The following is a 45,479-nucleotide window of genomic DNA, read 5'->3' as shown; positions in this document are numbered from 1 at the left end:
AAGTAACGGCAGGAAATGGAAGTTGTACTTCTGCATCTTCAAATTCATTTAGTAATGCTGTGAAGTTGGTGACTCCAGATGTACCGACAATAACCGCAACAGCAGCGACTTGTTCGGCTAACGGAATTTCTACAATATCAAATTACGTTTCAGGAACGGTTTACACTTTTGATCCTGCTGGTCCAAGTGTTGATAATACAGGACTAATTAGCGGAATGATCGTTGGAACTTCTTATAAAGTAACGGCAGGAAATGGAAGTTGTACTTCTGCATCTTCAAATTCATTTAGTAATGCTGTGAAGTTGGTGACTCCAGATGTACCGACAATAACTGCAACAGCACCGACTTGTTCAGCTAACGGAATTTCTACAATATCAAATTACGTTTCAGGAACGGTTTACACTTTTGATCCTGCTGGTCCAAGTGTTGATAATGCTGGATTAATCAGCGGAATGATAGTTGGAACTTCTTATAAAGTAACGGCAGGAAATGGAAGTTGTACATCTGCATCTTTAAATTCATTTAGTAATGCTGCGAAATTGATAACTCCAGATGTACCGACAATAACTTCAATAAACCAATTAACATGTAGTGTTAATACGGGAAGTTTTACAATATCAAATTACAATAATTCATATTCTTATACTATAACGCCTGCGGGAGCTACTCTCGATGCATTAACTGGAATTGTCACTGCACCAGTTGGAACTTATGATGTAACAGCAACTTTAAGTAATTGTACATCTGGAATTTCAACTGTAGTTATTGTTTCTAAAATCTGTGCAAATGATGATAATTTCGGAACAAAAACTTCGGGAGCAACAGCTTTAAATTTAGGCGATGTAACTTCAAACGATAAATTAAACGGATTGGCTGTTACCACTACAAATACTAATGTTACACCAAAAATAGAAGGTCCATTAAGTGTTGATGCCGACGGAAACTTGACACTTGCAGCTAATACAGCTTCAGGAACATATTCTATAATTTACCAAATTTGTGAAGAAGGTTCAGCTTCTGCAAACTGTGATACGACAACAGCTTCTGTTATTGTAGCAAATGGCTTAGTGGCAAATGATGATAACTTCGGAACAAAAACTTCAGGAGCAACAGCTTTAAATTTAGGTGATGTAACTTCAAACGATAAATTAAACGGATTAGCCGTTACCACTACAAACACTAATGTTACACCAAAAATAGAAGGTCCATTAAGTGTTGATGCCGACGGAAACTTGACACTGGCACCAAACACAGCTTCAGGAACATATTCTATTGTTTATCAAATTTGTGAAGAAGGTTCAGCTTCTGCAAACTGCGATACAGCAACAGCTTCAGTAATTGTAGCAAATGGCTTAGTGGCAAACGATGATAATTTCGGAACAAAAACTTCGGGAGCAACAGCAATAAACTTAGGAGATGTAACTTCAAACGATAAACTAAACGGATTAGCGGTTACCACTACAAGCACTAATGTTACACCAAAAATAGAAGGTCCATTAAGTGTTGATGTAGATGCAAACTTGACTTTGGCACCAAATACAGCTTCAGGAACATATTCTATTGTTTATCAAATTTGTGAAGAAGGTTCAGTTTCTGCAAACTGCGATACGGCAACAGCTTCAGTAATTGTAGCAAATGGTTTAGTGGCAAACGATGATAATTTCGGAACAAAAACTTCAGGAGCAACAGCTTTAAATTTAGGCGATGTAACTTCAAATGATAAACTAAACGGATTGGCCGTTACAACTGCCAACACTAATGTTACGCCAAAAATAGAAGGTCCGTTAAGTGTTGATGCCGACGGAAACTTGACTCTGGCAGCTAATACAGCTTCAGGAACATATTCTATTATTTATCAAATTTGCGAAGAAGGTTCAGCTTCTGCAAACTGCGATACTGCAACGGCAACAGTAATTGTAGCAAATGGCTTAGTGGCAAATGATGATAATTTCGGAACAAAAACTTCAGGAGCAACAGCTTTAAATTTAGGTGATGTAACTTCAAACGATAAATTAAACGGATTGGCCGTTACCACTACAAATACTAATGTTACACCAAAAATAGAAGGTCCATTAAGTGTTGATGCCGACGGAAACTTGACACTTGCAGCTAATACAGCTTCAGGAACATATTCTATTATTTATCAAATTTGCGAAGAAGGTTCAGCTTCTGCAAACTGTGATACGGCAACAGCTTCTGTTATTGTAGCAAATGGCTTAGTGGCAAACGATGATAACTTCGGAACAAAAACTTCAGGAGCAACAGCTTTAAATCTAGGTGATGTAACTTCAAACGATAAATTAAACGGATTAGCCGTTACAACTACAAACACGAATGTTACACCAAAAATAGAAGGTCCATTAAGTGTTGATGCCGACGGAAACTTGACACTTGCAGCTAATACAGCTTCAGGAACATATTCTATTATTTATCAGATTTGTGAAGAAGGATCAGCTTCTGCAAACTGCGATACGGCAACGGCAACAGTTGTAGTTAAAAATGTTATAAAAGCGGTAATCGAAACCACTCTTCCTATTAATGGAAGCATTGGAGGAACAACAGCTTCATTAACAGCAAACGATACTTTAAATGGAGATTTTATTACCATTGAAAATAATCCGGGAGAAGTTACTTTAAATATTGTAGGTACTTTGCCAACAGGATTAACGTTAAATGCAAACGGAACAATTACAGTAAGTCCTGGAACTCCAAAAGGAGACTATAATGTTGAATATACAATTTGTGAGACAGGAAGTAATCCGGCAAATTGCGATTCAGTAATTTCTGTTGTAACGGTTACAGCGGGTAATCTTGTTGCCAATCCGGATACTGTTACTTCTGTAGTTGGAATAAACATTCCTCAGACTATTGTCAATGTATTTACAAATGATACTAAAAATGGACTTCCGTTAGATCCGGCAGATGTAAAACTGACCAATTCAACACCAGATCCAAAAGGATATTTAACATTGAATCCAGACGGAACAGTTACACTTGCACCAAATGCACCAGCAGGAGATTATGAGTTAACTTATACAATTTGCGAAGTATTAAATCTTTCAAATTGTAAATCAAATACTGTAACAGTTACAGTTACAGCGCCAATAATGACAGTAACGGCAAATAGTTATTGCTCAAACAATGTTCCGTATGTAAGATACAATGTAAAAGCAGAGAATTTTACTCCAAATAACTTATTGACTATAAAATGGATCGATAGTGCGAACAATGTAGTAGCGACTCAGACTAATTTGCCATTAAGCGGAGATCTTTTATGGCCAGGTGCTGTAATTGATAGTAACGGAAACGGAGTAGACTGGCCAGGATGGTTGCTAAAAAATAACCAGTGGATTGAAGGGGCAGATGGATTTGAAAATGCAAGAGCAAACGTTACTATGGAATTCTCATTGAATCCGACAGTAAATGTAATTGTCAATTATCCTCCGGCAACCCCGCAATGTAATGCCAGACCAACATTTGTAATTCAGGCAAATAATGATACAGATGGTCCGGTCGACTTAAATAAAGGAACCAATTTATCTATAAATATCTTTAATAATGATGTTTTAAACGGAACAATAATTACTCCGTCAAATGTTGTTTTAACGACGACTGTACCAAATTCTAATCTGGTTTTAAATGCGGATGGAACAGTAGCTGTAAAATCTGGAACTCCATCTGGAACTTATGAGTTAACGTATCAAATTTGCGAAGCTGCAAATCAGTCAAACTGTAGTCAGGCGGTAGTAAAAGTAACAGTATTAAACTCTGTTGATCCAAAACTGCCACTTATTGCAAAAGACGATTTAGATATTTCGGTAGATGGAATTAATGGAGAAATTGAGTTTATTAATGTTTTAGATAATGATCTTTTAGATGGATTACCAATTAAACTAATAGATGTTACCATTACAAATAATTCACCAAGTCCTTACTTTGAATTTAATCCAGACGGAACTGTAAGTGTAAAGCCAAATACACCAGGCGGAAATTATGCACTAACATATCAAATCTGTCAAAAAGCAAGTTCAGGCAATTGCACTACAGCAACTTTAAATGTTTTTGTAGAAGTTCCGGCTATTGCAATTGTTAAAACCGCAACGTTTAACGACGAAAATAAAAACGGAATTGCAAATGCAGGCGAAACAATTACATACAACTTTGTGGTAACAAACACAGGAAACGTGCCGTTGGTTGATGTAAAAGTTATCGATCCTTTACCGGGAGTTGTGGTTTCAGGGCAGCCAATAGATTTAGCTGTCAATGAGTCAAACAGTACAAACTTTACGGCAAGTTATACCATAAAACAAAGCGATATAAACGCTGGAAAAGTTAGTAATCAGGCAAGTGTTAGCGGAAACAGTGTAAGAGGTGTTAAAGTTGATGACGTTTCTGATGATGCAGGTGTAGATGGAGATAAGCCAACCGTATTAGATTTAAATGGTTGCCAGATCAAAGTATTCAATGCATTTTCTCCAAACGGAGATTCAAAAAATGCAAGATTCTATATTCAGGGTCTGGAATGTTATCCTGATAATACAGTCGAAATCTACAACCGTTGGGGAGTTCTTGTATTTGACATTGATGGTTATAACAACGAAGACAGAGTTTTTGTTGGAATCTCTGCAGGTCGTGCAACTGTAACACAAGCAGACGGACTTCCGGTTGGAACCTATTTCTATGTTCTGAAATATAGAGACAGCGAATCAAACCAACACGAAAAGTCAGGATACCTATATATTAATAAATAAAAATGACAAACGGTTTAGTTAAGGCTAAGCCGTTTTAAAACTTTTTAAATGAAAAAATTAGTTATTGTTTTTATGTTTTTTTCCGTTGTGTGTTCCGCGCAGCAGGATGCACAGTTTACGCAATATATGTACAATACCATTTCTGTCAATCCCGCTTACGCAGGTTCGCGAGGAGCAATGAGCGTTTTTGGCTTGTATCGTACACAATGGATAGGACTTGACGGAGCACCCGAAACAAGTACTTTTTCTATAAACACACCTTTAAACAACAGCAAACTTGGGTTAGGAGTTTCTTTGGTAAACGATAAAATCGGACCAACAAACGAGAACAATTTATCAGCAGATTTGTCTTATAGTATTCCAACTTCGGATAGTTTTCAACTTTCCTTCGGAATAAAAGGATCATTAAATATCTTCAATCTTGATGCAAGTAAATTAAGCTTCGAAGATCAGGGTGATCCTCAATTTCAGGATCTTGATAATAAGATTTCACCTAACATTGGGGCAGGAGTTTACTGGCATTCAGACAGAGCTTATGTAGGACTTTCGGTTCCTAATTTTATCGAAACCAATCGTTATGATAATAACGACGTAGCTATTTTTAAAGATAAAATCAATTACTATTTGATGGCAGGTTACGTATTTAATCTGGATCATTTGCAATACATAAAATTCAAACCTGCATTATTAACCAAAATGGTTCAGGGAGCACCTTTACAAGTAGATGTTTCAGGTAACTTCATGTTCAATGATAAATTTGTAGTAGGTGTTGCCTATCGATGGAGCGCTTCTGTGAGTGCAATGGCAGGTTTTCAGGTCACAGATGGTTTGTACCTTGGCTATGGCTATGATAATGAAACAACCAATTTAAGAAAGTACAACTCAGGATCACATGAGATCTTCCTTCGTTTTGAGTTCTTAAAAAATTACAATAAAATGACATCCCCAAGATTCTTCTAATATTGCTTATATGCCTACAAAAAACTTAACTTATAGTATTTTATTCCTGTGTTTTTTCTTTCAGTCAAACGCTCAGACAATCAACACAGATTATGCTGATAAAAAGTACGATGATTACGCTTACGCGGATGCCATAGTTGCTTATGAAAACATTATTAGCAAAGGAGCTAAAGATGAAAAAATAATGCAAAAACTGGGTAACTCGTATTATTTTATAGGAGAATTGCCAAGCGCATTAAAATACTACGATGATTTATTCAGTATAAACGAAAATCAGCAATCCGAATATTTGTACCGATATTCACAATGCTTAAAATCGTCGGGTAATTACAAAAAAGCCGATGAGATTCTGGAGAAATTCATTCAAAAAGCTGAAACAGAAAAAAGAGCAGCTTTGTTTAGAAACGAGAAGAATTATTTAGAAGAAATAAAATCAAATTCAGGTCGATTTGAAGTTGCCGATGCCGGAGTTAATTCGCAATATTCAGATTACGGAAGCGCAATTTATGAGAATAAAATAATTTTTACTTCTGCAAGAGATACAGGCGGAGTAGGTAAAAGTAATTTTAAATGGACAAATAAAGCATTTTCAAAATTATATCTTGCCGAATTAATGCCAGACGGAAGCGTGGGTGAACCAAAGCTTTTTAGAAAAAAAGAAAGTGCGAAATTCAACGAATCTACGCCGATTTTTACAAAAGACGGACGCACAATGTATTTTACCAGAAACAATTTTATAGACGGTAAAAGAGGAAAAAGCGATAATAAAGTTACACTTCTTAAACTATACAAAGCTGATTTAATCGAAGGACAATGGGAGAATGTAAAAGAACTTCCGTTTAACAGCGATCAGTACAGTACGGCGCATCCTGCATTAAGCATCGACGAAAAGACGTTATATTTTGCATCAGATATGCCGGGAACTTTGGGGCAATCAGATTTATATAAAGTAAGCATTCAAGGTGACGGAACTTTTGGAACGCCCGAAAATTTAGGAACTGCTATTAATACCGAAGGTCGCGAAACATTTCCGTTTATTTCCGGAGACAATGAATTGTATTTTGCATCAGATGGTCGTCCGGGATTAGGAGGATTGGATGTATTTGTAACCAAAATAAATGAAGACGGAACGCTTGATGATGTTCAGAATGTGGGTGAACCTATAAATAGCAAACAAGACGATTTTGCCTTTATCATTAACAGTAAAAACAGAAATGGTTTCTTTTCTTCAAACAGAGAAAACGGACATGGCGTAGATGATATTTATCGATTTACAGAAACCAAAAGACTTGTTTGCGAGCAGGAATTGACAGGAACAGTAAATGACGCCGAATCAAACGAAATACTGCCAAATGCAGCGATTACATTGTTTGATGAAAACTGGACTGTTGTAGCAACAATCAATTCAGACGAAAAAGGAAATTATACTTTCGCTAAAGTAAAATGTGGTAAAAAATACGCCTTACGAATTTCTAAAAGCGATTATAATATCAAAGATGCTTCGGTTACTATAAAGAAAGCGCAGGGAACAACTAAATTATCAATTACATTGCAAAAGATTTTTATACCAATCGCAGCAAAAGCAATTGCAGTAAACAAAGTAACAGTAAAACCTGTAAAAATCGGGCCAATAAAGGTAGGTACAGATTTGGCAAAACTACTTCATCTGCCTATGAACTTTTTCGATTTAGGAAAAGCTACGATTAAGAAAACATCAGAACCACAATTGCAAAAACTGGTAGACGTTTTAAACCAATATCCGGCAATAAAATTAGATATTCGTTCGCATACAGACAGTCGATCTTCATCAGAAAGCAATCAGATTTTATCAGACAAAAGAGCAAAGTCTACCAAAGACTGGCTTGTAAGTAAAGGAATTGATGAAACCCGATTAAATGCAAAAGGTTACGGAGAAACAAAACTAGTAAATCGATGTGCAGATGGTGTAAAATGCACAGAAAAAGAACATCAGCAAAACAGACGAAGCGAGTTTATCATTACGAGCTTGTAATTTTATAAAAGAACAAAAGACCTTTCTAAATTTTAGTAAAGGTCTTTTTTATTTATAGATATGTTGAACACAAAAATAAATCTCAAAGTTTAAGCAGAATGTTTTTGAGTTGCCTCCAGTTTTAACTGGAGGTATTTATATGTCATATCATTAAGGGCTTTAGCCAAAACACAAAGTTTGGCTAAAGCCCTTAATGTTGATTTTATTTTTTACCTCCAGTTAAAACTGGAGGCAATTCATTAAATTATTAGAATCTTTAAAACCGATATTTAACAGCCATTAAATATTCGCATTTACAGCATAAAAACATAGCCCATGGTTTCAACCATTGGGACGCAATATATGCACGCAATGCACAAACACAATACATGTACGCAATACATATACATAACATATATGCAATCTTCATCACCCCACGGTTGAAATCGCGGGCTATGGTCTAAGCCTAATTTTACATCAATAAAAGAATTATTTAATTTTTAATATTGAAAAGAAAGTCGGAATAAACAAAAGCAAATCTCAATGTTTTAAGAGTGTGTTTTTGAATTGCCTCCAGTTTTAACTGGAGGTATTTATATGTCATATCATTAAGGGCTTTAGCCAAAACACAAAGTTTGGCTAAAGCCCTTAATGTTGATTTTTTTTAACCTCCAGTTAAAACTGGAGGCAATTCATTAAATTATAGAGTCCCTGAAAGCGATATTTAACAGCCATTAGATATTTGCATTTACAGCACAAAAATATAGCCCATGGTTTCAACCATTGAGACGCAATACATGCACATAATAAATGCACGCATTACATTCACACAATATATGCGTAATCCATAACTGCAACATATATACAATCACTATCCCCACGGCTGAAACCGTGGGCTATGTTTGAATTCTAAATAAAATTTTTATTAGAGAGGTTTTAAAGGTGTTTTCATCAAAAGTTAAAAAATCAAATTTTTGATAAAAAAGGGTACTAAATAGATTTGTTCTTTGATGGATAATTTCTAAAATTCAGGAAACAATGTATTTTGTTTAAAATGAATGTGTTATGTTTTTAAAAAATGTTTTTTACAACAAATTGTGTTAGTTTTTTTATAACTTTATAAATCTAAAATTTTTCAGATATGACTGTAAATCAAATACTAAACGCAAAAGGAAAAAATGTTTACTCTGTACTTTCGACTACAACCGTTTATGAAGCATTGAAAGTAATGGGTGAAAAAAACATTGGTGCCATCCTGATCATCGATGGAACCGACTTAAAAGGGATATTATCTGAAAGAGATTATGCTCGAAAAATCGTTTTAAAAGACAAATCATCAAAAGAAACTTTTGTACATGAAATTATGGAAAGCAACGTTTTTTCGATAACCCTTTCAAACAATATCGAGGATTGTATGGAGCTGATGAGTACTAAAAGAATACGACATTTACCGGTTTTAGAAGACGGAATTGTGGTAGGAATAATCTCGATTAGCGACGTTGTAAAAGCAATTATAGAAGTTCAAAAAGACACTATAAATCATTTAAACTCTTATATTTCTCAATAATAAAGAACTTGAAAAAACATTCTTAAAATAGTCCCAATTATTGCGGACTATTTTTTTTTGACTATCTCAAATTGTTATTTTAACAAAAGAAAGCAGTAAAAACACGCCATTTTAAAGTAAGACTTATATCTTTGTAAGCTAGAATAAAAGCTAAAAACAATGAACAAAGAGAGTAAAAAAAGAGAGGCGTTAGTGTACCACGCAGAGCCGACTCCAGGAAAAATTCAGGTAGTTCCAACAAAAAAATATGCAACCCAAAGAGACTTGTCGCTGGCGTATTCGCCGGGTGTTGCAGAACCGTGTTTAGAAATCGCAGCAAACGTTGAAGACGTTTATAAGTATACAGCAAAAGGAAATTTAGTTGCCGTAATCTCAAACGGTACTGCTGTTTTAGGATTAGGAGATATTGGTCCTGAGGCCTCAAAACCAGTAATGGAGGGAAAAGGCTTATTATTTAAAATATTCTCTGATATTGATGTTTTTGATATTGAGGTAGGTACAAAAGATATTGAAGAATTTATTCAGACGGTTAAAAATATTGCTCCAACTTTTGGAGGAATTAACCTTGAAGATATTAAAGCACCGGAATCTTTTGAAATCGAAAGAAGACTGGTAGAAGAATTAGATATTCCGGTAATGCATGATGATCAGCACGGAACAGCAATTATTTCTTCTGCAGCTTTAATCAATGCGCTGGAATTAGCAGGAAAAAATGCAGGAGATGTAAAAGTGGTAGTTTCGGGAGCAGGATCTGCTGCTATCGCTTGTACAGATCTTTATGTTTCTTTAGGTGTAAAAGTAGAGAACATTAAAATGTATAATAGTAAAGGACTTTTAACAAAAGACAATCCTTCACTATCGCCATTACAATTAAAATATGCTGTTGATGGTGCTAAAATTGAATTGGCAGATGCTGTAAAAGGGGCAGATGTTTTCATCGGACTATCTTCTGGAGATATTTTATCGCCGGCAATGTTATTGACAATGGCAGACAATCCGATTGTTTTTGCAATGGCAAATCCAAATCCGGAAATCGATTATAATTTAGCTGTTCAAACGCGTAAAGACGTTATTATGGCTACAGGACGTTCAGATTTTCCTAATCAGGTTAATAACGTTTTAGGTTTTCCATATATTTTTAGAGGAGCACTAGACGTAAGAGCGACAAAAATTAACGAAGAAATGAAAATGGCTGCTGTAAAAGCATTAGCTATTTTGGCAAAAGAACCAGTTCCGGAGCAAGTAAACGTAGCTTACGGTGCAACAAAATTAGGTTTCGGTCAGGAATATATTATCCCAAAACCATTTGATCCTAGATTAATTACCGTTGTAGCGCCAGCAGTTGCAAAAGCAGCAATGGAATCTGGAGTAGCAAAACAACCTATCACAGACTGGGCAGCTTATGAAGATGTGCTTCGCGAGCGTATGGGTAATGATAATAAAATGGTACGTTTAATTACAAACCGTGCTAAATTAGACCCAAAACGTATCGTTTTTGCTGAAGCAGATCATTTAAATGTTTTAAAAGCAGCACAAATTGTTTATGAAGATGGTATTGGTACGCCAATTTTATTAGGAAACAGAGAAATCATTTTAGAATTAAAAGCTGAATTAGGTTTTGATGCTGATCTTGAAATCATCGATCCTAAAACTAACGAAGAAGAAGCAAGACGTAACAGATTTGCAAATTCATACTGGGAAACAAGAGAACGCAGAGGAGTTTCATTACTTGACGCTCAGAAATTTATGCGCGAAAGAAACTATTTTGCAGCAATGATGGTAAACGAAGGCGATGCAGATGCACTTGTTACCGGACACTCAAGAAGTTATCCAAGTGTGGTAAAACCAATGATGCAGTTAATAGAAAAAGCACCTGCGGCTTCATTAATCGCAACTACAAACATGATGCTTACTTCACGTGGCCCAATGTTTTTATCAGATACAGCAATAAACATTAACCCATCTGCTCAAGATTTGGTAAATATTGCAATCATGACGGCAAAAACGGCTAAAATGTTTGGTATTGAGCCAGTTATTGCAATGGTTTCTTATTCTAATTTTGGATCATCTACACATCAGAATGCTTCAAAAGTAAGAGAGGCAGTTGCTTATTTACATAAAAATCACCCTGAAATGATTGTTGACGGTGAGATTCAGGCAGATTTTGCATTAAATGGAGAGTTACTTAAAGAGAAATTCCCATTCTCTAAATTAGCAGGTAAAAAAGTAAATACGTTGGTATTCCCTAACTTAGAGGCAGCAAATATTACTTATAAGCTAATGAAAGAATTGAATAAATCTAGTTCTATTGGTCCAATCATGATGGGATTAGATAAACCTGTACACATTTTTCAATTAGGCGCAAGCGTAGAAGAAATGGTAAACATGGCAGCAATCGCTGTTATTGATGCACAGGAAAAAGAAATTAAAAAAAATAAATTAGCTAAATAGTTAGAAATTTTAAGAATCGGATAATCAATCTTATTTTTATTATATTTGATATTATAAATTAAACTATGATAGCACATTTGCAGGGGAAATTAGTCGAAAAGAACCCCACAGAAGTTGTAATTGATTGTGGAGGAGTAGGATATCACGTAAATATATCGTTACATACTTTTTCGTTATTGCCCAATGCAGATTTTATAAAATTGTATACGCATCTTCAAATTAAAGAAGATGCGCATACTTTATATGGTTTTGTAGAAAAATCAGAACGCGAAATATTCAGAATGTTATTGTCGGTTTCCGGTATTGGAGCCAACATTGCCAGAACCATGTTGTCCTCAATAGAACCTAAACAAATCATCAATGCTATTGCAGCCGGAGATGTTAGTGTAATACAGTCTATAAAAGGAATTGGAAACAAAACGGCACAGCGGGTTATACTCGATTTAAAAGAAAAAATGTTAAAGTTGTACGATTTAGACGAAGTTTCTATCGTTCAAAACAATACAAATAGAGATGAAGCGTTATCTGCTTTGGAAGTTTTAGGATTTGTTCGAAAAGCTTCAGAAAAAGTAGTCGAAAAGATCGTTAAAGAAGATCCGGAAGCTACAGCAGAAACAATCATTAAAAAAGCATTAAAAAGCTTGTAACACAACTAACATAAACCAATTGTATGCGTAAAATTTGTATTTTTTTACTGGTTTTATTTTGCGGTAATGTTTTGCAATCGCAAGTAAATCCGGCGACTCAAGATACAACAAAAACTCAGTTTTCTGTAGGGAAAATGGAGTTGCAAGATCCGCCAAGCATACTTTCGGCATATAAATATGATCCCATTACAGATCGTTATATTTACACCAATACAGTCGATGGTTTTTCGATTAATTATCCTATAATTCTAACGCCAAAAGAATACGAAGATTTAGTTCTTAAAGAATCCAGAAGAGATTATTTTAAGAAAAAAATGGACGCTATAGATGGTAAAAAGGTAGGGAGCGAGGAAGCAAAAAAGAATTTGCTTCCACGATATTACATTAATTCAGGTTTCTTCGAAAGCATATTCGGAAGTAATACAATAGACGTAAAGCCCACAGGATCTGTAGAAATGGACTTGGGACTTCGATATACCAAACAAGATAACCCTTCTTTTTCACCAAGAAACAGATCAAGCCTTACATTCGATTTTGATCAGAGAATCAGTATGAGCTTAATGGGGAAAGTAGGAACCAGATTAGAGGTAAATGCGAATTACGATACACAATCTACATTTGCTTTTCAAAACTTATTTAAACTTGCTTATACACCCTCAGAAGATGATATCATTCAAAAAGTTGAGGTAGGTAACGTAAGTATGCCATTAAACAGTACCTTAATTAGAGGAGCTCAAAGTTTATTTGGTGTAAAGACTCAATTGCAATTTGGACGAACAACTGTAACAGGTGTTTTCTCTGAGCAAAAGTCACAAACCAAGAGTGTTGTAGCCGAAGGAGGTGGTACAGTTCAAAATTTTGATTTGTATGCTTTAGACTACGATAATGACCGACACTTTTTCTTGTCACAATATTTTAGAAATAAATATGATGCCTCTTTAAAAAACTATCCGGTTATAGATAGCCGTGTGCAGGTAACCAGAATAGAGGTATGGGTTACCAATAAACAAAACAGAGTAAGTACAACCAGTAACAACTTACGTAACATTATTGCACTTCAGGATTTAGGTGAAGGGCAAATTACGGGTATTCCGGATAATCAGGTCGTTGTTATTAGTTCATCAACAGGTTTCTTTAATAATCCTATTGATTCTCCAACAGAAAATGATAACAATAAATATGACCCTGCTGCAATTGGACAACCCGGTTCATATTTAAACTCTAACATTAGAGAAATTGTAACGGCAAAATCAGGATTCAATAATACAAATGTAAGCGAAGGAACAGATTACTCTATATTAGAAAATGCAAGAAAATTAACAGCGAATGAATTTACTTTCAATCCGCAGTTAGGATACATTTCGTTGCAACAGCGTTTAGCAAATGATGAGATTCTTGCAGTTGCGTTTGAATATACCGTTGGAGGAAAAGTGTATCAGGTTGGGGAATTTGGAAGTGACGGACTTGATGCTACAGTTGTAACAGGAAATAACAGTTCAAATCAGGCGATTATTTCGCAAAGTTTGGTATTAAAAATGCTGAAAAGTAATTTGACAAACGTTCAAAATCCGGTTTGGAACCTGATGATGAAAAACGTTTATCAAATTCCTCAGGCCTATCAAATTAAGCAGGACGATTTTAGAATGAACATTCTTTATACAGATCCTTCTCCGATAAATTATATTACGCCGGTGAGCGGAACTACTTTTCCAACAAACCCGACACCAGAAAATAAAGTAGAGCAGACTCCTTTATTGAATGTATTTAATCTCGACAGATTAAATTATAATAATGACCCGCAAACAGGAGGAGATGGTTTCTTCGATTATATTCCGGGTATTACTGTTGACGTTCAAAACGGACGAATTATTTTTAGTACCAAGGAGCCTTTTGGAGAATTACTGTTTAAGAAATTGCAGAATTCCGGTTCTGGTGAAGATTATAATAATCCAAGTACCTATAATGCAAACCAGCAGAAATATGTATTTAGAAATATGTATCGAAACACACAATCCGGCGCTTTGCAGGATAGTGACAAAAACAAATTCTTACTGCGCGGAAAATATAAATCATCAGGAAGCAGTGGTATTCCAATCGGGGCGTTTAACGTTCCGCAAGGATCTGTTGTGGTAATGGCAGCAGGAAGACGATTGGTAGAAGGAATCGATTATAGTGTCGATTATCAATTAGGTCGTGTTCAAATTTTGGATCCTTCACTTCAGGCTTCAAATACGCCAATCGAAGTTTCCTTAGAGAATAATTCCATTTTCGGACAACAAACCAGAAGATTTATTGGGTTTAATGTTGAGCACAAAATTTCAGAGAAATTTGTAGTTGGAGGAACTTATTTAAAAATGAGTGAAAAGCCTTTTACGCAAAAATCAAGTTACGGACAAGAATCTGTAAACAATACCATTTTTGGGTTTAATGGTAATTACGCAACCGAAGTTCCTTTCTTTACAAGGCTGGTAAACAAATTACCAAATATTGATACAGATGTTCCTTCTAATCTTTCTATTCGTGGTGAAGTTGCATTTTTAAAACCAGATGCTCCAAAAGCCAGTGATTTTGAAGGGGAAGCTACAATTTACATCGATGATTTTGAAGGTTCGCAATCAACAATCGATATGCGATCTGCTTATGCCTGGAGTTTAGCCTCTACGCCATTTGTGAATTCGATAAACGATAATACTTTCAATGCCAATTTAAATACATTAGAATATGGATACAAACGTGCAAAACTGGCTTGGTATACAATCGATCCTATTTTTTACTCGTCTAAACCATCCGGGATTTCAAATGATGATTTGTCATTAAATACAACAAGAAGAATTTATAGTAAAGAGCTATATCCAAATACAGATATTGCTCAGGGGCAAATTCAGGTTATTAATACACTCGATTTAACCTATTTTCCATCAGACAGGGGAGCTTACAATAACAATCCAAATTTTGCTGCAGGACCGGCCTCTTCTAATTTTGGAGGAATCATGCGTTCTCTAAATTCAACCAATTTTGAACAGGGAAATGTTGAGTATATTCAGTTTTGGGTATTGGATCCTTATGTAGGAAATGCAGATGCGCCTGCAAATAATACAGGAAAAATCTATTTTAACTTAGGTGAAATTTCTGAGGATGTTTTAAAAGACGGAAGAAAACAATATGAAAACGGACTTGGACCAGATCAGGTGATGGTAAATCCTCAACCGATTTGGGGAGATGTTCCGGCTTCACAATCGTTAATTTATGCTTTTGATACCAATCCTGATAATCGTAGAAATCAGGACGTAGGTCTGGATGGTTTGCCAGATGCTAAAGAAGGTTCAATTTATAATAATTATGCAGGAGAAGCAGATCCCGCAGCAGATAACTATACGTATTATTTAAATACAGATGGAGATGTAATTAAACGTTATAAAAAATATAATGGTACAGAAGGGAACTCGGCAGTAAGTGTTGATGATCCAAACAGAGGAGCTACAACTTTGCCGGATGTTGAAGATATTAATCGCGATAATACCATGAGTACCATCAATGCGTATTATGAATATAGTATTGATGTAAAACCGGGAATGCAGGTAGGACAAAATTACATTACTGATATTCGTGAAGTAACTAATATAGAGTTGCCAAACGGAAGTACAACAAATGCAAGATGGATTCAGTTTAAAATTCCGGTTTCTCAGCCACAAAATACAATTGGAAATATTACAGATTTTAGATCTATTCGTTTCATGCGTATGTTTATGACTGGTTTTAATGACCAGATGACGGTACGTTTTGGAGCATTAGATTTAGTAAGAGGAGAGTGGAGAAAATATACAGGAACTCTTGATGCAAATGATACAAATCCGAATGATGATGGTGTTGAATTTGATGTTGCCGCAGTGAATGTTCAGGAAAACAGTACAAAATGTCCTGTAAACTATGTCATTCCTCCGGGAGTTCAAAGGGAGCAATTGTATAATAATAATACTGTTATTAATCAAAACGAGCAAGCCTTAGCAATTAGAATTGGAGGTGCAGGTTTGCAATATCAGGATTCAAGAGGAGCATTTAAAAATGTTAGCGTAGATATGCGTCAGTACAAAAAACTGAAAATGTTTTTGCATGCAGAATCTTTACCAAATGAAAGTGCATTATTAGACGAAGAAATGGTTGGTTTTATCCGTTTTGGTAATGACTTTACACAGAACTTTTATCAGGTTGAAATTCCATTAAAAGTAACACAAATTGGAGGAAGTTGTGCAATAAGTCCTGATTTGGTCTGGATGGATGATAATAATATTGATTTAGCACTTGAGTTACTGACCAGAATGAAAATCAAAGCCATGAGCATAGATATTAATTCTGATAAAAGGGATATTAATGGTATTTATTATCCTGATGATGATTTAAGTGAAAGCGGAGGAGATGGTGACAGTAGATTAAAATTGGGTATTAAAGGAAATCCAAATTTTGGTTTGGTGAGGAATTTAATGGTCGGAGTTAAAAGTAGGGCAGATCACAAAGACATTAAAGGAGAAGTTTGGTTTAATGAGCTTCGAATGTCTGATTTGGAAAATAAAGGCGGTATGGCGGCATTATTAAATGTTGATACCAATATGGCAGATTTTGCTACTATTTCTGCTACAGGAAAGAAAAGTACAATTGGATTTGGATCTTTAGAGCAAGGTGCAAATGAGAGAGACCGTGAAGATATTCAGCAGTATAATATTGTTACCAATTTAAATTTAGGAAAATTATTGCCACATAAATGGGGAATCAATTTGCCTTTCAATTACGCAATTGGTGAAGAAGTTATTACTCCGGAATACGACCCTTTTAATCAGGATATCAAATTAGATCAGTTGATAAATGAAACGACTGATCCTAACGAAAAAGATAATATCAGAACGCGTGCAGTTGATTACACAAAGCGTAAGAGTATTAACTTTATAGGGGTTAGAAAAGACAGAGCTCCGGAGCAGAAACCACATGTTTATGATGTTGAGAATTTTACTTTCTCACAATCGTACAATCAGGTAGAGCGACATGATTATGAAGTTGAAAGTTATGAAGACGAGCAATCTAATACGGCTGTTAATTATGCTTATACTTTCCAGCCGAAAGAAGTGGTTCCATTCAAGAAGAATCAGTTCATGAAGAAAAGCGAGTATTGGAAATTACTAAGCGATTTCAACTTTAATTATTTGCCTTCAAATATTTCTTTCAATACAAATATTTTAAGACAAAGTAATCGTCAGCAATATCGATTGGTTGAGGTAGAAGGAATTGGTTTAGATCCATTGTACAGACGTAATTTTGCCTTTAATTATCAATACGGTTTTGGATATAATTTGACAAAATCAGTAAAAATAAATTATACTGCAGCATCAAATAATATTGTAAAAAATTATCTGAATGCAGATAATACGCCTAAGGAAGATTTTAATATCTGGGATAGTTATTGGGATATCGGAACCCCAAATCAGCATGTGCAGCAGTTAGTTTTAAACTGGGATATTCCAATTAATAAACTGCCAATTTTTAGTTTTATTAAAGCGAGTTATTCTTATACTGCAGATTACAGCTGGCAACGTTCTTCGACTGCTTTGTCTCAGTTTGTTGATGAAAGCGGAACGGAGTATAATCTTGGAAATACTATTCAGAATGCAAATTCAAATACGTTTACAACAACGTTAAATATGAATATGCTTTATAAATATTTAGGTTTAACACCGGGAGGAAAGAAAACAGCAAAACCGAAGCCGGCAGCGCCGCCTAAACCAGGTGAAAAAGTGGTGAACACTGCTAAACCTGTTGTAAGTAATAGTCCGTTTTATGATGGAATGATTGGTGTTTTGACAAGTATTAAAAATATTCAGGTTAATTATACTAAAAATAGCGGAACCGTATTACCTGGATACACGCCAAGCGTTGGTTTCTTAGGGACAGCAAAACCAAGTTTAGGATTTATTTTTGGAAGCCAGGATGATGTGCGTTATGAAGCTGCAAAAAATGGCTGGTTGACAAATTATGAAAATTTCAATCAGAACTTTACACAGGTCCAAAACGAACTTTTGAAGATCACGGCAAATATTGATTTACTTCCTGATTTGAAAATTGATCTGGCAATGGATCGCGCATATTCTAAAAATTCATCAGAACAATATAGTGTTATCGATGGAGAGTATCAGCCGTTATCGCCTTACAATTATGGAATGTTTTCGATCTCGACTGTTTTAATAAAGACTGCTTTTTCAACTAGTGATGAGACACAATCCGCCGCATTCGATGATTTTAGAAATAATCGATTAACGATTGCAAATCGTCTGGCCGAAGATCATTATGGGGCAGGAGTTCCTATACCAAGATATGGAGATGCAAATAACCCTATTCCGGCAGAAGGCGATGCTAATTATGCAATTTATTCGTCAAATGTTGGGTATCCGATTGGTTTTACCAAAAGCAATCAGGCTGTTTTACTGCCTTCGTTTTTGGCGGCCTACACAGGAAGTAATGCATCAAGTAGTTCAACGGATATTTTTAGAAGTTTCCCTATTCCAAACTGGAGTATCAAGTATAATGGTTTAATGCGCTACAAGTATTTTAAAGACAGATTTAAACGTTTTTCTTTGCAACATAATTATAGAGCATCTTATACGATCAACCAGTTTAGATCTAATTTTGATTACAATGAAAATCCTGCAGGGCAAGATTTAAACACCAATTTCTTTAACAAGACAATCATGTCAAATGTCAATTTAGTAGAGCAATTTAGCCCTCTTATTCGTGTAGATTTTGAGTTAAAAGGTTCATTGCGTTTGTTAAGTGAGATTAAAAAAGACAGAGCATTATCGATGAGTTTTGATAATAATTTGTTGACAGAAGTAAAAGGTGTTGAGTATTTAATAGGGATGGGTTATCGTTTTAAAGATGTTATATTCTCGTCTAAACTGGCAGATAGTCCAACTGGAATTATAAAAAGTGACATCAACATTAAAGCGGACTTTTCGTATAGAAATAACCAGACTTTGGTACGTTATTTAGATTATGATAACAATCAATTAGCGGCAGGTCAAAATATATGGACATTGAAACTTACGGCCGATTATGCCTTTAGTAAAAACCTTACGGCTATATTTTATTACGATCATTCGTTCTCAAAAGCGGTAATATCGACATCATTCCCGTTAACTAATATTAGATCAGGATTTACACTTCGTTACAATTTTGGAAATTAAATTTGAGTTTGTAAACCAAATTTTATTAGAAGATTATTACATTTGTGACTAAATTATTAAATTATCAATTTTCAAACACACAATTATGAGCATACCAGCAAATTTAAAGTACACAAAAGATCATGAGTGGATTAGCATCGAAGGAGATGTAGCTACAGTAGGAATTACGCATTTCGCTCAAAAAGAATTAGGAGATATCGTATATGTTGAGGTGGAAACTTTAGATCAGACACTTGATAAAGATGAAGTTTTTGGAACTGTTGAAGCAGTAAAAACAGTTTCGGATTTGTTTTTGCCATTAACTGGAGAAATCATTGCTTTTAATGATAGTTTAGAAAGCGCTCCAGAAACAGTAAATTCTGATCCTTACGGAGATGGATGGATGATCAAAATCAAAATCGCTGATGCATCAGAGATTGATTCTTTATTATCTGACGAAGCTTACAAACAACTTATCGGTGCCTAAACAACTTCTTTTACTTTGGGCAATTATCTGCTCAGGTATAATTGCTTATTTTTGTCTTACAGATTCAAGTAATATACCAGTAGTAAATTTTCCAAGTATAGATAAGATTGTACATTTTTGTTTTCATTTTGGATTTACACTTTCATGGATTTTGTTTTTCAAAAAAGAACTTAAAGGAAAAACGACAGATGATTATAAAGCCTATTTAATAGCATTTATTTTTTCTGTTTTTTTTGGCATCACAATAGAGATTTTGCAAAGTATTTTTACAGTTACACGAGCTTCGGATGTGTCAGATGTTTTAGCAAATACAATTGGTGCTACAGTCGGCGTTTTTACGGCAATAGCTTTTAAAAAACAAATCGATAAAATATAAGAATAAGATTACCCACTTCGGTGGGTTTTTTATTGCCTTAAAATCAAGCTCTAAAAGATTGTTTTTTTTCTCAATTTTAAATGTATTTTTGTCGCAACTCTGTGAATTTTAAAACTCATGAACGTAAAGCAATATCTTGATTCCACTTATCTGAAGACGGCTTCCCAGGCGGGAATTTCGGATGCAGAGAATTTGGTTGTTGTAAAAAATGCAATTGAAGAGGCGATAACAGAAGGCTTCAAATTGATAATGATAAGACCTGAATTTGTTTCTTTGGCTAAAGAAATGATAGTAGATGCCAATTCAAGTCTGCTCATCGGTACTGTTATTGATTTTCCGGAAGGTAAATCAGAATTGGAAGAAAAAATTAAAGAAGCAAATGAAGCTATTTTAAATGGTGCAGATGATTTGGATTTTGTCTGTAATTATGAAGCTTTTAAAAATGGAAATCTTGAGCTGGTAAAAAAAGAGATCTTAATAGGTACACAAATAGGTTTGGCACACAATAAAACTGTAAAATGGATTATTGAAATAGCAGCTCTCACCGAAAAAGAAATTATACAGCTTTCGGTGTTGATTAAAAATGTAGTCATATCTAATTTTAAAGAAGAGGATTACGCATCAGTTTTTGTAAAATCATCAACAGGATTTTTTAAAACTGAAAATGATTTGCCAAATGGAGCAACTGTTCCTGCAATAATTATAATGTTAGAAAACGCATCTCCTTTATCGGTTAAAGCGGCTGGTGGAGTTCGCTCGTATGAAGAAGCAATAGAAATGATTCGTTTAGGAGTTAAACGCATCGGAACTTCGGCTGCAAAGGCTATTGCAAATGGAGAAAATACCCAAAATCAATATTAAATGAAAATCAAAACCTACGTAAAAAACAAAAATATTTTATCTTTTGTTTTAATGTTAGCCTCTATAACAACCTTTGCGCAGCAAAATAATAACTCTTCTGTTCAGTCCGGATTTACAAGTGAAAAATTTCCTGTTTTTCCAAATTGCGAAAATTTAGAATTTAAAAAATTAGAAAATTGTTTTTATAAAGAAGTTCAGGATTTTGTTTTTCAAAATTTTGAAGTTCCTTCAAATTTAAAACAATCCAATTATAAAGGTGAAGTAAAGGTACTTTTTGAAGTAGATGGTGAAGGCGTGTTTAAAGTAATTTATGTGAATGCGGCAAACGATGAGTTGTCTGTTGAAGCTAAACGTGTTTTTGAGAAGTTTCCAAAAATAAAACCATCAACCTATAATGGTAAGCCAACGTATTCAAAATATACCATTTCGATTGCTATTCCTTTAAAAAGTTCTCAGCAAATTGAAGCAGAAGCTTTGGCGGCGGCAGAAATTTTAAAGCCAGACGAGAAGCCAATGACAGAACTGGATAGTATAGTGTCTAAAAAATACAGAAATCCTGAGTTCGAAAGTCATTTAAATATTCCATTCTCACACAGTTATTACGCACAGTTTGACGGGGCGATGAATCAGGTTGGAAGTAATAATCACACAGCTTCGAAACCTTATACATATGCCGAAGTTTCAAAATATTACAATTTAAAAGCAGTTAATGAATCTCTTCAGAAAAAAGCTTCAACCTGGTTAGGAAGAAAATGGTGGAACGAAAATCTGGTTCAGATTCAGGGCGAAGACTATTGGTTTGTATTAAATCCTATTCTTGATTTGCAAGTTGGTAAAGCATCAGATTTAGATGCTTCTTATACTTATGTAAATACACGTGCTTTAAATTTTAGAGGAGGACTGGGGAAACAGGTTAATTTTACCACGACGGTTTTTGAAAGTCAGGGAAGATTTGCCGGTTATTACAATGATTACGCAGAATCCATAAAGCCATCTGGAGGAAATCCGGCAATTGTTCCCGGAATTGGAATTGCCAAAAGATTTAAAACAGATGCATATGATTTTCCAATGGCAGAAGCTAATATTACTTATGTGCCAAGTAAATTCTTTGATTTGCAATTAGGGTATGGAAGAAATTTTATTGGAGACGGATATCGTTCTTTACTTGAAAGTGATGGAGCTAGTCCATATCCGTATTTTAAAATTAATACCACTTTCTGGAAAATTAAATATACCAATACGTATATGTGGCTAAAAGATGTACGTCCTGAAGTAACAGCGGAGAAGACCTATGCTACTAAATTTATGGCGAATCATTATTTGAGCTGGAATGTTTCTAATAGATTGAATTTAGGTTTCTTTGAGTCGGTAGTCTGGACAGATTCTAACAATAGAGGGTTTGATGCTAATTTTATAAATCCTATTATTTTTTATCGTGCAGTTGAGTTTGGATCTTCTTCAAGAAGCGGAAACGCATTACTTGGTTTTACAGGAAAATACAAATGGAATAATAATGTAAACTTGTATGGTCAGTTTTTGATTGATGAATTTTCGGTTTCAGATGTGAAAGCGGGAGATCAAAGCTGGAAAAATAAATTTGGATTTCAAATAGGAGGAAAATACTTTAATGCTTTCAATGTAAAAGATCTTTTAGTTCAGGTAGAGTACAACCATGTGCGTCCTTACGTTTATGCGCACAGTGCTGCAATAACAAATTACGGGCACAACAACCAAAGTATTGGTCATCAATGGGGAGGGAATTTTAATGAGCTTGTTTTAATTGGACGTTATCACAAAGGACGTTTATTTGGTGATGCTAAAGTGACAACCGGAACTAGAGGTCTAGATTTTAATACAGCAGCTGATAGCTACAATTACGGAGGTAACATTTATAAGAGTTACGACGAAAAGCGTCCTTATAATACGGGTGTAAAGGTAGGACAGGGAAATAAAACAAGCGTTTTTATTGCAGATGTTCAGGGAGGATATTTGATAAACCCGATGACGAACTTAAAATTGTTTGGTAGCCTTGTATATAGAAATTTTGATCCTACTCAGGAAACAGCGACAACTTTTAAGCAAAATACAACCTGGTTTTCTATCGGATTACGTTCAGATATTTTTAATTGGTATTTTGATTACTAGCATTTTTAATAAGATTTTTCGAAATAATAGTGTTAAAGATTTACAAGTCCTTATTCTGTAAAGGTTTTATTGAAAAAAATCTAATTTTATAGTTCTAAATTCTACAATCTAATTTGTACATTTGCAGCACTCAAAAAAAATATACAAACAATAAAGGTTTGAACGCTACAAAAAATACACTTTCACCCAAATCAATATTTCTGGATTTTAAAGAGATCACTAAAGCTGGTTTAGCAATTAGTGTCTTATTTTCGTCAATTGCAGGATATTTGTTAGGAGTCAATGAAGAACATCCTTTTAAATGGAGCGTTTTGTTAGTTTTATCTATTGGCGGTTATTGCATGGTTGGAGCGTCAAATGCGTTTAATCAGGTTATAGAAAAAGACATCGATGCTTTAATGGATCGAACTAAAAATCGTCCGGTTCCTTCTGGTCGAATGTCGCCAAGAATGGCATTAATTGTTGCAAGCTTACTGACTATTTTAGGAATAAGTTTGTTGTATACAATCAATGCAAAGTCGGCAATGTTTGCTGCAATTTCGATTTTTTTATACACAAGTATATACACACCACTAAAAACAGTGACTTCTTTATCTGTTTTTGTGGGCGCTTTTCCTGGAGCAATTCCCTTTATGTTAGGTTGGGTTGCGGCTACGGGAGAATTTGGTATTGAAGCCGGAACTTTATTTTTAATTCAGTTTTTCTGGCAATTTCCGCACTTTTGGGCTATTGGCTGGTTTTTATATGAAGATTATGAAAAAGCAGGAATCTTCATGTTGCCAACAGGAAAAAAAGATAAAGGAACCGCTTTGCAGGTTATTTTGTATACCGTTTGGCTTATTGCAGCATCGTTATTACCGGCACTGGGATATACAGGGCAACTGTTTATTTCGCCAATTGCAGCAGTTTTAGTGTTTTTATTGGGATTATGGATGTTGTTTTATGCTGTAAAATTATATCAGCTTCGAACAGCAAAATCTGCCAGAACATTAATGTTAGTAAGTGTTTCGTATATTTCATTGCTGCAAATCGTATTTATAGTAGATAAATTTTTAAGATAGTTATGGAAATGACAATGACAACAAGTGAGGAACAATTAAGGAAGTCAAAATCGGCAAAACTGATTTTGTTATTCGCAATGGTTAGTATGACCATGATGTTTGCCGGACTTACAAGTGCATTTGTGGTAAGTAAATCAAGAGCAGACTGGTTGCAGAACTTTCAAATACCAATTGCATTTTATTACAGTACAGTAGTTATTATTGGAAGTAGTGTAATGTTTTATTTGGCTAAAAAGTCAATTGAAAAAGGTAATAGAAGTGCAACTACAGGTTTTCTTTTAGGGACATTAGCTTTAGGAATTCTATTCGTGATTTTGCAATTTGCAGGATTCGGTCAAATCATAGAAAGCGGTTATTATATGACCGGACAAGGTAGTTCAATTACTACAACATTTCTTTATGTAATTGCTCTTATGCACTTATTGCACGTTGCAGGAGGGTTAATTTCACTTTTAATTGTAATTTATAATCATTTTAAACAAAAATACAATCCGACTCAAACTCTTGGTATAGAACTAGGTGCGATGTATTGGCACTTTTTGGATTTATTATGGGTATTATTATTTTTATTTTTATATTTCTTTAAATAAGAAAAAAACGTAAATTTGGGAACTTTTTAACGAATATCTTTTATGGGAGCGACAGTTACTACTGCAAACAACGACGAAAAAACTTGGGGAGGCGGCGAGGATATCCAGCCATTAGGATCAAGTTATGGTAAAATGATGATGTGGTTTTTTATCGTATCAGATGCCTTAACATTTTCTGGATTTCTAGGAGCTTATGGTTTTTCTAGATTTAAATTTATTGAAACATGGCCATTGGCTGATGAAGTGTTTACTCACTTTCCTTTTATGCATGGTGTTGCGGCTCCAATGTATTATGTAGCCTTAATGACCTTTATTTTGATTTTCTCATCTGTAACAATGGTTTTGGCTGTTGATGCTGGTCATCAATTAAAAAAGACTAAGGTTGCAATTTACATGTTCTTAACTATTATTGGAGGTTTAATCTTCGTTGGTTCTCAGGCTTGGGAATGGAAGAACTTCATTAAAGGAGAATATGGTGCAGTTGAAACTAAAGGTGGAAGCTTATTACAGTTTGTTGATAAAGATGGTAAAAGAGTAGCTCTTGAAGCATTTGCGGTTAAATTACCAGAACAAAGAGAAGCTTTAACAAGAAGCAAAACAACTTGGTTTATGCAAGATGCTGAGACTTTACCAACGTATTCAGTTGCTGAAGTTCAGGCAGGATTCAAAGCACATCCTGATTTATTGATCAGAACAGAAACTCTTACTAAAGAGAAAAAGAAAACTGTTTTGACAAGAGCAGAGTCTGAGGCTCGTTTAGCAGATGCAAAATATGTAGTAGAAGGTGCAAACCTTATTAGAAACGAATACGGTAACAAATTATTTGCTGATTTCTTTTTCTTCATTACAGGATTCCACGGATTCCACGTATTCTCTGGAGTTATTATTAATATCATTATTTTCTTTAATGTATTATTAGGAACTTACGAGAAAAGAAGAAGCTACGAAATGGTAGAGAAAGTTGGTTTATACTGGCACTTTGTAGATTTAGTTTGGGTATTTGTATTTACAGTTTTCTACTTAGTTTAATTTTAGATTTTAATTATTATGTCACACGAGCACGTATCAAATACAAAAAGAATCTGGTTTGTTTTTGCATTATTGTCTGTAGTAACTACAGTAGAGGTTATTCTTGGTATCTACAAGCCGGGAGTATTAGAGTTTAATCATTTTGTAGGTTTGAATTTATTGAACTGGATTTTCTATATCCTTACAATTTTCAAAGCTTATTATATAGTATGGGCATTCATGCACATGGAAGGTGAAAAAAGCAGCCTTAGATGGTCTGTAGTTTCACCAGTTATTTTCCTGGTATTATATTTATTGTTTATTCTTTTGACAGAAGGACATTATATTTATGGGGTTTTTAAAGATTCTACTATTAAATGGAATTTTTAACATGATATTAATTCGAAAAGAAGCTCCGATTACCGGAGCTTTTTTTATTTTTGTACCTCAAAACTTCGATTAATACAATGAAAAAAAATATAGTTCTTTTTGTGCTTTTTGTTTTGCCAATTGTTGCTTATTTGTTTTTTGCTTCAGGTGTAAATAGCTTTACAAAACTTCCGACAATAACACCTAAAATTGCCGACTTTGGTAATTGGAAATCTTTAGATGGTAAAAAAGTCTCTCTTGATAAAAAAATTACAGTTTTAGGTTTTTCCGGTTCTGATATTTTAGAACACAGAGGAAACTACTTCAATTTAAATGAAAAAATTTACAAACGCTACAATGGTTTTGAAGATCTTCAGTTTGTAGTGATTTGCCCTTTAGGAACAGAAGCAGAAGCTCAGAAATTGGTTGATGCGCTAAAGCCTTTTACAGATGTTGCGGGTTGGAATTTTGTTTTTGCTCCACCAGCTGAAATTCAGGCATTTTATGATCAGCTTCATCTAAAAGGAAAATTAGATCAAAAATTAGGCACCTCAAATGTTTTTATAGTGGACAAAGAAAGAAATTTAAGAGGTAGAAAAGAAAAAGATGAATACAAGGAAGGTTATGATACTTTTCATCCGTCTGAATTAAGTAACGAAATGCTGGATGATTTTAAAATCATTTTATACGAATATCGTGCTGCTCTTAAAAAGAATCATAACGCTACAAAAGAACTCTAAATCTTTACTGAAATGTTTAAAAATAAATCGTACATCGGAATTTCTTTTATCGTTTTAATATTTGGTATTTATGCGGTGCCAAAAATTGTCGACAGAATAAAAAATGGTGAAGTTGTAAAAGGAAATCGTCTTGACAATGTTGGTCTGAAAAACTCAAAAGAAGATGCTAAACTATTAACAATTGGTCCGGCTCCAAAATTTGAATTAATCAATCAGGATAATGCTAAAATATCAAATGAAAGCTATAAAGGGAAGGTATATGTTTTAGAATTTTTCTTTACTACTTGCCCTTCAATTTGTCCAAAGATGAATTTGAGTATGTTGGAAATTGAGAAAACTTTTTTTGGGAATCCTAATTTCGGAATTGTTTCTATTACAATCGATCCTGCACACGACACAGCAAAGGTTTTAAAAGATCATGCTAAATTGCTGGGTGTAAAATCGTCAAACTGGAATTTCCTTACTGGTGATAAAGCTACCATTATGGATTTATCAAATAAAGGATTTAATCTTTATGCAGGGGAAAATGAAAAAGTAAATGGTGGATTTGAACATTCGGGATTATTTGCTTTAATAGATAAGGACGGAAATATTCGTTGTAGAAAAGACGAATTTGGTAATCCGATTTTATACTATGATGGATTAGATAAAAAAGGAGTTAGAGACATTCAGGAAGACATTAAAATATTATTACAAGAATAAAAATGGAAGATAATACATTAGAAAAAAAGTTTAGCAAGTTTATTATTGCCGTATCAATTGTAATTCCGTTAGTAGTTGCTGTATTATTTAGTGTCAAATTAAAAGATTTTGGTTTCGATGTTGAACCACTTTCCTTTTTGCCTCCAATTTATGCTACAACAAATGGTTTGACTGCGATCGTATTAGTTTGGGCAGTAATTGCTATTAAAAATGGAAAACGAACACTACATGAACGTTTAATGACTTTTGCAATCACATTGTCTGTTGCGTTTTTAGTAATGTATGTGGCGTATCACATGACAGCGGATTCTACCAAATTTGGAGATTTAAATCATGACGGAATTCTTGATCTTACTGAAACTGCAAAGATTGGTGGTTTGCGTTATGCGTATTTCTTTATCTTAATAACACATATTTTATTGTCAATTGTAATTATTCCTTTGGTGTTAATTACTTACGTAAGAGCATTGGCGAAACGTTTTGACAGACATAAAAAAATAGCTAAAATAACTTTTCCGCTTTGGTTGTATGTTGCGGTTACAGGTGTTGTAGTTTACTTAATGATTTCTCCTTATTATGCTTAAAATGGAAAATAGAATAAAGAATACAGAAAATAGAAAAGCAAATAGAAGTAGACTCATGAATTTTTTCTCAACCAAATACTTCTATGCTCTTTGCTCTATTTTCTTTTCTCTGAGTGTAAATGCTCAATGCGCGATGTGTCGTGCGGCATTGTCAGGCGATTCAAATGTAAAAAAAGCTGAAGCAGTAAATGATGGAATTGTTTACCTGATGGTAATCCCGTATTTGCTCGTTGCAATAATTGGTTTTCTGATTTACAGAATGTACAAGTCAAAAAAGAAAAAAGCAGTATAATTTTTATACTGCTTTTTTTTTTTGCTTTATTTTATTTCAATCCGTCTACAGAAACATTTACAGTTCCGTTTATCTTTATGAAAGCAATAATAGCCTGATTGGTTAGCTGAATTTTATCAAACTGTATATCTTCCATTTTTCCATTTACAAAAACGCCGGGCATTGGAGAGTAGTTTTTAAGATACGCTGCCATACTTTTTTTACCTTCTTCCAGATTTGGTTGTATAGAATAGCGACAGCTTTCTTCCATCTTTCTTAAAATATAACCTTGACCTAGCCAGCTTGCCGTTCTCATTAATTTGCTTTTAGTGTCTAAAACATAATCAAGTTTGTCAAAATAAATTTCTTTTGACTTCGGATCATATTGCGGGAATCCATTTAAGTAAAGCGCTCCGTTTATAGATCCTAAAACATCCAGTGCAATGACCATTTTACCGTCTTTATGCCAAATGGAAACATTTTTTACGGTTATTTTTTTACTTCCCGATCCAAATTCCTGACCGGCAAAGTTTTTGGTCATGATTTTAGAAGCATCAACATAACTTGATATCGCGGCAATATTTGCTGAAATCTGATTTGGGATTTTTGCAACTGGTTTTAAAACAATTTTACTTGCATTAAATTTAGATTCAGGTTGCTTGCCAATAATAGTTTCCATATTGCATTTCATTCCCATATCCAGCAAAAATAAGTCGTTTTTTAGTTTTGCATTGGTCGAATAAATTTCAACAGGAACAATTCTTAGCCAACTTTCGTAAGTATCACTCATTTGAAAAGGAGTGCAAATTTTTTCAAGTGCAGATAAAACATTGGGTTTAAAATCCATCGATTTCTCAATAGCTTCATCTATTTTCTTTTCAATTTTAGATTTAAAAATAGAAATGGCGGGATTTACTAAATATGTTATCGGCATACTTTTTCCAAAAACCATCATTGTTGGGCTTTCGCTCCAGTCTAATGATTTGAATTCTGTTTTAGTATCAAGTTTCCAGTTGGTCAAAGCAACTTCACTAGATAAAGTGATAACACCATTCAAATTAAATTCGCGTGTATCGTAAAGTTCGATCCCTAACTTTTTTGTACCAATTCGATATTTAATAGTTGCTTTAAGAGGTAGAATGGTTTTTATTTTTTTATCTGGATTTGCCGGATCATTTTGAATTTTGATAGGAGCCTGTTTCCAGATTTTCATTTCAATATCATCATCTTCAATATTGTTGTCTTCATAAATTAATCCGTTCAAAAGAGAATTGGTTTGATTTTCAATATCGCTCAATTTAACCGTAATAGGTAAGTTGATAAAAGAAGGATTTGCATCATAAACCAACGGACTTGCGTCATCTGGTTCGGGTTTTAGTGTTTCTAATTTTTGAGTTGTTGAGCAGCTAACAAGCGCCGCAAATACCGTAAACAAAGAGATGGTCGAAAAAAACTTCATTAGTATTATTTTTTTAGGTAATGCAAAATTAAAAAAACTATCAATTTAACATGAGAAACTGTAACAATTGATTATAAGTGCCGTCTTATTTAGATACTGAAACGTAATTATTAACGTTTTGTTATCATAAATTACTTATAAAAAATATTATTATTGTTTAAAAATTTAACAATACCATGATTGAAATCAAAGATTTGCACAAATCCTATAAAATGGGCAGTTCACAATTGCATGTGTTAAAAGGAATAAATTTTAATATTGAAGAAGGGGAATTGGTTGCTATTATGGGATCTTCGGGATCCGGGAAATCTACACTTCTAAATATTTTGGGAATCTTGGATGAGGCAGATTCTGGTAGTTATATTTTGGATAAAACGCCTATAAAAAAGCTTAACGAAACTCTTGCCTCAAAATATAGAAATAAATTTTTAGGGTTTGTTTTTCAGTCTTTTAATTTAATCAATTATAAAAGTGCACTCGATAATGTGGCAATGCCATTGTATTATCAAGGGATAAAAAGAAAAGAACGTTACGAAATTGCAATGAAGTATTTGGAGAAAGTAGGTTTGGGTTCTCATTATCAGCATTTGCCAAATGAACTTTCAGGAGGTCAAAAACAACGTGTTGCAATTGCGAGAGCATTAGCTTCAAATCCAAAAGTTTTACTTGCGGATGAGCCTACCGGAGCTTTGGATACTAAAACTTCTTATGAAGTAATGGAACTTATTCAGGGAATTAATGACGAAGGAAAGACAATTTTAATTGTTACACACGAACCGGATATTGCAGCAATGTGCAAAAGAAATGTGGTCCTGAAAGACGGATTAATTATAGACGATAAAATGGTAGAACAAGTTAGAGCTTCATCTTATGTTTAATATAGAGCGTTGGCAGGAAATATTCGAGGCTATCTCTAAAAACCGGTTAAGAACCTTCTTGACAGGAATCTCTGTAGCATCTGGAATTTTTATTCTTGTGATTTTGCTTGGTGCCGGTAAAGGGCTACAAAACGGAATTGAAAGATCTTTTGAGCGTGATGCGGCGGGTCTTATCGAGGTTTGGTCCGGAACGACAACAAAGGAGTATAAAGGATTAAACCCGGGGAGACAAATTCAGTTTAGAAATAGTGATTATTCACAAGCTGTTCAAAAATTTGATGACAAATTAAATTTAAGATCGGCATCTTATAATTTCTGGGGCGCATCATTTACTTATGGAAAAGAATCCGGAAGTTATCAGTTTAAAGGAGTCGATCCGGATTATGGTGAAGTAGAAAACATCAAGATTGTTCAGGGAAGATTCCTAAATAGTAATGACTTGGCAAACAATGAGAAGGTTGCTGTTATTGGAATGAAAATAAAAACAGATTTATTTAAAGATAAGGATCCGTTAGGTAAAGAGATTTTAATTAATAATATCAATTTTAAAGTAGTTGGTGTTTTTACAGACCCAGGAGGAGAAAGAGAAGAAGCAAGAGCTTATTTGCCAAAAACAACAACACAGAGAGCTTACGGTGGAGGAGATAAAATAAGCAACCTCTTTTTTACCGTAAAAAAGACAAAAGATTATGATGAAGCGTTGGCAGTTTCTGAAAAATTTACGGCTGACCTAAAAGCTTTATTAAGAAGTAAAAATGTTGTAGCTCCTGATGATGACGGCGGAATAAATGCCTATAATTCAGTTAAAGACGCAAAACAATTTTATGATTTAAATCTGTATATCAGGCTTTTCTTTTGGTGGGTTGGTATATGTACCATAATTGCAGGGGTTGTTGGTGTAAGTAATATTATGTTGATTATAGTAAAAGAAAGAACAAAAGAAATTGGAATTAGAAAAGCATTAGGTGCATCACCATTTTCAATTATTTCGATGATTTTGCACGAGTCCATTTTTATTACCACTATTGCTGGTTTTGTTGGTCTCCTTGCTAGTTTGTTATTATTAGAAACAGTGGGGCCAATGGTTCAGAGTGAATATTTTGTAAATCCTACAGTTGATTTTAGTGTGGCTTTAACTACGCTTGTTCTTCTTGTCTTTGCAGGTGCTTTGGCGGGATTTTTTCCAGCTTACAGAGCCGCAAAAATTAAACCTATTGTAGCACTTAGAGACGAATAAATTATGTTTAGTAAAGATAATTGGGATGAGATTTTACAGGCTTTAACAGCCAACGTTTTTAGAACGGTACTAACTGCATTTGGGGTATTCTGGGGTATTTTTATTTTGGTTATTTTACTTGCAGCAGGAAAGGGTCTGGAAAATGGCATAAAAAAAGGATTTGACGGAATTGCCACTAACACAATGTTTATGTGGAGTCAGACCACATCGAAAGCCTATAAAGGATTACCAAAAACCCGTCGCTATGATTTTAGAAACAGCGATGTTGCAGCTTTAAAAGCAGCACTTCCGGACTTATTATATGTTTCGCCAAGAAATCAGCTTGGAGATTTTAACGGAAGTAATAATGTTGTAAGAGGTACAAAAACTTCGGCATTTACTATTTATGGAGATTATCCTGAATTGATTAAACAGGAGCCCATGGATATCACTAATGGGCGATTTATTAACCAACAGGATATTACAGAGAAAAGGAAAGTTTGTGTGATTGGAAGAGGTGTAATCAGTGAACTTTACGGAAAAGAAGAAGAAGCTGTTGGAACTTATATTAAAATAAACAGTATCAATTTTATGGTTGTTGGGGTTTATAAATCTAAACAACAAGGAGGAAATGCAGAGCAGAACCAAAAAAATATTTTTATTCCGTTTACTACTTTTCAACAAGCATTTAATTATGGTGATAAAGTAAGCTGGATGGCGCTCACCGCAAAGGATGAAACGTCAATTACCGATTTAAAACCTAAAATTCTGGAATTAATAAAAGCATTGCACTCTGTAAATCCGGCTGATGAAAGAGCGGTAGGAAATTTTGATTTGTATGAGCAATTTAATAAAGTGCAGAGTTTGTTTAATATATTAAACTTTATTGCTTTTTTTGTAGGAACATTAGTTTTAATTTCGGGTGTAATCGGAATCTCCAATATTATGCTTATTGTAGTTAAAGAGCGTACAAAAGAAATCGGAATTAGAAGAGCTTTGGGGGCAACTCCGGCAGCTATACGTGGACAAATTTTGGCTGAATCTATATTTTTAACTATTATTTCAGGCATGTTTGGAATTGCAGTTGCAACCGGGATTATCGCAATACTGAATATGGTTTTAGATTCTATGCCTCCGGATAGCAATACGATGTTTGCAAACCCAAGTGTAGATTTAGGAGTTGTATTTGTTGCCTTATTGATATTGGTGGGAGCTGGTTTACTTGCCGGATTCATACCTGCTCAGACTGCGATAAATGTAAAGCCAATAGATGCATTAAGAACAGAATAAATTATCAATCAAAATAAAATCGAATTAAACTAAAAAACAAAATGAAAAAAGGAATAACCGTAACCATTTTAATCTTTATAGCTATAGTTTTCTTTGGCGCACTTTATTATTTATATGCAAAAAATCAAGAGTCGCCGATTATCTATAAAACAGAAAAAGCGGAGATTAAAACGATAGTTAAAAACACCATTGCAACCGGTAACATTCAGCCTGATGAAGAGGTCCTAATCAAACCAAATATCTCAGGTATTATTGAAGAAGTGTATATCAAAGCAGGGGAGAAAATTAAAGCTGGCGACATGATTGCAAAAATTAGAGTTGTGGCCAACGTATCGAATGTAAGTAGTACTCAAAATCAGGTACAAACTGCTAAGATTGCTTTAGACAATCAGGAGAAAATTTATCAAAGACAAAAAACATTATTTGATAAAGATGTAATTTCTGCGAATGATTTTGATGCTGCTCAATTGGCTTACAAACAAGCAAAACAAAATTACCTGGCAGCAAAACAAAGTCTGGATATTGTAAAAACCGGAACCACTACCTCATTAGGAAATTATGCAAACACATTAATCCGTTCAACGGTAAACGGAATGGTATTGGCAGTTCCTGTAAAAGTGGGTAATCAGGTTATTGAAAGCAATAATTTTAACGAAGGAACTACAATTGCAAGTGTTGCTGATGTTGGAAGAATGATTTTTATTGGAAAAATTGACGAATCTGAAGTAGGTAAAATCAAAGAAAAAATGCCTATTGAAATTACAATTGGAGCAATTGAAAATAAAAAATTTGATGCAGCTTTAACAGATATTGCACCAAAAGGAGTTACGGAAAACGGAGCGATTCAGTTTGAAATTAAAGCTTCTTTACAAAACAGAGATGAAACCTTTATCAGAGCAGGATTAAGCGCAAATGCTTCGATCATATTAGAAAAAGCAGATAAGGTTATGGCAATTAAAGAATCACTGGTACAATTTGACAAAAAAACTCAAAAACCTTATGTAGAAGTAGAAACAAGTCCACAGAAATTTCAAAGAAGAGATCTTGTTCTGGGGGTTAGTGACGGAATCTATGTTCAGGTTAAAAGCGGTCTTAAGGATTCAGATAAAATTAAAATCTGGAATCAGGGTTTGATCACAGAAGGACAAGGGGATAAAAAATAGATTGATCAAATAGAGAGTTTTTAGGGGTTTTAAAATGTTAAATTCGCATAGTGTTTTTGCTGTGCTTTCATTCAAAATATATGAAAATAAATAAATATAATAGTCTTGTTCTTGCCATGCTTTTTGGTTTTACATTATCAGGCCAGGCACAAACAAAACAATGGACATTGGAAGAATGTGTAAGATATGCACTGGATAATAATATCACAATTAAATTATCAGAACTAGATGTAAAAAATGCTGATATTGATAAAAGAGGAGCATTAGGAAATTATCTTCCATCAGCAAGCGGAAATGCTTCACACTCCTGGAATATTGGTTTGAACCAGGATGTTACCACGGGTCTTTTACGTAACCAGACTACTCAGTATTCATCTGTTGGTCTTAATGCAGGAGTTGATATTTACAAAGGTCTTCAAAATCAAAATACATACCGCAGAGCGAAATTAGCCATTATTGCATCTCAATATCAATTATTGAAAATGCAGGAAGATATTTCATTGAATGTTGCAAATGCTTTTCTTCAAATCTTGGGTTACAAAGAAGATTTAAAGATAAAAACAGAGCAATTAACCATTGACGAAAAACGTTTAAAGCGTTCTGAAGAAATGGTAAATGCAGGTACAATTCCGCGTGGAGATTTGTTTGATCTAAAAGCTACAATAGCGACAGATAAACAGAATATTACCGTTTCAGAAAATAATTTACTGATCTCAAAATTGAGTTTAGCACAACTTTTACAGTTAAAAGAATTTGCAGATTTTGATGTAATCGACGATACTAATGCAAAAGATGAAAACAACATCATGGCGCAAAGTCCAACCGATATTTATAATAAAGCAAAAGAGACAAGAACTGAATTAAAACTGGCACAAACTAATCTTGAAATTGCTGAAAAAAATGTAAAAATAGCTAAAGGAGCTTATCAACCGACACTTTCTGGTTTTTATGCTTTTAATACAAGAGCAAGTTATAGCGATCAAATTAAATTTGATGCAGCCAATCAACCTTATACAGTAGGGCCAGATCCAATATTTCAACAGTTTAGTGATAATAAAGGACATAATTTTGGTTTTCAGTTGAATGTTCCAATTTTCAACGGATTTTCAGTTAGAAACAATGTAGAGCGTAATAAGGTAAGTTTAGAGAAATCTAAAATAGATTTAGAACAAAAAAGTTTAGATTTGCAGCGTAATGTATATACTGCTTTTACAAACGCAAAAGGAGCTTTAAATACTTACGAATCATCAACAGTAACATTAGAAGCGAGACAACAAGCGTATAATTATGCTAAAGAAAAGTATGACGTAGGATTGATGAATTCCTTTGATTTTACACAGGCTCAAACCTTGTTAACAAATGCACAGTCTGATGTAATCAGAACAAAATACGATTACATGTTCAAAATAAAAATACTTGAATTCTACTTTGGAATTCCAATTGTTCCAATTATTACAAAATAATTTATTATGTCAAAAAAAACAGTTTATTTCTTACTCGGAGGAGCGGTGGTCTTAATTGCAATTTTAGTTGGTCTTTCGAAAGCTGGGGTTTTAGGAAATAAGGATGAAGGAAAAGAGGTAGAAATTTCAAAAGTAGCAGCATCAACGATTGTAGAAACGGTTTCGGCAACCGGAAAAATTCAACCGGAAATTGAGGTCAAATTATCATCAATGGTTTCGGGAGAGATTATTGCATTAAATGTAAAAGAAGGTCAGGTGGTTAAAAAAGGGGATTTATTAGTAAAAATAAACCCTGATTTATATACTTCAGGACTAGAAAGATCTGTTGCGAATTTAGCGGGAACTAAAGCAGGTTTAACACAATCTGATGCAAGTTTTAAAGAAGCAAAAGCAAACTATGATCGTAATAAAACGTTATACGACAAAGGCGTTATCTCAAAATCAGATTGGGATAAAGCAGTTTCGACTTACGAAGTAGCAAAAGCGACAAAACAAAGCTCTTATTATAATGTACAAAGTGCTACGGCATCTGTTACAGAAGCCAGAGACAATTTGGGACGTACTTTAATTTATGCTCCCGCAGACGGAACAATTTCTGTTTTGAATGTAGAATTGGGAGAACGTGTTTTAGGAACGCAGCAAATGGCGGGAACAGAACTTTTGAGAGTGGCAAACCTTAATAATATGGAGGTTGAAGTTGATGTAAATGAAAATGATATTGTAAAAATAAAAATTGGCGACGAAGCAAATGTTGAAGTCGATGCTTATTTGAAAAAGAAATTTAAAGGTGTTGTAACTAGTATTTCAAATTCTGCAAGTACAACATTAACATCAGATCAGGTTACTAATTTTAAAGTTAAAGTTCGTATTTTAAAAGAATCATATCAGGATTTATTAGAAGGAAAGCCAAGTGCTTATTCGCCTTTTAGACCTGGAATGACCGCTACGGTAGATATTATTACGACGACTAAAACAAATGTTTTGGCAGTGCCAATTAGCTCTGTAGTAGTAAAATCGGATACAACGGCTGTAAAAGATTTTAAAGTTGATGATCCTAATGAAGATAAAAAAGCGGCTCCAAAAAGTGACAAGAAATTCGAATGTGTTTTTGTAAAAGTAGGAGACAAAGCTAAAATCAGAATTATTAAAACCGGAATTCAGGATGATACTAATATCGAAGTAATGTCCGGATTAAAAGCTGGAGATGTTGTAATTACAGGTCCTTATACAACGGTTTCTAAAGAATTGAATTCTGGTGACAAGGTAAAACTTAAGAAAGCAGATACGCCTAAAAAGTAGATTGTAGTATGATAATCGCTTTGCATGGAGTTCCATCACAAATTATATTTAGTGTTTTAGGTGGTTCTATTCGTGTGATTGTATATTTGATATGGGTGCATTATAGTGTCTATAAAACAAAATATTATAATGATGAATTTAAATATTTTGCAGTAGAGAAAAAACTAATGTTATACATAGCTTTTTTATTGGCAAATTTATGTGTGGCATTTATATTATTCTGGTTATTAACCCTTATTTTTGCTGCTTTAATTTTTGTATAATTTTTTAATAACGCACAGCCTTGTCTTTTATTCTCAATATCGAAACAGCGACCAAAAATTGTTCAGTATCAATTGCTAAAAATGGCGAAACCATTCTTTGCAGAGAAATCGCTGAAGAAGGTTATTCACATGCTGAAAAGCTTCATGTTTTTATTGAAGAAGTTATTGTTGAATCCGGAATTTCAGTTCAGGAATTAGCCGCAGTTGCGGTAAGTCAGGGACCAGGTTCTTATACAGGTTTACGAATAGGTGTTTCGGCAGCAAAAGGATTGTGTTTTGCTTTAAATATTCCCTTAATTGCGGTTGATACCTTGCAGACTTTGGCTTCGCAGGCAAATGTTTCTAACGGGAAAATTATCCCAATGCTTGATGCCAGAAGAATGGAAGTTTACAGTGAAGTTTTTAATGCAAACTTAGAAGTTGAAAGAGCTATTCTTGCTGAAGTAATTACAGAAGAATCTTTTAATGAATATACTGAAACAGTTTATTTTGTTGGTGATTGTGCTGATAAATGCAAAACTGTCCTGACAAAAGAAAACTTTGTCTTTTTAGAAGAAATAAAATACCCTTCGGCAAACGCGATGAGTAAAATCAGTTATGATAAATATCAAAAAAGCGACATTGTAGATGTCGCTTATTTTGAACCTTATTATTTAAAAGATTTTATGATGACGCAGCCATCAAAAAAATAGTAATCGATTTATTTTTGTACTGTAAAAGGCTGAATTGAAATTCCGGCCTCATCTAAAGCAGCTTTGCAATTCTCTAAAGTTTCAGAAAAAACAGCGCCGTAATTCGCATTTTTTGCCCATGGGCGAACAGCAAATTCTACAGAACTAGCAGTTAAATTCTTTACAAAAACATCTGGAGCAGGGTTTTTAAGCACTTTTGGATTTTTGTTTAAAACATCCAATAAAATATCTTTCGCCTGTTTGATATTAGAATCATAAGAAACGGCAAACGTTAAATCGGCTCTTCTTTCTCCCTGCATAGAATAATTGATAATCGTTCCGTTTGATAAAGCACCATTGGGAACAAAAACAGTCTGATTATTTGCAGTGAGCATTTTGGTTACAAAAATCTGAATTTCTAATACCGTCGCAATAACACCTTGCGATTCTATGGTATCGCCAACTTTAAAAGGTTTAAAAACAATAATCAGCATTCCTCCTGCAAAGTTAGAAAGCGAACCCTGAAGTGATAAACCAACCGCAAGTCCCATAGCTCCCAAAATGGCAACAAAGGATGAAGTTTCAATTCCTAGTTTGGAGATAAAAGTTACGAATAAAAGAATTCTAAGTGCCCATAATAATATATCGGCAAGGAATTTTGTAAGTGTAGGATCCAGATTTCTCTTTACCATTATCTTTCTGATAATTCTGTTTATTAATCGTATGGCGTATAATCCAACAAATAATATTAGAAGTGCAGAGATTAATTTTGGAGAATAATCTATTAGTACATCAATAAATCTAGTAGCGTAAGTGCTTAATTGTTCCGGGCTCATCATTGTTTTTAAGGATAAAAAAAACCTTCCCAAAATGAGAAGGCATATTATTTTGCAAATATAAAATATTTATTTCTACCAAAAAAGAATGTGGTTTTATTCTTTGTCAGAAATTTCATCAGCAACCTTGTCAGTTTCTGTTGCAACTTTTTCGCTTGCATCAACAACTGTTTCAGATACAATTTTTTTAGTTTCGCCGGCAACTTCGCCAGTTTTCTCTTTTACAGAATCAATTACTTCACCAATTGAATCAGAGGCTTTTTCAACATATTCGCTTACAATATCTTTTGCCTGATGTGCATATTCTGCAGCACTTTCGATAATTGGTTCTGAGGCCTCTTTTGCTTTTGCAATTGTTTCCTCTGCAAAAGTCTCAGCTTTCTCAATATAAGGAGCAGCCGCTTCTTTAGCTTGTTCAAAAGTACTTTCGGCGTTGTTTGCCAATTCAGTTACAGACTCTTTAGTCGAGCCAAATAAATTCTTGATAAATGATGAAAATCCCATAGTTTTATATTGATTGGTTTAGATTACAATATTAAACTTTTTCGGAGAATTATGATGATAATGTTAGAATAATTTATTGAAAATTAGAGTGATAGAGCTTTTGTTGTTTGAAATATATAATAACTCAATTTAAAAGACTCGATAGTACGGATTGTAATCAGATTATAAAAAACCCTGCAAATCACTATTTGCAGGGTTTGGTTTTTTAATGGTTTTGTTTTAGCCTTTTATACTGTTACAAGCTTTGTAAATTTGCTTGTCTGAAAACGGAGCTAAAGTTTCTGCCAGATTTCTGCTAGTTCTTAAGCAGCTTAGCATTTTTTGTCTCAAAAGGAGATCGTCGCCAAATTCTGTATGCATTAGAATCTCGAAGATTTCCTGCAAATACAGTGGCTGTTCTTTGTAATCTCCCTCAAACATTTCGTCTGAAAGGAAATTAATTACGGATGGCACTACATCACGATGTGTTGGTTTTTGATTTTCTTTTTGCATATCGAAAATATTATGTACACGAAACCCACGATCGGTTGTGCAAAAAACACTCCAAGGAATGTGATTAGAGCTATCACTAGCATCTTCAACGTAACGTGGGTTCGCTTATGTTAACTTAATAAAGTTTCAAGGATTTCTCCCTAGATATGTGTTTTTTGCATTGCAAAGATATGTTTTTATTTTAAAAAGAAAGAAAAAACCTACTTTTTAACTTTTTAAATTCTACTACTGAATCAAAGTCGAAAAACAAAGATAAAAATTATTCTTAGTGATATAATTGTTTCAGATAAAGTTGCTTTTATAAAAAAATGCGCAAAGTAATTTGCGCATTTTTTGGTTCTTATCAGAAACTTAAATTTTTGATACTATTTTAAGCATTCAAAGCTTCCACTTTTATGCCTTCATCATTTAGCATACTTTTTAGCATGTTTTCGATACCGCTTTTTAATGTAAATGTAGATGACGGACAACCACTGCAAGCACCTTGTAAAATTACTTTCACAGTTTTGTCTTCTTCATTATAAGAATCAAAAGCAATATTTCCTCCATCTGCTGCCACAGCCGGTTTTACATATTCTTCTAAGATATTAATGATTTGTTGCGATGTAGTGTCCAACTTGTCAAATGCTTCATCTTTGGTAACATCATTTTTAGTTGTTGTTTCAATTAAGCTTTCATCCAGAACAGTTCCTCCGTTTTCGATAAATTGTTTAATGAATGTTCTTAATTCCAAAGTAATTTCATCCCAGTTATTGATCTCATATTTTGTAACCGAAATATAATTCTCATCAATAAAAATTTCTTTTACGTAAGGAAATTTAAATAATTCCTGTGCAAGCGGAGAAGAAGCAGTCTGATCGATGTTTTTGTATTCGATAGCATTTCTGGTCAACATTCTGCTCACTACAAATTTTAAAGCCGATGGGTTTGGAGTTGTTTCTCCGTAAACCGTAATAGGTTGTTTTTTTGCTTTATTTTCGTCGATCTTGATGATTACGCCACCTTTATCAACAAATGCAACAATTTGTTCTGCTACAGCATCTTGTACGTCATCCCATTCTACAATGCTATATCTTTCGATCGCAATAAAATTTCCTGAAATATAGACTGTTTTTACGAATGGTAAATAAAACAATTGCTGTGCTAATGGCGATTCTTGTGCTTCGTCAATATTTTTGAATTCAAAGTTTTGATTTTGTGTAATGAAATCTTCAAACTCAAATTTTAATATAGTAGGATTCTGTGTTTCTCTTATAGTGATTTTTGTCATGGTATGTAATTTTTCGCAAATTTACTAAAGTTATTTTCTACTAATACCTATATTTGATTTTTTAATAAAATAATTAAGACTCTTTTCAAATAAATCGTATTAAATTAAGGGAGTCAAAAATATTTTTAAACTATTTTGCTTTTATGGGATTTAGAATCAGGATTTTAATTATTTTTTGTCTAACGGCATTTTACTCTTATTCGCAAGAAGGGATTCCTGTTTATTCGGATTATTTGTCAGATAATTATTATTTAATTCACCCTTCAATGGCCGGCGCGGCAAATTGTGCCAAAATTAGATTAACTGCAAGAAAACAATGGTTTGGTCAGGACGATGCACCATCTTTAGGAACTTTAAGTTTTAACGGAAGAATAGGGGAGAGATCTGGAGCCGGAGTTATTATTTTTAACGATAAAAACGGTTACCATTCGCAAAAAGGATTAAAAGCAACTTATGCGCATCATATCATGTTTTCGAGAGACGAAATCGATTTGAATCAGCTTTCTTTTGGTATTAGCGGAGGAGTTATTCAGAATCAGCTGGACGAGACAAAATTTGGAGGTAGTTTTGATCCGATAGTGTTTGGATCGATTCAGAAAGATACTTATTTTACTGTTGATGTTGGAGCATCATACAATTACCTCGATTTTTATGCACATGCTACTGTTCAGGGTTTAATCGAATCCAGAAGAGACATGTATACAGATTATGAAAGTAATAATATCAGAAAGTATTTATTGAGTGCAGGTTATGTTTTTGGGAAAAAAGAAAATTTTACCTGGGAGCCTTCAATATTGCTTCAGATTTTTGAGCAGACAAAAGAAAAATCTATTGACCTGAATATGAAAGGGTACAAGAATATGGATTTTGGAAGTTTATGGGCTGCACTTTCTTACAGAAGAAGTTTTGATGGAGCGCAATATGATACCGGAAACGGAATTCAATCTCAAAAACTGCAATATTTCACACCGATAATTGGTATAAATTACCAGAATTTTATGTTTGCTTATACTTATACACAGGTAATGGGCGATGTAAAATTTGATACTGGGGCTTATCATCAAATTACTTTGGGTATTAATTTATTTTGTAAAAAGGAACGTTACGATTGTAATTGTCCTGCTATTAATTAGTTTTTTTTTATGTTAATCAAATCTGTAAACGGAAAATCTCCTCAAATTCCAGAGGATTGTTATGTGGCTGAAAATGCAACAATTGTAGGCGATGTAAGCTTTGGTGAATCATGTAGCGTTTGGTTTAATGCTGTGATACGTGGTGATGTTCATTTTATTAAAATCGGAAATAAAGTCAACATTCAGGATGGAGCAATAATTCATTGTACTTATCAGAAACACCCAACGATTATAGGAAATAATGTTTCAATAGGTCATAATGCAATTGTGCATGGCTGTACGATTCACGACAATGTTTTAATTGGAATGGGAGCCATTGTAATGGATAATTGTGTTGTAGAAAGTAATGCAATTGTTGCTGCGGGTGCTGTTGTAACACAAAATACGGTGGTAACTTCAGGAAGTATTTATGCAGGTGTTCCGGCCAAAAAAGTAAAAGATATTGATCAATCTGACTTTGCAGGCGAAATTGAACGTATTTCTAACAATTATGTAATGTATTCAGGCTGGTTTAAAGATGAGCAATAAAAAATTACAATACTAAAATTCCAAATCCCAATACTGAAATTTTAAATTCCAAAATGGAAATCTTAATATAAAATTCCAAATTCCGAGAGCGAACGACTCATTTGGAATTTGGAATTTTCTTTTTTTGGAATTTATTTAAAGGTTGATTTTTTCGAAGAAAGCTGTCTTGTAACTTTCGCTAATTGGAATTCTTTTATCACTAATCAAAACTTTATTTTTCTGAATTGACTTCACGTGTTTTATGTTGATGATATAAGATCTGTGAATTCTTGAAAAACCTTTATTTGATAGTAAATTTTCTAATTTGATTAAGCTAATTAATGTGAGTGTGAATTTATTATCTGTTGTATAAATTTTTACATAATCTTTCAGGCCTTCTATAAATAAAATGTCTGAAAAGTTCATTTTAACATTTTCATATTCAGCTCTTACAAACATAAAATCCTGCTCGAGTTCAGGTGCCGTAGTGTTTTCTGAAATAGTCTGAATAGTTGATGCCGGATTAAAAATTTGCTGTGCTCTCACAACTGATTTTAGAAAACGGTGAAATGGAATTGGTTTTACTAAATAATCAACCGCTCCCAGATTAAAACCTTCGACAGCATAATCTGAATAGGCAGTAGTGAAAATGACTAAAGGCTTTTTTTCGATGGTATTTAAGAAGTCAATTCCGGAGAAATGTGGCATCTGAATGTCGAGAAAAATTAAATCGACATTATTTTGATTAATAAACGATACCGCATCGATTGCATTATTAAAGGTGGTAACCAATTCCAGAAAATCTACCTTCTGAACAAAATCTTCTAATAATTCAACCGCTAAAGGTTCATCGTCTATAATTACACATTTCATCTGTTGAAAATTAAGTTTTTAAATTTTGTTTTGGTGCTCAAAAGTACTTTTAAACCAGTCAATTAAGTTTTAAAGTTATCATAAAATAAGGCCTTTATTTTATAATTTAATCTTAACATTTAGAGGGAAATAACATTTACTTTATAGCAGTTTGAATTTTGTCTAAACTTAAGTTAAGGTGAATTCGATAATACTCAGTATTATGTGTGATAGTAAGCTGATGTGCGTTTGGATATAACAAATCAAGTCTGTTTTGAATATTAACTAAACCAATTCCTGAATTTTCAGGATCTTTAACATAATTTTCAATCGTATTTTCTATCCAGAAATCAAGGCTGTTTTCCAGAATAAAAATCTTAATTTTTACATGTGCAGCACCTTTATAATCAGTTCCGTATTTAAAGGCATTTTCGACAAAAGAAATCAAAAGCAGCGGTTCAATAAACTTGTTTTTGGTATTGCCATGAACATTTATTACAATGTCTTCAATGTTGTTTAATCTGAGTTTTTGTAGTTCGATATAATTTTGAATGTAATTGATTTCTTTTTCCAAAGCCACCGTTTTGTTATCTGTTTCATACAGCATATACCGCATAAGTTCAGATAATGTCACGATGGCATCGGGGACCAAATCAGATTTTTTGTGTGCCAATGAATAAATACTGTTTAAAGAATTGAATAAAAAATGCGGATTAGTTTGTTTGCGCAAATAAATCAATTCAGTACTTGTTCTATGAGTTTCGGCAATTAGTTTGTTTTGCTGATTACTGTAAAACTCAGTCAATGTTCTTATAATTGTACTAATGGTTGTTATTAGAAAATAGAAAAAAGAGGGTACAATTTTAAAGAATAATGGCTGTCTTATCTCGGTTACGGCATATGGGCCGTGCGGACCTCTTGGAATAAACTTCGGATCAAAAGGTATCAATCTTGCCGGAACTATATTTGCAGATCTTAAATGCCTGAATTCAGGAATAAAATAATTGGTTCTGATAATCATAAAGACAAGAATAAGAGCCAGTGTAAAAACAAAATAAAGCCAGTATTTTTTTTCTAAAAGTAAAACCGGTACCAGATAAAAATAGTTCAGATAAAACAAAATTATTCCGGTAATCCATTGTGCATAGAAATCATTATTGATTCTAAAAGGACTTTCATAGAATTGAATTAAAGAAGTCAATATAAAGAAAATCCAAATGATACAATGGAATAGAATTTTGTTTGAACTTGTATTTTTAATGGTATCGATTTTCATCTAGAATTTTATTTTTAATAAAATTAAATCATTTTTTGTTACCGTTGGAGATGTCTTCTGCTGAAGTTTATGAACTACCAAATTGCCTATTTTTAAAGCATCTTCTTCACTCGAAAAACTTTTAGCATTACTTATCACGGGA

37 protein-coding genes (1 of these 37 running past the window's edge) are annotated in these 45,479 nt (G+C 33.8%); 29 read left to right on the top strand and 8 right to left on the bottom strand.

Translation table 11 applies throughout. The features are described 5' to 3' along the window. Nucleotides 1-68: 68 nt before the first annotated feature. The 19 genes from KHA98_RS01730 (at nucleotide 69) to KHA98_RS01640 (ending at nucleotide 28,786) form a co-directional block, all read left to right on the top strand. Complete coding sequence (locus tag KHA98_RS01730) at nucleotides 69-4,751, top strand: T9SS type B sorting domain-containing protein (RefSeq protein ID WP_317192561.1); 4,683 nt, start codon at nucleotides 69-71, stop codon at nucleotides 4,749-4,751. Nucleotides 4,752-4,799: 48 nt separating this feature from the next. Continuing rightward, nucleotides 4,800-5,711 carry a PorP/SprF family type IX secretion system membrane protein gene (locus KHA98_RS01725; RefSeq protein ID WP_213254716.1) on the top strand — a complete coding sequence of 304 codons (912 nt, stop codon included), beginning with the start codon at nucleotides 4,800-4,802 and terminating at the stop codon, nucleotides 5,709-5,711. A 10-nt stretch (nucleotides 5,712-5,721) separates the two neighbouring features. Next, entirely contained in the window at nucleotides 5,722-7,722 is a 2,001-nt protein-coding gene (locus tag KHA98_RS01720; RefSeq protein ID WP_213254714.1) for an OmpA family protein, read from the top strand. A gap of 1,120 nt (nucleotides 7,723-8,842) precedes the next feature. After that, nucleotides 8,843-9,268: a CBS domain-containing protein gene (locus KHA98_RS01715; protein WP_213254712.1), complete on the top strand. Its 426-nt coding sequence runs from the start codon at nucleotides 8,843-8,845 to the stop codon at nucleotides 9,266-9,268. Between the two features lie 159 nt (nucleotides 9,269-9,427). Beyond that, nucleotides 9,428-11,719 (top strand): NADP-dependent malic enzyme, encoded by a 2,292-nt coding sequence (locus KHA98_RS01710; protein WP_213254710.1) that lies wholly within the window; start codon nucleotides 9,428-9,430, stop codon nucleotides 11,717-11,719. 65 nt (nucleotides 11,720-11,784) lie between these two features. After that, entirely contained in the window at nucleotides 11,785-12,366 is a 582-nt protein-coding gene (ruvA, locus tag KHA98_RS01705) for a Holliday junction branch migration protein RuvA (RefSeq protein ID WP_213254708.1), read from the top strand. Nucleotides 12,367-12,389: 23 nt separating this feature from the next. Then, nucleotides 12,390-19,592 (top strand): T9SS outer membrane translocon Sov/SprA, encoded by a 7,203-nt coding sequence (gene sov / locus KHA98_RS01700; protein ID WP_213254706.1) that lies wholly within the window; start codon nucleotides 12,390-12,392, stop codon nucleotides 19,590-19,592. A gap of 85 nt (nucleotides 19,593-19,677) precedes the next feature. Continuing rightward, a complete protein-coding gene (gene gcvH / locus KHA98_RS01695) occupies nucleotides 19,678-20,058 on the top strand; it encodes a glycine cleavage system protein GcvH (RefSeq protein WP_213254704.1) in 381 nt (126 codons plus the stop codon). Next, nucleotides 20,051-20,434, top strand: coding sequence for a VanZ family protein (locus KHA98_RS01690; RefSeq protein WP_213254702.1), 384 nt, complete (start codon nucleotides 20,051-20,053; stop codon nucleotides 20,432-20,434). Before gcvH ends, KHA98_RS01690 begins: the two co-directional genes overlap by 8 nt. A 117-nt stretch (nucleotides 20,435-20,551) precedes the next feature. Further along, nucleotides 20,552-21,295, top strand: a complete 744-nt coding sequence (gene deoC / locus KHA98_RS01685; RefSeq protein ID WP_213254700.1) for a deoxyribose-phosphate aldolase — start codon at nucleotides 20,552-20,554, stop codon at nucleotides 21,293-21,295. Beyond that, entirely contained in the window at nucleotides 21,296-23,440 is a 2,145-nt protein-coding gene (locus KHA98_RS01680) for a gliding motility protein RemB (RefSeq protein WP_213254698.1), read from the top strand. Between the two features lie 158 nt (nucleotides 23,441-23,598). Further along, nucleotides 23,599-24,501, top strand: a complete 903-nt coding sequence (cyoE, locus tag KHA98_RS01675; RefSeq protein WP_213254697.1) for a heme o synthase — start codon at nucleotides 23,599-23,601, stop codon at nucleotides 24,499-24,501. Between the two features lie 2 nt (nucleotides 24,502-24,503). Next, the gene (locus tag KHA98_RS01670) at nucleotides 24,504-25,091 is read left to right on the top strand and encodes a cytochrome c oxidase subunit 3 (RefSeq protein WP_213254696.1); all 588 of its coding nucleotides are present in this window, start codon (nucleotides 24,504-24,506) and stop codon (nucleotides 25,089-25,091) included. Between the two features lie 42 nt (nucleotides 25,092-25,133). Further along, nucleotides 25,134-26,120: a cytochrome c oxidase subunit 3 gene (locus KHA98_RS01665; protein WP_213254695.1), complete on the top strand. Its 987-nt coding sequence runs from the start codon at nucleotides 25,134-25,136 to the stop codon at nucleotides 26,118-26,120. 18 nt (nucleotides 26,121-26,138) lie between these two features. Continuing rightward, nucleotides 26,139-26,489 carry a cytochrome C oxidase subunit IV family protein gene (locus tag KHA98_RS01660; RefSeq protein ID WP_053471657.1) on the top strand — a complete coding sequence of 117 codons (351 nt, stop codon included), beginning with the start codon at nucleotides 26,139-26,141 and terminating at the stop codon, nucleotides 26,487-26,489. Between the two features lie 77 nt (nucleotides 26,490-26,566). Next, a complete protein-coding gene (locus KHA98_RS01655; protein WP_213254694.1) occupies nucleotides 26,567-27,208 on the top strand; it encodes a hypothetical protein in 642 nt (213 codons plus the stop codon). Nucleotides 27,209-27,220: 12 nt separating this feature from the next. Then, entirely contained in the window at nucleotides 27,221-27,910 is a 690-nt protein-coding gene (locus tag KHA98_RS01650) for an SCO family protein (RefSeq protein ID WP_213254693.1), read from the top strand. Nucleotides 27,911-27,912: 2 nt separating this feature from the next. Further along, nucleotides 27,913-28,494 (top strand): DUF420 domain-containing protein, encoded by a 582-nt coding sequence (locus KHA98_RS01645; protein WP_213254691.1) that lies wholly within the window; start codon nucleotides 27,913-27,915, stop codon nucleotides 28,492-28,494. Further along, nucleotides 28,487-28,786: a hypothetical protein gene (locus KHA98_RS01640; RefSeq protein WP_213254689.1), complete on the top strand. Its 300-nt coding sequence runs from the start codon at nucleotides 28,487-28,489 to the stop codon at nucleotides 28,784-28,786. Before KHA98_RS01645 ends, KHA98_RS01640 begins: the two co-directional genes overlap by 8 nt. Before the next feature lie 31 nt (nucleotides 28,787-28,817). Here the strand turns inward: KHA98_RS01640 and KHA98_RS01635 are convergent, their stop codons facing one another. Beyond that, nucleotides 28,818-30,224 (bottom strand): DUF4403 family protein, encoded by a 1,407-nt coding sequence (locus tag KHA98_RS01635; RefSeq protein WP_213254687.1) that lies wholly within the window; start codon nucleotides 30,222-30,224, stop codon nucleotides 28,818-28,820. A gap of 176 nt (nucleotides 30,225-30,400) precedes the next feature. On the opposite strand from KHA98_RS01635, the gene KHA98_RS01630 reads away from it, so the two are divergent. The 8 genes from KHA98_RS01630 to tsaB all read left to right on the top strand — a co-directional run bounded on the left by KHA98_RS01630 (nucleotide 30,401) and on the right by tsaB (nucleotide 38,488). Then, on the top strand, nucleotides 30,401-31,102 hold the full coding sequence (locus tag KHA98_RS01630) for an ABC transporter ATP-binding protein (RefSeq protein ID WP_213254685.1): 702 nt from the start codon (nucleotides 30,401-30,403) through the stop codon (nucleotides 31,100-31,102). Next, on the top strand, nucleotides 31,095-32,339 hold the full coding sequence (locus KHA98_RS01625) for an ABC transporter permease (protein ID WP_213254683.1): 1,245 nt from the start codon (nucleotides 31,095-31,097) through the stop codon (nucleotides 32,337-32,339). Before KHA98_RS01630 ends, KHA98_RS01625 begins: the two co-directional genes overlap by 8 nt. Nucleotides 32,340-32,342: 3 nt before the next feature. Beyond that, nucleotides 32,343-33,608, top strand: coding sequence for an ABC transporter permease (locus tag KHA98_RS01620; protein ID WP_213254681.1), 1,266 nt, complete (start codon nucleotides 32,343-32,345; stop codon nucleotides 33,606-33,608). Between the two features lie 41 nt (nucleotides 33,609-33,649). Beyond that, nucleotides 33,650-34,771, top strand: a complete 1,122-nt coding sequence (locus KHA98_RS01615; RefSeq protein ID WP_213254679.1) for an efflux RND transporter periplasmic adaptor subunit — start codon at nucleotides 33,650-33,652, stop codon at nucleotides 34,769-34,771. Nucleotides 34,772-34,851: 80 nt separating this feature from the next. Next, on the top strand, nucleotides 34,852-36,234 hold the full coding sequence (locus tag KHA98_RS01610) for a TolC family protein (protein WP_213254678.1): 1,383 nt from the start codon (nucleotides 34,852-34,854) through the stop codon (nucleotides 36,232-36,234). Nucleotides 36,235-36,240: 6 nt separating this feature from the next. Further along, nucleotides 36,241-37,533 carry an efflux RND transporter periplasmic adaptor subunit gene (locus KHA98_RS01605; protein ID WP_213254677.1) on the top strand — a complete coding sequence of 431 codons (1,293 nt, stop codon included), beginning with the start codon at nucleotides 36,241-36,243 and terminating at the stop codon, nucleotides 37,531-37,533. Nucleotides 37,534-37,541: 8 nt separating this feature from the next. After that, a complete protein-coding gene (locus KHA98_RS01600) occupies nucleotides 37,542-37,796 on the top strand; it encodes a hypothetical protein (RefSeq protein ID WP_213254676.1) in 255 nt (84 codons plus the stop codon). Nucleotides 37,797-37,816: 20 nt separating this feature from the next. Next, on the top strand, nucleotides 37,817-38,488 hold the full coding sequence (gene tsaB, locus KHA98_RS01595) for a tRNA (adenosine(37)-N6)-threonylcarbamoyltransferase complex dimerization subunit type 1 TsaB (protein ID WP_213254675.1): 672 nt from the start codon (nucleotides 37,817-37,819) through the stop codon (nucleotides 38,486-38,488). Between the two features lie 8 nt (nucleotides 38,489-38,496). Here tsaB and KHA98_RS01590 read toward each other — a convergent pair whose 3' ends face one another. From KHA98_RS01590 to KHA98_RS01575, 4 genes are all read right to left on the bottom strand, one after another. Then, nucleotides 38,497-39,306: a mechanosensitive ion channel family protein gene (locus KHA98_RS01590; protein WP_213254674.1), complete on the bottom strand. Its 810-nt coding sequence runs from the start codon at nucleotides 39,304-39,306 to the stop codon at nucleotides 38,497-38,499. Between the two features lie 93 nt (nucleotides 39,307-39,399). Next, nucleotides 39,400-39,807, bottom strand: a complete 408-nt coding sequence (locus KHA98_RS01585) for a YtxH domain-containing protein (RefSeq protein ID WP_213254673.1) — start codon at nucleotides 39,805-39,807, stop codon at nucleotides 39,400-39,402. Between the two features lie 219 nt (nucleotides 39,808-40,026). Then, nucleotides 40,027-40,299, bottom strand: a complete 273-nt coding sequence (locus KHA98_RS01580) for a hypothetical protein (protein WP_213254672.1) — start codon at nucleotides 40,297-40,299, stop codon at nucleotides 40,027-40,029. A gap of 370 nt (nucleotides 40,300-40,669) precedes the next feature. Then, a complete protein-coding gene (locus tag KHA98_RS01575) occupies nucleotides 40,670-41,569 on the bottom strand; it encodes a NifU family protein (RefSeq protein WP_213254671.1) in 900 nt (299 codons plus the stop codon). Between the two features lie 143 nt (nucleotides 41,570-41,712). Between KHA98_RS01575 and KHA98_RS01570 the strand changes: the two genes are divergently transcribed. Next, nucleotides 41,713-42,702 (top strand): PorP/SprF family type IX secretion system membrane protein, encoded by a 990-nt coding sequence (locus KHA98_RS01570; RefSeq protein ID WP_213254669.1) that lies wholly within the window; start codon nucleotides 41,713-41,715, stop codon nucleotides 42,700-42,702. A 9-nt stretch (nucleotides 42,703-42,711) separates the two neighbouring features. Beyond that, a complete protein-coding gene (locus tag KHA98_RS01565) occupies nucleotides 42,712-43,230 on the top strand; it encodes a gamma carbonic anhydrase family protein (protein WP_213254667.1) in 519 nt (172 codons plus the stop codon). 135 nt (nucleotides 43,231-43,365) lie between these two features. On the opposite strand, the gene KHA98_RS01560 is transcribed toward KHA98_RS01565, so the two are convergent. The 3 genes from KHA98_RS01560 to KHA98_RS01550 form a co-directional block, all read right to left on the bottom strand. After that, nucleotides 43,366-44,082: a LytR/AlgR family response regulator transcription factor gene (locus KHA98_RS01560; protein ID WP_213254665.1), complete on the bottom strand. Its 717-nt coding sequence runs from the start codon at nucleotides 44,080-44,082 to the stop codon at nucleotides 43,366-43,368. 136 nt (nucleotides 44,083-44,218) lie between these two features. Next, nucleotides 44,219-45,337, bottom strand: a complete 1,119-nt coding sequence (locus KHA98_RS01555) for a sensor histidine kinase (protein ID WP_213254663.1) — start codon at nucleotides 45,335-45,337, stop codon at nucleotides 44,219-44,221. Continuing rightward, nucleotides 45,338-45,479 carry the end of a DUF4907 domain-containing protein gene (locus KHA98_RS01550; protein WP_213254661.1) on the bottom strand. Its footprint extends 191 nt past the window's final position, so only the last 142 of its 333 coding nucleotides appear in the window; its start codon lies off the right edge, out of view — the gene reads right to left on this strand; the stop codon is at nucleotides 45,338-45,340.

Origin of the sequence: Flavobacterium branchiicola (assembly GCF_018383905.1) — a bacterium.
GTDB lineage: Bacteria > Bacteroidota > Bacteroidia > Flavobacteriales > Flavobacteriaceae > Flavobacterium > Flavobacterium branchiicola.
The sequence above is the reverse complement of the archived record's forward strand: the minus strand, read 5'-3'. Positions and strand labels throughout refer to the sequence as shown.

Excerpts from the sequence above, each read along its gene's own strand:
- KHA98_RS01715 (WP_213254712.1), top strand. The coding sequence starts at position 8,843 with ATGACTGTAAATCAAATACTAAACGCAAAAGGAAAAAATGTTTACTCT.
- sov (WP_213254706.1), top strand. The coding sequence starts at position 12,390 with ATGCGTAAAATTTGTATTTTTTTACTGGTTTTATTTTGCGGTAATGTT.
- KHA98_RS01655 (WP_213254694.1), top strand. The coding sequence starts at position 26,567 with ATGAAAAAAAATATAGTTCTTTTTGTGCTTTTTGTTTTGCCAATTGTT.
- KHA98_RS01710 (WP_213254710.1), top strand. The coding sequence starts at position 9,428 with ATGAACAAAGAGAGTAAAAAAAGAGAGGCGTTAGTGTACCACGCAGAG.
- KHA98_RS01725 (WP_213254716.1), top strand. The coding sequence starts at position 4,800 with ATGAAAAAATTAGTTATTGTTTTTATGTTTTTTTCCGTTGTGTGTTCC.
- KHA98_RS01635 (WP_213254687.1), bottom strand. The coding sequence starts at position 30,224 with ATGAAGTTTTTTTCGACCATCTCTTTGTTTACGGTATTTGCGGCGCTT.
- KHA98_RS01665 (WP_213254695.1), top strand. The coding sequence starts at position 25,134 with ATGGGAGCGACAGTTACTACTGCAAACAACGACGAAAAAACTTGGGGA.
- KHA98_RS01660 (WP_053471657.1), top strand. The coding sequence starts at position 26,139 with ATGTCACACGAGCACGTATCAAATACAAAAAGAATCTGGTTTGTTTTT.
- deoC (WP_213254700.1), top strand. The coding sequence starts at position 20,552 with ATGAACGTAAAGCAATATCTTGATTCCACTTATCTGAAGACGGCTTCC.
- KHA98_RS01620 (WP_213254681.1), top strand. The coding sequence starts at position 32,343 with ATGTTTAGTAAAGATAATTGGGATGAGATTTTACAGGCTTTAACAGCC.
- KHA98_RS01650 (WP_213254693.1), top strand. The coding sequence starts at position 27,221 with ATGTTTAAAAATAAATCGTACATCGGAATTTCTTTTATCGTTTTAATA.
- KHA98_RS01590 (WP_213254674.1), bottom strand. The coding sequence starts at position 39,306 with ATGATGAGCCCGGAACAATTAAGCACTTACGCTACTAGATTTATTGAT.
- KHA98_RS01605 (WP_213254677.1), top strand. The coding sequence starts at position 36,241 with ATGTCAAAAAAAACAGTTTATTTCTTACTCGGAGGAGCGGTGGTCTTA.
- KHA98_RS01720 (WP_213254714.1), top strand. The coding sequence starts at position 5,722 with ATGCCTACAAAAAACTTAACTTATAGTATTTTATTCCTGTGTTTTTTC.
- KHA98_RS01570 (WP_213254669.1), top strand. The coding sequence starts at position 41,713 with ATGGGATTTAGAATCAGGATTTTAATTATTTTTTGTCTAACGGCATTT.
- KHA98_RS01630 (WP_213254685.1), top strand. The coding sequence starts at position 30,401 with ATGATTGAAATCAAAGATTTGCACAAATCCTATAAAATGGGCAGTTCA.
- KHA98_RS01680 (WP_213254698.1), top strand. The coding sequence starts at position 21,296 with ATGAAAATCAAAACCTACGTAAAAAACAAAAATATTTTATCTTTTGTT.
- KHA98_RS01670 (WP_213254696.1), top strand. The coding sequence starts at position 24,504 with ATGGAAATGACAATGACAACAAGTGAGGAACAATTAAGGAAGTCAAAA.
- KHA98_RS01575 (WP_213254671.1), bottom strand. The coding sequence starts at position 41,569 with ATGACAAAAATCACTATAAGAGAAACACAGAATCCTACTATATTAAAA.
- KHA98_RS01615 (WP_213254679.1), top strand. The coding sequence starts at position 33,650 with ATGAAAAAAGGAATAACCGTAACCATTTTAATCTTTATAGCTATAGTT.
- KHA98_RS01600 (WP_213254676.1), top strand. The coding sequence starts at position 37,542 with ATGATAATCGCTTTGCATGGAGTTCCATCACAAATTATATTTAGTGTT.
- KHA98_RS01645 (WP_213254691.1), top strand. The coding sequence starts at position 27,913 with ATGGAAGATAATACATTAGAAAAAAAGTTTAGCAAGTTTATTATTGCC.
- ruvA (WP_213254708.1), top strand. The coding sequence starts at position 11,785 with ATGATAGCACATTTGCAGGGGAAATTAGTCGAAAAGAACCCCACAGAA.
- KHA98_RS01640 (WP_213254689.1), top strand. The coding sequence starts at position 28,487 with ATGCTTAAAATGGAAAATAGAATAAAGAATACAGAAAATAGAAAAGCA.
- KHA98_RS01565 (WP_213254667.1), top strand. The coding sequence starts at position 42,712 with ATGTTAATCAAATCTGTAAACGGAAAATCTCCTCAAATTCCAGAGGAT.
- KHA98_RS01625 (WP_213254683.1), top strand. The coding sequence starts at position 31,095 with ATGTTTAATATAGAGCGTTGGCAGGAAATATTCGAGGCTATCTCTAAA.
- KHA98_RS01585 (WP_213254673.1), bottom strand. The coding sequence starts at position 39,807 with ATGGGATTTTCATCATTTATCAAGAATTTATTTGGCTCGACTAAAGAG.
- KHA98_RS01560 (WP_213254665.1), bottom strand. The coding sequence starts at position 44,082 with ATGAAATGTGTAATTATAGACGATGAACCTTTAGCGGTTGAATTATTA.
- gcvH (WP_213254704.1), top strand. The coding sequence starts at position 19,678 with ATGAGCATACCAGCAAATTTAAAGTACACAAAAGATCATGAGTGGATT.
- KHA98_RS01555 (WP_213254663.1), bottom strand. The coding sequence starts at position 45,337 with ATGAAAATCGATACCATTAAAAATACAAGTTCAAACAAAATTCTATTC.
- KHA98_RS01610 (WP_213254678.1), top strand. The coding sequence starts at position 34,852 with ATGAAAATAAATAAATATAATAGTCTTGTTCTTGCCATGCTTTTTGGT.
- KHA98_RS01580 (WP_213254672.1), bottom strand. The coding sequence starts at position 40,299 with ATGCAAAAAGAAAATCAAAAACCAACACATCGTGATGTAGTGCCATCC.